The sequence below is a fragment of the Nonomuraea sp. NPDC003804 genome (assembly GCF_040610675.1).
GTDB lineage: Bacteria > Actinomycetota > Actinomycetes > Streptosporangiales > Streptosporangiaceae > Nonomuraea.
Window position 1 is genome coordinate 113101 of record NZ_JBEXMT010000022.1, and the last position, 56829, is coordinate 169929.

Here is a 56829-nt window from a genome sequence, read left to right on the forward strand (position 1 = left end):
GAGGACGACACCGAGGCCCAGCTCGCCGCGCTCGACGCCCTCGCCTACCCCTTCAACAAGGAGACCATCGGCGTCACGAACATGACGGAGATCAGTAGCCGCGCCCTGCGGCGCCGTGGCTGAGCAGGTCGAAGGCGAGATCGGCGGCCGCGGCCGCCTCGGGGAAGACCTCGTCGGCCGTACGGCCGGCCGACACGGCCGCCACGTTGTCGTGCGCGAGCACCTGGGTGACGGCGATCACCTGGGCGGCCACCAGGCGCGGCGCGGGCCCGCCCAGCGCGCCGGCCAGCAGGGCGGCGTCGGCGGTGCCGTACTCGACCAGGCGGGCGGCCACGCTCGGCGTGCCGTACACCAGGCGGTAGAAGGCCAGCACCTCGGGCAGGTCGCACAGCCCCGTGACGGGGTCGCGCGCCTCCAGGCCCTGGCGGAAGTGCCGGCGCAGGGCCCGTAGCGGCGACTCCCGCGGGTCGCGGGCGGCCACCACCCTCGCCTGCTCGCCCTGGTGGTCGGCGATGCGGTGCAGGACCAGGTCCTCCTTGACGGGGAAGTACCTGAACAGCGTCGGCTTCGACACCTCCGCCGCCGCCGCGATGTCCGCGACCGCCACCTGGTCGAAACCCTCGGCCAGGAACATCGCGATCGCGGTGTCGGACAGCAGCTGCCGCGTTCGCTCCTTCTTGCGGTCACGCAGGTTCATGGATCAAGTGTCACCGCTGCAGCGTCCAGTTCATGACACCGAGAGGAAGCGGGCCCGGCTGGACGGCGTCGGGCGGCGTGATCGGCGGCAGCGGGTCGTCGTACTCCCACTCGCGCTCGTCCCGCATCGTCGCCGCCGAGGGATCCCCGCCGCCCTTCAGGCCGAGGGCGCGCAGGGCCATCGGGAAGGAGTTCTTGAACTCCCTGTTCCAGTACGGCCAGGTGTGGGTGCCGTTGCCGTACATGTTCATGGTGTGCTTGATGCCGAGCCGGTCCAGCCGCTTGCTCAGCGCCTTCGCGGTGTAGGCGGAGATGGGCTCGCCCAGGTGGGCGGGATGCCACGGCGAGCCGGGCGGGTCCAGCGGGCCCAGGAAGCTGTTGGTGCCGCTGGACATGTAGATCGCGGTGCCCCTGAGGTTCGGCGCGAGCACCAGGGGGTCGTTGGCGGCCCAGACGTCCTTGTTCCCGGCCGGGTCGCCCCACAGCGCGTTCGGGTCGTGACCCTCGCTGAGCTGGGCGTTCTGGATGATCTGCGGGATGCCGGGCAGCTGGGTGGCCATGATGCCGCTGAAGGCGCCGACGAACCCGAACATGCCGGGGTTCTGCGCCGCGTACTTCACCGCTCCGTAGGCGCCCATCGACAGCCCCGCGATCGCCCTGCGGGTGCCGGCGCGGTAGCCGATCTCCAGCAGCCGCCGCACCTCCTGGGTGTGGAAGGTCGCCCAGGCGGGGCTGCCGCCACGGCCGCCGTTGAACCAGTCGGAGTAGTTGCCGGCGCGGCCCGCCTCGGGCATCACGATGATCGCGTCGACGTTCTCGGTGAAGGAGACGACGTCGGTCATCCTGGTCCACGCGGTGTAGTTGTCGGCGCCGCCGTGCAGGAGGTAGAGGACGGGCCAGGTGCGCTTGGCGGACTTCGACCAGCCCCTGGGGAGGAGCAGGCGGACGGGCATCATCCGGCCGATCGACGGCGAGGAGATGAGGATGTCCAGCATCCGCGGGCCGAGCCGGCGTTCCCTCACCACCCTCGCCGGACCTTTCAGCGCCTTCTGCCAGGGGGCGTAGCGGGGGTCTCCGGCGTCGCCCGGCGGAGCCTGCTGTCGCGCCGGCTCCTGCGTGCGTCGCGGCTGCGGGGCCTTGGACGGCGGCCTGCCGTTCGGGTCGCCGGGCAAGGGGTCGCCGGCGGTGCCGTCCTGCGGGGGCATCTCTCCCGGCTGCTCGGCCTGGCCGCTGCCGGGCGGCTGGCCGCCCGGCTCCTCGGGCTCGCTCCGTCCGTCGGCCGTGGCGGGCCTCGCCGGCTCGCCGCGGCGGTCGGCGGCCGGCCGCTCCTGCCCGGTCTGCCCGTCCGGGACCAGCGACCAGTCGGGATCGGCCAGCGCGGGACCGGCCGACGAGCCCACGACCAGCACCGACGCCAGCGCCACGGCCAGCAAGCCCCTGGATCGCACGATGCCCATCACCGTCCTCAGCCCTCCTCGGCCCTCCTCAGCGTGGAGGCGAGGCTAGGCGGTGCCCGCGGGCGGCAGCTATCACCGCAGGCAACGAAAAGGCGCTACGGCTTGCGCTCCGCGGACAATTATCACCCGCGTGACAAAAACGAACTGGAGGAATGTTCCGCTACGGCCTGCTCCTGGATGGTTCGTCTCGGTAAGTTGACCGATCACCCCCGGCAGCATGGGAGCGCCCGTGGACGAACTCGGTGAAGGCGACATCCGACGCTTCCTGACGGAGCGGATCTCCTCCCGGTGTGCCCTGACCGAGGTGGACCCCGACCGGCCGCTGGAGGAGTTCGGGCTGTCGTCGCGGGACGCCACGGGGATCGCGGGGGAACTGGCCGAGCTGGTCGGACGCGAGCTGGCGCCGACCCTGGTGTGGGAACACCCGACGATCAACCGGCTCGCCGCGGCGCTGGCCACGGGCGCGCTCGCCGATCCGGCCGCGGGACGCTCAACGGCCCACCCCCTCCGCCCGACCGGCGGACGCGCGCCCGCGGCGGTACCCGGCCCGGACGAGCGCCTGTCCGGCGGGCCCGAGCCGATCGCCGTGGTGGGGGTGGGGTGCCGCCTGCCGGGCGCCGACGGGCCCGAGGCGTTCTGGGACCTTCTCCTCCAGGGCCGCGACGCCGTACGGACGGTCCCCGAAGGGCGCTGGGAACGGTTCGACGACGGTACGGCCCGCACCGCCGCCGCCCTCGACCGCACCACCAGGCACGGCGGCTTCCTCGACGGCATCGAGGGGTTCGACGCCGAGTTCTTCGGCATCCCGCCGGGCGAGGCCGCCACGATGGACCCCCAGCAGCGGCTGCTGCTGGAGACGGCGTGGGAGGCGCTGGAGCACGGCGGCATCGCGCCGCGCTCGTTGCGCGGCAGCCGTACCGCGGCGTTCGTCGGCATCTCGGGCAACGAGTACGCCCACCTCACCACCGCCGACCCCGCCGCCGTGGACGCGTGGACGGCCACCGGCGCCGCCTTCAGCATCGCGGCCAACCGGCTGTCGTACCTGCTCGACCTGCGCGGGCCGTCCATGGCGGTCGACACCGCCTGCTCGTCCTCGCTCGTGGCCGTCCACCTGGCCGTGACCAGCCTGCGCGCGGGGGAGAGCGACCTGGCCCTGGCCGCGGGCGTGAACCTGCTGCTCTCCCCGGTCGTCACCATGGCCTTCGACCGGGCCGGCGGCACGGCGCCGGACGGCAGGTGCAAGGCGTTCGACGCGTCGGCCGACGGGATGGTGCGGGCCGAGGGCTGCGGTGTCGTCGTGCTCAAACGCCTGTCCGACGCTCTCCGCGACGACGACAGGGTCCTCGCGGTGGTCACCGCGTCGGCCGTGAACCAGGACGGCCGCTCCAACGGCCTGGTCGCCCCGAACCCCGACGCCCAGCAGGACCTCCTCCGCACCGTCTACGCGGGGCTCGACAGGGGGCCCGACTACATCGAGGCGCACGGCACCGGCACCTTCCTCGGCGACCCCATCGAGGCCGGCGCCATCGCCGCCGCCGTCCCCGGGCCGGTCCTGCTCGGCTCGGTGAAGACCAACCTCGGCCACCTGGAGGCGGCGGCGGGGGTGACCGGCTTCATCAAGACGGTGCTGGCGCTGCACCACGGGCTCATCCCGCCCAGCCTGCACTTCCGCACGCCGAACCCGCACGTGCCCTGGGACACGCTGTCGGTCGTCACCGAGCCGACGGCCTGGCCGCGCGCCGACGCGCGGGCGGGGGTGTCGTCGTTCGGCTTCGGCGGCACGAACGCCCACGTGGTCCTGGACGCCTTCCGCCAGGTCCACTCACCCGTGTCGGCCCCGCCGAAGGACGGGACGGCTGCGGCGCGGGTGTTCGTCCTGAGCGACGTCACCGCCGACCGGGTCCGGGCGCAGGCCGCCGACCTCGCCGCCTGGCTCACCGCCCGTCCGGAGCCGTCCGGCTCCTGGCTGCGGGACGTCGCCCACACGCTAGCCCGCCGGGCGGGGCGGGGCCGGGTGGGCGCCGCCGCCGTGGCCAGGACCGCAGGCGAGCTGGCCGGCGCGCTCGCGACCGTCGAGCCCGTGCTCACCGGGGAGCGGGGGCCGGTGTGGGTCTTCAGCGGGTACGGCGCCCAGTGGCCTGGCATGGGACGCGACCTCTACGCCGCCGAGCCCGCCTTCCGGGAAGCCGTCGACGAGCTGGCGCCGCTCCTGCGCGCCGAGGCGGGCATCGACCTGCACACCTGGGAGGCGGACGGCGTCGCCCACCTGCAGCCCATGATCTTCGCCGTGCAGATCGCGCTCAGCCGGTTGTGGACGGCGTACGGGGTGCGGCCCGCCGCCGTCATCGGACACTCGATGGGCGAGGTCGCGGCGGCCGTCGTCGCGGGCGGGCTGGGGCTCCACGACGGGGTCCGGGTGATCTGCCGGCGGGCGAGGCTGCTGGGCTCTCTGGGCGGGGGCGGCGCGATGGCCGTGCTGGAGGCCGCCGCCGAGGAGGTGCCCTCCGACCTGCACGTCGCCGTCTACTCCTCGCCGACGCAGACCGTGGTCACGGGCGACCAGCAGGCGGTGGCGCGCTTCGCGGCGCGGGTGGAGGCGGACGGGCGCTACGCGAGAGTGCTGACGGCGGAAGGGGCGGGGCATTCGCCGCAGGTCAAACCGTTGCAGCCGCGGCTGAGGGCGGAGCTGGCGGCGATCGTGCCGGGGAAGCCGGACGTGCCGTTCTACTCGACGGTGCTCGACGACCCGCGGGAGACGCCGACGTTCGAGCCCGCCTACTGGGCGGCGGGGATCAGGCGGCCGGTCCGGCTGGCGCAGGCGGTCGGCGCCGCGGCGGAGGACGGGCACACCGTGTTCACCGAGATCGGGCCGCATCCGGTGCTGGCCGCCGCGCTCCGGGACAGCCTTCCTGGCGCGCTGGTGACCCATTCGCTCGCCCGACCGCGTTCCTCCGCCGCGGGCGTGCGGGACGGGGCGGTGCGGGGGTTCGAGGAGCAGGTGGCCAGGGTGGCGGCCGCCGTACCGCCGGACGTGGACGGGCGGGTGGTGGACGTGCCGCGCCCGCGCTGGCGGCGGGAGCGGCATTGGGCGCCGGAACGCCCGCGGGCCGCCGGCGGGCATCCGGTGCTGGGCGCGCACGTGGAGACGCCCGCCGGGCACGGCTGGTCCACCGAGCTGGACGACCTGTCCGAGCCGCCCTGGCAGCTGGATCCCGCGACCTGGCACCGCGACGGGCACGCGGTGCTGCCGGTGGAGGCGGTGGCCCGGCTGGCGCTGGCGGCGACGGGCGGCACGGCCGTGGAGAACGTCGCGTTGTACGGGCTGCTGCCGTTGCCGGCGCGGATCACCGTCACGCGGGCAGGGGGACGCGTCGAGGTGCACGCCAAGGACGCGGCCGGGGTGTGGAAGCTGTACGGCTCGGCGGGCGCGGGCCCGTCGGCCGACGCGAAGGAAAGAATCGGGCGGTTCTGTGTAGACGGGACAATTGAGGGAATCGAGACCGCTGAGATCCCGGAGACCGGCGTGCCGGTACGGCTGGCCGACAAGCTCGTCGAACGGATCTGGGCCCCGGCCCCGCTGGTGGACGACCAGGCGGCGCCGGCTCGCGCATGGCTCATCCTGGCCGATGAGGGGGATCCGCGAGCCGCCCGCCTGGCCTCGTTCCTGCCCGCGGGGCCAGACGGCGACCCGCTCGTGCTGGTGGGGGCGGACGCCGACCCGCCGGGCGTGCTGCTGCGGCTGGCGCGGCTGGCCGGGGACGGCAGGCGGCTCAGGATCGTCACCGAGCGGGCGCAGGCCGTCCTGGAGGGGGAACGCGGCGACCCGGCGGCCGCCTCGCTGCGCGGCGCGGTCAGGGTGCTGGCGCTGGAGCATCCCGAGCTGAGGGCGACGCTGATCGACGTCGACGACCTCTCCGTGCTGGCGCGCGAGCTCACGCACGACGGCGACGACGACGAGGTGGCCTGGCGCGACGGCGTCCGCTACGCCGCCCGCCTGCGCCGCGCCGAGCTCGTCGCCGACCGTCCCGGACGTCCCCCGGTGGTGCGGGAGGGCGGCGGCTACCTGATCAGCGGCGGGTACGGCGCGCTCGGCCTGCTCGTGGCGCGCTGGCTGGTGGACAGGGGCGCGGCCAGGGTCGTGCTGAACGGCCGGGCGGGACCGTCCGCCGAGGCCGCCGCCCGGCTCGCCGCGCTGCCCGCGGTCGAGGTGGTCACGGGCGACCTCGCCGCGGAGGGCACGGCGGAGCGGCTGGTGGCGGCCGTGACGGAAGGGGGAGTCCCGCTGTGCGGGGTCGTCCACGCGGCGGGCGTGCTGGACGACCGGCTGGTCACCGCGCTGACCGCGGCGTCGGTCGAACGGGTGTGGGCGGCCAAGGCGACCGGCGGGTGGCGGCTGCACCAGGCGACGCGCGACCGTGCCCTCGACTGGTGGGTGGCCTTCTCCTCGGCGGCGGCCCTGCTCGGCTCGCCGGGGCAGGCCGCGTACGGCATGGCGAACGCCTACCTGGACGCGCTGTGCGACCTGCGCAGGGCGGAGGGGCTGCCGGCCGTGTCGATCAGCTGGGGGACGTGGGCCGGGGCCGACCCGCTGCCGGCCGTCACGCCGCTCACCCCCGAGGAGGGGATCGAGGCGCTGGAGGCGCTGCTGCGGCGGGAGCTGTCGGCGGGGGTGGTCAGGCTCGATCCGGCGGCGGCGATGGCGGTGTTCCCCCGGGTGGGACGCATGCCGTACTTCTCGATGGTGGTCGAGGGGGTGGCGGAGCGGCGGCGTGACCTGGGGGCGCTGGCGCCCGGCGAGGCGATGCGGGTGATCCACGCGCGGGTGCGGGAGCGGGTGGCGGGGGTGCTGGGGCTCGACGCCGGCCGGTCGGGCGACCGGGGCGGGTGGCCGGGGGAGCACGCGGTGCTGACGGACCTGGGGCTGGACTCGCTGGCGGCGACGCGGCTGCGCGGGACGTTCGAGCACGACTTCGGGGTGGCGGTGCCGGCCGGGCTGCTGCTCAGGGGCGCCACGCTGGGCGAGGTGGCGCGGGCGGTCGCGGCCGAGCTGGGCATCGAGGCGGGCCCCGAGCAGGGCGGCGCGCTGGGCCCCGAGCAGGGCGGCGCGCTCGGCCCCGAGCAGGGCGGTCGGGAAGGCCGGGCGCCCGCCGTGGAGACGGCGCCGAGGGACGCGGCCGAGCGGCTGGTCGTGAGGGTGGCCGAGCAGGTCCTGGGGCGCGCGCCGCGCCTCGACGAGGTCCTCCCCGCCGAGGTGGCGACCACCGTGGCAGGCGAGGCGGGTCTCCGGGTGGACGGGGTGACGGTCGCCGAGCTGGCCGACGCGGTGCGGGCGGCGGACGAGCGGGAGGCCGGGCAGGGCGTCGTCCGGCCGCTCACCCGGCCGGGCCGCGCCACCGGCCGGGCGGCGCCGCTGTTCCTGGCGCACCCGGCGGGCGGCACGACGGGCGTCTACCGGCGGCTCGCCTCCCTCCTCGACACCCCCGTGCTCGGCCTGGAACGGCTGGACGGCACGGCCGGCATCCCCGAGCGCGCCGCCGCCTACGCCGAGGCCATCACCCGCACCTGCCCCGGCCCCTACCGCCTCGGCGGCTGGTCGTTCGGCGGGATCGTGGCCTTCGAGATCGCCAGGCAACTCGGCGACGACGCCGTCGAGCTGGTCGCGATGATCGACTCGGGGCTTCCCGACCGGCTCGACCCCGCCACGCTCACCCAGGTGCGCGCCCGGCGGTACGCCGACTTCGCGCGGTACCTCCGGGACACCTACGGCGCCGCGGTCGCCCTCACCTACGACGACCTGAAGGACCTCGACGAGCCCGGCCAGCTCGCGCTCACCGAGGCGCGGGTCGAGGAGTCGGGGGTCCTGGCCGCCCTGAGCCCCGCCATCCTGCGCCACCAGCGCACCTCCCACGAGGACACCCTGGCCATCGAGCGCTACCGCTGCGGGCCGTACCGGGGGAGGGTCGTCCTCTACCGCTCCACCGAGCCGACCCCGTGGGCCGTCGAGGACGCCCGCTACGCGCACCGGGACGACCCCGCCAGGGGGTTCGCCCCCTACGCCGAGGATCTGGAGATCGTCCCCGTCCCCGGCTCGCACCATCTCAACCTGCTCGACCCCCCGTACGTAGAGATCGTCGCCGCACACCTGAGAGGTCTTCCATGACGCTGGTACAGGCAGTGATCGAGGGCGCGGATCCCGAAGAGCTCGAGCACGCGCGGGTCCCCTCGACCTACAAGGCCACCTACATCCGCAAGGACGAGGTCGGCATGTTCGGCAGGACGCCGCACGGGGCGAAGGGGGTGGACAAGGACGTGCGCAGGTCGCTGCACGTGGGCGAGGTGCCGATGCCGCCGCTGGCCCCCGACGAGGTGCTGGTCGCGGTCATGGCCAGCGCGATCAACTTCAACACCGTCTGGTCGGCGATGTTCGAGCCGATCCCGACCTTCGCCTTCCTCGAGCGGTTCGGCAGGACCGATCCGCGGCACGACCTGGACACGCACGTGCTCGGGTCCGACGCGGCAGGGGTGGTCGTCAGGACGGGCGCGGCCGTACGGCGCTGGCGGATCGGTGACCGGGTGGTGACCAGCCCGGCGTACGTGGACGGCGAGGACCCGATCACCCACCACGACGGGATGCTGGGCGGCGACCTGCGGGCGTGGGGGTTCGAGACGAACTTCGGCGGCCTGGCGGAGTTCGCGGTGGTGAAGGCGACCCAGTTACTGCCCAAGCCGCCCCACCTGAGCTGGGAGGAGGCCGCGTGCAACATGCTGTGCGCGTCCACCGCCTACCGCATGCTGGTGGGAGAGCACGGCTCGCGGATGAAGCAGGGCGACGTGGTGCTGCTGTGGGGCGCGACGGGCGGCCTCGGCGCGTACGGCGTGCAGCTCGTCAGGAACGGCGGCGGCATCCCGGTCGGGGTGGTCAGCTCGCCGGAGAAGGCCGAGCTGCTGCGCCGGATGGGCTGCGAGCACGTCGTGGACCGCACCCAGTTCGAGCACCTCGACGACGAGAAGGCGTGGCGCAGGCTCGGGGCGGAGGTGCGCAGGCAGGTCGGCGAGGACCCGGCGATCGTCTTCGAGCACACGGGCAGGGAGACCTTCGGCGCGTCCGTCTACGTCGCGAGGAAGGGCGGCTCGGTGGTCACCTGCGGCTCCTCCAGCGGTTTCGAGCACGCCTACGACAACAGACACCTGTGGATGAAGCTCAAGCGGATCATCGGCTCGCACGGCGCGAACTACCAGGAATGCGCCGAGATCAACCGGCTGATCTCGCTCGGGATGATCCATCCGACGCTCTCGCGGGTCTACCCGCTGGAGCGGGCGGGCGACGCGGCGCGGGCCGTCCAGACCAACGAGCACGTGGGCAAGGTGGGCGTGCTGTGCCTGGCGCAGGAGGAGGACCTGGGCGTCGAGGACCACGCGCTGCGCGAGCGGGTCGGCGAGGACAGCCTCAGGCTGTTCCGGTCCTGGCCTGCCTCGCCCTGAGGACGATCTCCAGCTCGAAGCGGACGTCGGGGTCGCCGAGCTGGTCGCCGTAGAGCTCTTCGAGCTGCCGCAGCCGGTAGCGGACGGTCTGCGGGTGGACGTGCAGCCTGGCGGCCACCTCGCCGGCGCCTCTGCCGTAGCGCAGCCAGGCCAGCAGCGTCTCGGCCAGCCGGTCCTGCTGCGACTTGCGCAGGTGCGCGAGCGGGGCCAGCCGGGTCTGCGCCAGCGCGCCGACCAGGTCCTCGTCCTTGAAGACGATGAGGGTCGACATATGGTCGGCGCAGCGCAGCGGGCCCCTGGCACGCGGCAGCACCCCGCGGCGGGCCAGGTCGAGCGCCTCGGTGGCCCACCGCAGCGAGACGGCCGCCCGTTCCAGCGGGACGGCGGGGCCGACCGCCGCCCGCCATCCGCGCAGGCTCTTCTCCAGCATCTGCGGCCGGCCGGGACCGTTGGGGTCGGGGACGAGCAGGCACGGCTGGGGACGGTCGAGGCCGACGAGGACGTCCGGAGGCAGGGACGGGGTGCCGTTCTGGTCGTCGAGCGCGACGCCCGCCACGGTCCTCGGCAGCCGCCAGCCGGCGGCCTTCGCCAGGTCGGCGATCGCCTCGGCGGCGGCGGGCGGCTGGGAGAGCAGCAGGTCGAGCAGGCGGTGGCGGCGCCGCTCCATCTCGCCTGCCGCGTGGGCCCTGGCCTCGTCGAAGCCCTCGGCGGCGGCGTCGGCGAGCTGGTCGAGATAGACGAAGATCGCCTCGCCGAGGTCGTAGAGGGACTGGGGCGTCAGGCCGAGCGGCTCGGCCAGCTCGGTCAGCCGCCGCCAGCCGACCCTGGCGCCCAGGCGCATGGCGGTCTGCAGCGGTTCGAGGTTGCGGCCCTCGGCGGCCTCGCCCCTGCCGATCATGCGGAACGGTTCGGGATCCCAGGGGGCGTCGGGGTTCTCGATGCGGTCGAGGAAGCGGCCGATGGCCTCCTCGACCGCCCTCCGCACGACCTTGATGTAGATCTCGTCCGACGGCCTCGCGTACTCGGGGATGCGGGCCTGGATCTCCTCGATCACCTCGTCGGAGAGCCTGCCGATGCCGGGTCGCAACCCATGGACGATGCCGGGGGGAGCGGACTCCCAGAGGCGGCGTCCGTCGCTCCAGTCACCCTTCATGCCCTTGACCCCTCCCGTCGCCACTTGTTACTTAACTGACAGAGGAGCTGGGAAGCAAGTGCTTGTTTTTATAACTATTGGATGAAGCGGCCGAACTCCTCCAGCGAGATGAGGCCGTCACCGTCGCGGTCCAGCCTGGCGACACCGGCCTGCGCGGCCTCGATCGTGATCGGCTGGCCGAGCACCTCCATCAGGCGGACCAGTTCCGCGGCGGAGATCAGCCCGTCATTGTTGGCGTCGACGAGGTCGAATGTGATCGCGTAGTCACTCATGGGCGAGAGGTTAGCCTCATTTGTCGCCGATCGCCCCTCACTCGACCAAGACGTGAAGGTCCGTGGTCCCCGAGCCCTGACCCCTGCTGACCCGCCCGCCGCCACCGCCGATCTCGCCGCGCTCCTGGCCCCGCTCGACGCCCACCCCGAGCTGCTGCTCACGCTCGAGACGCACCTGCGTCACGGCCGCTCCCGCCGGGCGACCGCCGACGCGCTCCACCTCCACCCCAACACCGTCGACTACCGGCTGCGCAGGGTGGCCGCGTTGACCGGCCTCGATCCCGCCGACGACGGCGACGTGCAGCGCGTCGGCGCCGCCCTGGCCGCCAGACGAGCCCAGGGCTGAAGGAGAATGAGCCCATGCCGTCGATCCGGGTGCTGCTCGTGGAGGACCACGACATGGTCGCCGAGGCGCTCGGCATGGCGCTCGACCGGGCCGACGGCATCGAGGTGGTGGGCAGGGCGGTCTCGATCGCGGAGGCGGGTGCCGAGACCGGACGCCTGCGGCCCGACGTGGTGCTCCTCGATCGGCGGCTGCCCGACGGCGACGGGATCGAGGCGATCGGCAGCCTCGCGTCGGCCGCCGAAGGGGTGCGCGTGCTGGTGGTCGCCGGCGAAGTGAGCGCCGCCATGGCCACCAGGGCCGTGGCGGCCGGTGGCGCCGGCCTGATCGCCAAGTCGTCGGGGCTGAAGGAGCTGGAGGCGGCCGTCCGCGAGGTGGCCGCCGGCGGCATGGTCTTCACGCCCGACCTGCTGGCCGACGTGCTCGACCGGCTGACGGGAAGGGCGGCGCACCCGGGCGGCGGGCTGACCGCGCGGGAGCGCCAGACGTTGGCGCTCCTGGGAGAGGGGGCCAGCACCGTCGAGATCAGCCGACGGCTCGGCGTGGCCCGCAACACCGCGCGCAACCACGTCCAGCGGGTGCTGGAGAAGCTGGGCGCGCGCTCCAAGCTGGAAGCCGTCGTCATCGCACGCAGGGACGGCCTGCTTGACTGATGCATCTGCACTACTGGCCGCTGGGGAAATTGCGTCTCGTGAGGCCACGCCCCGGTGGGGAAAGTGAGGGGCATGGCATACGAGATCGAGGAGCGGCTGGAAGCCGAGCTGTCCGGCATCACGGCCGCCCGCGAGATCGCCGGACGGTTCGTGGCCGAGACCGCCTACCGTGGTGCCCACGAGGACGTGCTGCTCGTCGTCTCGGAGCTGGTGACCAACGCGCTGCTGCACGGCGACGGGCCGCCGCTGCTGCGCCTGGCGGGAGACGAGTCGCGGATCCGCATCGAGGTGGGTGATGCCGCCGCCGAACTGCCCGCGCCCCGTGAGCCAGGACCGCGTGACGGCTGGGGCCTGCACGTGGTCGAGCGGGTGTCGGCCCGGTGGGGTGCCGCCCCGCTGGACGGCGGCAAGGTGGTCTGGTGCGAACTGGTGGCCGCGACCGACTCCGACGGCGCCAGGGCGGGCGCGGCCGTCGGCTGACATGCGTGCCGTACCGCTCGCGGGGGTGGGCGTGGCATGCTGCGGTATGGCCGACGCCGACACAGACCTCCACCTGATGGTGCAGAGCATCGTCGACTACGCGATCTTCATGCTGGATCCCCGGGGTCGCATCATCAGCTGGAACGCGGGCGCCGAGCGGGTCAAGGGCTACACGGCCAAGGAGATCATCGGCCGCCACTTCTCGGTCTTCTACCCGCCCGAGGACGTCGCCGCGAAGAAGCCGGAGCGCGAGCTGGAGACCGCGATCGCGGAGGGACGGCTGGAGGACGAGGGGTGGCGGGTCCGCAAGGACGGCACGAGGTTCTGGGCGAACGTCATCATCACCGCGCTGTTCGACGAGTCCGGACGGCTGCGCGGCTTCGGCAAGGTCACCCGCGACATGACCGAGCGCCGTACCGCAGAGCGCGCCTTCGACGAGCGCGGACGCCTGCTCGCCCACCTGGTCCAGGCGCAGGAGCGCGAGCGGCGGCGCATCGCCTGGGACGTCCACGACGACACCATCCAGTCGATGGTCGCCGTCGGGATGCGGCTGCAGCTTCTGGCCGACCGGGTGCCGCCGGAGCACGCCGACGCCGTCGAACGGCTCGGCGAGGCCGTCAACGCGGCCGTCCAGCGGCTGCGCGGCCTCACCTTCCGGCTGCGGCCGCCGGGACTGGACGACGACCTGATCGACGCCCTCCAGGGCTATCTCGACGAGACGGTGACGGGCACCGGCCTCACCGTCAGCGTCAGCCACGACCTCGTCCGCGAGCCGCCGCCCGAAACGCGCATCACGATCTTCCGGATCCTGCAGGAGGCGCTCACCAACGTCCACAAGCACGCGCGGGCGGAGAGCGTGAAGGTGTCGCTGGTCTCCGCCGACCACGGCGTGCTCGTCAGGGTGACCGACGACGGCGTCGGCCTCGCCAAGCCCGTGGAGACGCTGTCCGGGCGCGACCACTTCGGGCTGTTGGAGATGCGCGAACGCGCGGAGGCGGCCGGAGGCTGGTGGGCCATCAGGAGTGAGCCGGGCCGGGGGGCGACGGTGGAGTTCTGGGTGCCGGCGCTGCCGTACGGAGGGAGCGGGTGATCCGTCCGCCGGTAGGCCCTCGCCTGGTGGGGCCGCCGGTGCCGGGCGACGGCGCCTCCCGGCAGGGGCCCCGGCCCCGCCATCACCCTGCGTGCCGTGCGGGTGGGAGCGGGGCCGGGGCGTCAGGGAACTGTCCGGCCGTGGTCAGAGGACCGCGCCGGAGCCCTCGCGGGGCCGGGAGGTACGGCGGGCGGGCGGCGACGGCGGCGGCTGCTTGCTGTGCCGCTCGAACTCGATCGCCAACGGCCCGGCCACCAGCGACGACGACAGCGTCCCCACCACGATCCCGATCAGCAGCGCGATCGCGAAGTCCCGCAGCGAGTCACCCCCGAACACCGCCAGCGCCGCCAGGATGAACAGCGCCCCCAGCCCGGTGTTCACGGTGCGCGGCACGGTCTGCAGGATCGCCTCGTTGACCACCTGGGGGAACGGCCTGGTCCGCTGCCGCGCCCACAGCTCGCGCACCCGGTCGAAGACCACCACCTTGTCGTTCACCGAGTACCCGACGATCGTCAGCATCGCCGCCAGGAACACCCCGTCGATCGGCTTGCCGAGCCAGGCGAACGCGCCCACGACCGCCGCCGTGTCGACGAGCAGCGCCAGCACGGCCGCCGCGCCGAACGTCCACCGGAACCGCACCGCCAGGTAGGCCAGCTGGGCCGCCAGCGCCACGCCCAGCGCGATCAGCGCGTTGCGCCGCAGCTCGGCGCCGAGGGAGGGCCCGATGAGCTCGTCGCGCACCTTGGTGACCCGGTCGCCGAGCGCCCGCTGGATGCGTTCGACGTCGTCGCCGGTGATCTGCCCGGTCCGCACCGAGATCCCCTGGTCCGAGCTCTGCACGACGGCCGAGGGGTATCCGGCGCCCGCGACGGCCGCCCTGGCCGTGTCCGTGCTCATCGGCGTGGACGTGGTGAACTCGACGAGCCGCCCTCCGGTGAACTCGACCCCGAAGTTCAGCCCGCGCGAGACGAGCCCCGCCACCGCGACCAGCACCAGGACGGCCGCGCCCACCAGCCACCGGCGGGCGTGCCGCATCACGAAGGGGTTGCGGGCGGTCAGCCAGGCGCGCACCCTGCCGATCGAGGCGAGACCCGAGGCTCGCGGCGGCGTCCTGCCGATGATCCACTGGGTGAGCGCCCTGGTGATGATCATGGCCGAGACCAGCGAGGCGATCACACCGATCGACAGCGTCACGCCGAACCCCTTGACCGGGCCCGAGGCCAGCCAGAACAGCAGCCCGGCGGCCAGCAGCGTGGTCACGTTGGAGTCGGCGATGGCGCTCCAGGCCTTCGAGAACCCCTGGTCGAGCGCGGACTTGAGGCCCGCTCGGCCGTACTCCTCCCTGGCTCTCTCGAAGACCAGCACGTTGGCGTCGACGGCCATGCCGATCGCCAGCACGAATCCGGCCAGGCCCGGCAGGGTGAGCGTGGCGCCGAGGGCGACCAGGGCGGCGTAGGAGATGAGGCCGTAGCTCACCAGCGCGATCGCCGCCAGCAGCCCGACGACCCGGTAGACCAGGATGATGAACACGCCGGTCAGGATCACGCCGACCACGGCGGCCTGCGCGCTGGCGGCGATGGCGTCGGCGCCGAGGGTGGGGCCGACCGTCCGCTGCTCGACGATCTCCAGCGGCACGGGGAGCGAGCCGCCCTTGATCAGCACGGCGAGGTTCTTCGCCTCCTCGGGGGTGAAGGAGCCGGTGATCTCGGTGGAACCCCCGGGGATGCCGGTACGGCACGGCGTCCCCTCGTTCACCTGCGGCGAGGAGATGACCTTGTCGTCGAGCACGATGGCGACCCTGCGCTTGGGGTCGCCGACGGGCTCGCAGGCGGCCGCGCCGGTCAGCTTCTGCCACGGCGCGCTCTCGCGGAAGTCGACGGTGACGAACCAGGCGCCGCCGCGCTGCGGGTCGGTGCCCGCCCCCGCGTCGGTGACGCCGTCGCCGCTGATCGCGGCCGGCCCGAGACGGAGCGGCCGGCCGTCCTCGTCGCGGGTCTGGCCGTCGTCGCCGAGGACGGGGTGGAAGGACAGCTGCGCGGTCCTGCCGATCACCTCGGCGGCCTTGCGCGGGTCGAGCACGCCCGGCAGCTCGACGATGATGCGCTTCTCGCCCGAGCGGACGAGGGTCGGGTCGACCACGCCCAGCGCGTCCGTCCTGCGCTGGAGCACGTCCAGCGCCCGGTCGGTGGCCTCGGCGTCGGCCTTGGCGGTGGGCGAGTCTCTGGTCTCGAAGACGAGCTGGGTGCCGCCGCGCAGGTCGAGACCGAGGCGCGGCGGCATGGTCAGGGCTAGGAACAACGAAGTCGCGATGACGGCAAGCGCCGCCACCGCACGCCACAACGGCGCACGGGACATGGGGCCTCCACAAGGCTCTTGATGGGGTCAGGAGAGCGGTGTGGAGGTGGGCGGCGCGCGGGCCGGCGCGCTCGCGTGGTGCTCGCCGCCGAGCGCCCTCGGGCGGGCGCCGGCGACAGCGGTCAGCGCGGCGCGCCGGCCGTACGGAAGGGCGGCGGTGAGGACGGCGAGGCCGCCGCCCGTGGCGTGCACGCCCTTGCTCGCGTGGGCGTGCGGCCTGGTGGGGTCGGGCAGGACCTGCTGGTGATCGGCCGCTCCGGCGATCTGCGCGTGGACGGCGGCCACGACGGGGGCAGGCGGGGGCGTCCCGCCGGCCAGGAACAGTGTGGACAGCAGGAGCAGCAGCGCAGCAGGCAACCTGGTCCGCACGCGTTCACCATACGCCTGATCGGGTAGCGGAGGCGGATGCGCCTGACCTATACCAGCGATCTCTGGTGGAAGAACGCGGTGATCTACTGTCTCGACGTCGAGACCTACAAGGACGGCAACGGCGACGGGGTCGGCGACTTCCGCGGCCTCACCCAGCAGATCGACTATCTGCACAGCCTGGGCATCACCTGCCTGTGGCTCATGCCCTTCTTCCCGACCCCCAACAGGGACGACGGCTACGACATCACCGACTTCTACAGCGTCGACCCCCGGCTCGGCACGCTCGGCGACTTCGTGGAGTTCATGCGCACCGCGACCGACAGGGGGATCAGGGTGATCGCCGACCTGGTGGTCAATCACACCTCCGACCAGCACCCGTGGTTCAAGGACTCGCGATCGAGCAAGCAGTCGCGGTTGCGCGACTGGTACGTCTGGAGCGACACGCCCGAACCCGACGACCCCAGCCAGATCGTCTTCCCCGACAAGGAGGACTCGATCTGGCAGTTCGACGAGCGGACCGGGCAGTACTACCTGCACAGCTTCTACCGCCACCAGCCCGATCTCAACGTCGCCAACCCGGAGGTGCGCGACGAGATCGCCCGCATCCTCGGCTTCTGGATGGAGCTGGGCCTGTCGGGGTTCAGGGTGGACGCGGTGCCGTTCCTCATCGAGAACGTGGGCGACAAGCTGCCCGACCCGCACGCCTTCCTGGCCGACCTGCGCGCCTTCATGTGCCGGCGCGAGGGCGGATCGATCCTGCTGGGCGAGGTCAACATGCCCTACAAGGACCTCGTCGGCTACTTCGGCGACGGCAACGGCGACCAGCTCACGATGTGCTTCGACTTCATCCTCATGCAGCGGATCTGGCTGGCGCTGGCCAGAGACGAGGCCGAGCCGATCTACCAGGCGCTGCGCGAGCGCATCATGCCGCCCAAGGACTGCCAGTGGGCGACCTTCCTCCGCAACCACGACGAGCTGACCCTGGACAAGCTCAGCGAGGAGGAACGGCAGGAGGTGTTCGAGGCTTTCGGCCCCGACAAGAGCATGCAGATCTACGGCAGGGGCCTGCGCCGCCGGCTTCCCTCGATGCTCGGCGGTGACCTGCGCCGGGTCAAGATGGCCTACAGCCTGCTGTTCTCCATGCCTGGCACCCCGGTGATCTTCTACGGCGAGGAGATCGGCATGGGGGACAACCTCGACGAAGAGGGCAGGATGGCGGTCAGGACCCCGATGCAGTGGTCACGCGGCGGCGGTTTCAGCGAGGCCGAGCCCGTGCGGGGGATCCCCGGCGGCAGCTTCGCCCCCGAGCGGGTCAACGTCGCCGACCAGAAACGGGACCCCGACTCGCTGCTGCGCTGGTTCCAGCTGCTGATCGAGCGCTACCGGGAGTGCCCCGAGCTCGCATGGGGCGAGAACACGGTGCTGGAGACCGGAAACCCGGGCATCTTCGCGCACCGCTGCGACGCCGCGGGCGCGACCGTGGTGGCCGTCCACAACCTGGGCGACACCGCGACGGAGGTCGAGCTGCTGCTGAAGGACCGGGGCGACTGCGTGCTCACCGACCTGCTCTCCGACGAGAGCATGGACGTCGAGGACGGCAGGGTGACGCTGCCGATGGCGCCGCACGGCTGCCGCTGGCTGCGCGCCGCCCCACGCGAGGACATGCCTCCGGAGGACGCCTCGATCATCGCTCGGTGACCGGGCAGGCCAGCCTGATCCGCGGCTTCCTCCTGCGCCGAACGGTGACCCACCTGCGGGGGTCAGAGGTAGGAGGGTCCCGTGACGCGGTGGCGGAAGGTCCACCACACCCACGCCTGCGCCAGGACCAGCAGCGGCATCAGGACCAGCATCACCGGCACCAGCAGCGCCAGCGTGGCCCCGTCGGCCGCCGACGCCGCCAGGTCGAGGTCCGCCCCCGCCAGCACCACGATGCCGGTCAGCGCCGTCGCCGTCAGCGCGTAGGTGGGCCTCTCGCCGGACCCTCCGGTCAGCCGTACGGCACGCTCCCGCAGCCGGCCCGTCAGCCGCAGCCCCGCGAACGCCAGCCCGTGCATGGCGAACAGCACCGCGACCACGAGCGCCGCCGCGACCGGTACCGGCAGGATCCGCGTGAAGATCACCCCCCAGGCCAGTGCCAGCCCCCACGAGCCGGCCACGATCGCCCCGTCACAGCCGGCCTGCCACCACGCCGCCGGCACCCGGCCGCGCAGCCACAGCCCCATGTCGCGCACGATCCAGCTGACGAGCAACGCCACGAGGGCCAGGTAGTTGCCGCCCAGCAGCTCACCCTCCAGTTCGGGGAACAGCCCGGCGAGCACGCCGGCCAGCGCCACCAGCCACACCTCGTTGCCGAGGAAGAAGGGGGCGATCGCGGCGATGACGGTCCTGCGCTCGGTGGCGGTCTTCCCGAGGTACGGCAGCAGCATGCCCACCCCGATGTCCGCGCTGGCCAGCAGGAAGTAGCCGAGCGCGAAGAAGGCCAGGACGAAGATCTCCATGGTGGCGTCCTCAGAAGGTCAGGGCGGGAACGGGGGTCTCGATCGGGCGTTCGGCGCCCAGGGCGACGGCGTCGGGGCCGCGCCTGGCGGTCCTGGCCAGCAGCCAGTAGTTGACCAGGATCAGCACCCCGAACACCGCGCTGAAGGCGATCAGGGAGACGCGCACCTCCGTGGCGCTGAGCGGGGACATCGCGTCGGCCGTGGTCAGCAGGCCGTACACCGCCCATGGCTGGCGGCCCACCTCCCGGAAGACCCATCCCGCCAGCATCGTGACGAACGGGACGGGGATCATCGCGGTCAGCAGCCAGTGCCAGATCCGCAACCCGCGGACGGCGGGCCGGAACAGCATCAGCAGGAAGCCGGCCGCCGAGAAGAAGAGCATGACGGCGAACAGCAGCATCATCGTGATGCCCGCGGCCTGCACCAGGCCGACGGGCGGCAGGTAGTCGCCGGGGCCGAAGCGGGCCACCATGTCGGCCTGGACCCGGGCGAGGTCGTCGGCGCCGCCGGACCAGGCCGCCGCCTTGCCCGGCTGGAGGGTCTGGAAGCCCATGCCGCCGAAGGTCGCGGTGACCAGCGTGGCGGGCAGGGCCAGGCCGGCGCCGATCCGGAGCGACTTGCGGAAGAAGTCCTGCTCGATGGTGCGCCTGCGCAGGTGGTAGGCGCTCACCCCGGCCATGAAGAACCCGGCGACGACCATCGCGCCGCTCAGGACATGCCCGAAGGCGACGAGCGAGGCGGGGTTGGCGGTCAGCGCGCCGAAGTCGGTGAGGCGCAGCACGCCGTCCACGACCTGGTGGCCGACGGGGTCCTGGAGGAAGCCGTTGGCGATCAGGATCCAGAAGGCGCTGGCGTAGGCGGTCAGCGTCACGATCCAGATCAGCGCCAGGTGCGCCCACTTGTTGAGCCGGTTCCAGCCGAAGATCCACAGGCCGAGGAAGGTGGACTCGACGAAGAAGGCGACCAGCGTCTCGATCGCCAGGGCCGCGCCGAAGACGTTGCCCGCGAAGTGCGTCAGCCCGCTCCACGACATCCCGAACTGGAACTCCATCACCAGCCCCGTCACGATGCCCATGGCGTAGTTGATGATGTAGAGCTGGCCCCAGAACCGCACCATGCGCTGGTGCAGCGGGCTGCCGGTCAGCGTCGCCACCGTCTGCAGCACCGCGACCAGCGTCGCGAGTCCGAGCGTCAACGCGACGAAGAGGAAGTGCGCCCCCGCGGTCAGCGCGAACTGCAAGCGGGCCAGGTCCACCGTTTCCATGCCCCGACCCTCCCGGTACGGCATGCGCCGCCGCATCGGCCCACGGTTGCGTGGCGGGTACTCCTCAGGGCGTAAGCCATCCGGGCGTGACGAGACCGGCTTCGTAGGACAGGACGACCAGCTGGGCCCTGTCGCGCACGTTCAGCTTGGTCATGATGCGGCTGACGTGGGTCTTCGCGGTCGCGGGGCTGAGCACGAGCCGCGTGGCGATCTCGTCGTTCGACAGGCCGTGCGCGACCAGTTCGAGCACCTCGCGCTCGCGGTCGGTCAGCGAGTTGAGCTCCGGGCCGGGGGCGGGGCGCTTGACCCGGCCGGCGAACTCGGCGATGAGCCTGCGGGTGATCGAGGGGGCGATGAGCGCGTCTCCGCGGGCCACCACCCTGACGGCGTGGATGAGCTCGGCGGGCTCGGTGTCCTTGACCAGGAAGCCGCTGGCGCCTGCCTTGAGCGCGCCGTACACGTAGTCGTCGAGGTCGAAGGTGGTGAGGATGATCACCTTCGTGCCGGCCATGCGGGGGTCGGTGACGATCTGGCGCCCGGCCTCCAGGCCGTCGAGCTCGGGCATCCTGATGTCCATGAGCACCACGTCGGGGCGCAGCTCGCGGGATCTGGCCACGGCCTCGACGCCGTTGGCGGCCTCGGCGACCACCTCGATGTCGTCCTCGTCGGACAGGATGGACCGGAACCCGGCCCGCACCAGCGTCTGGTCGTCGGCCAGCAGGACGCGGATCACAGCGGCAGCTCGGCGACGACGCGGTAGCCGCCCTCGGGGCGCGGCCCCGCCTCCAGCGTGCCGCCCAGCGCGGCCGCCCGCTCCTTCATGCCCTGCACGCCGTACCCGCTTCCTCCCGTGAAGACGGCGGAGGGCCCGTCGTCTTCCACTGTTATCGCTATCTTTCCGGATTCTTCGGTGATGGTGAGCCGGGCGCTTCCGGCCGCCGAATGGCGGGAGACGTTCGCCAGCGCCTCGGAGACGATCCGCGCGGCGGCGAGGTCCACCTCGACGGGAAGGTCGCCGTGCGAGACCCGCCTGGTGACGTCGAGGCCGGTGCGCCGGACCAGCTCGTCGAGCTGCCGCAGCCCAGCCGTGGGAGAGGTCGGCGCCCCCTCGTCCACCTGCCGCAGGACGCCCAGGGTGGCGCGCAGCTCCCGCAGCGTCTCCCTGCTGGTCTCCTTGATCGCCCGAAGCGCCGCCTCGGCGTCCTCCGGCCGCTTCCTGATGCCGTGGAGCGCCGCCCCGGCCTGCACGTTGATCGACGAGATGTTGTGGCCGAGCACGTCGTGCAGCTCCCGCGCGATGCGCAGCCGCTCCTCGGTCTCCCTGCGCTTGGCCTCCTCCTCCTTGCTGTGCTCGGCCTCGGCGGCCCGCCGTTCGGCCTCCTGGAGGTAGGCGCGCCGGTTGCGGGTCACGCCGCCGCTCGCCACCACGGCCACCATCCAGCCGGCGATCATGAGGAACAGGCTGTCGTCGACGTGCCGGACGCTGCCGGTCTCGCCCAGCCCCATGCCCAGCAGCGCCATGGCCGCGACCGTGGCCGCGGCCACCAGGTGCCCGAGGTCGGCGGCGGTGTAGAGGGCGAGCATGGGCGCCGCCAGGACGGGGCCGTCCTGGGCGGAGAGGGGGTAGTAGACCGCGGTGGCGATCATCACGACGAGCAGGACGGCGACGGGATGGCGGTGCCTGAAGAACAGCGCGCCGGCCGCCACCAGCGGCAGGACGACGTCGAGCACGGTGAGGGTGACGCCCGACTTCACCAGCGCGGTGATCGCGGACCCGAGCAGGATGACCGTCACCGCCGCGATCGTCACTCTCATGCGTCCATTCTGTCGCGCCGACCGGCGCCGGACGGCCTCCCGATCCACCGCCTGGGCCATACCCGCCTTCATCGCAGAACGTAGCGAAATGCTACACAGTGTGTATGCATGGAGGTCAGACCCGTAACCTGGTGCTCGCCACGATCGCGTTCACCGTCACGTTCTGGGCGTGGAACCTGATCGCGCCGCTGTCCGGCACCTACAGCGAGCTGCTCCGGCTGTCGCCGACCCAGACCTCGATGCTGGTGGCCATCCCCGTGCTGGTGGGCTCGCTCGGCCGCATCCCGGTCGGCGTGCTGACCGACCGGCTCGGCGGCCGGCTGATGTTCGCCGTGATCTGCTTCGTCACGATCGTGCCCGTCCTGTTCGTCGGCTGGTCCGACACCTATGGCGCGTTGCTGTTCTGGGGGTTCCTGCTGGGCGTCGGCGGCACCTCCTTCGCGGTCGGCATCCCGTTCGTCAACGCCTGGTACGAGCCCGCGCGCCGCGGTTTCGCCACCGGGGTCTTCGGGGCCGGGATGGGCGGCACCGCGCTGTCGGCGTTCTTCACCCCGCGGCTGGTCGAGACGCTCGGCCGGGGGCCCACCCACCTGCTGATGGCCGCTCTGCTCGCGGTCATGGGCGTCGTCATGCTGCTGGCCGGACGCAACTCGCCGACCTGGACCCCGTCGGCCGAGCCCGCCCTGCCGCGCATGCGCGACGCGATGAGGGTCACGGCCACCTGGCAGTGCGCGTTCCTCTACGCGGTGGCCTTCGGCGGCTTCGTCGCCTTCTCCACCTACCTTCCGACGCTGCTGCGGAACGTCTACCACCTGTCCCAGACCGAGGCGGGCCTGCGCGCGGCCGGCTTCTCCCTGGCCGCGGTGATCGCCAGGCCGCTCGGCGGCACCCTGTCCGACAGGGTCGGCCCGGTGCGCGTCCTGGTGGCCTCCCTCGCGGGCACGCTGGTGCTGGCCGTCGTGCTCGCGCTGAAGCCGCCGCTCGAGGTGCCCGCCGGCGCCGCCTTCGTGGCCATGGCCTTCTTCCTCGGCCTCGGCGCCGGCGGCGTGTTCGCCCTGGTCGCCAGGCTGGTCGAAGCCTCCAGGGTCGGTACGGTGACCGGGCTGGTCGGGGCGGCCGGCGGCCTCGGCGGCTACTTCCCGCCCCTGGTCATGGGGGCCGTCTACACCGTCACCGGCGCCTACACGATCGGCTTCCTGCTGCTCGCGCTCACGGCCCTTGCCGCTCTCCTCTACACATTGAAGGCATTTCGGCCGGGTAAGGGATCGGAATGAGCACACAGGATGAGCGCCGCCGGCCCGAAGACGAGCTTCGCCGGCTCGACGAGGACATCGCGAAGCTGAAAGGGTCGACCGCCGAGATTCGCGCCCAGGTCAGGGACATGGGCGCGACGGATGCGATCGAGCGGGCGGCGATGCTGAGCATGGCCGACGAGCAGGACGTCCTGATCTCCGAGCTCGAGGTGAGACGGGAGCGGCTACGCGCCCGCCTCGGCTCCTCTTAGCGTGCGGCCGACCTCGTGAAGGTGGCGGAGCGCCTGGCCGTAGGAGCTGAACACGCCCGACTCGACGTACTCCACCCCGAGGTCCGCGCAGTACGCCCGCACGATCGGCCGGGCCCTGCGCAGGTTGGGCGTGGGCATGTTCGGGAACAGGTGGTGCTCGATCTGGTGGTTGAGCCCGCCGAACACCACGTCGGCCAGCCAGCCGCCGCGGACGTTGCGCGAGGTCAGCACCTGCTTGCGCAGGAAGTCCAGCTGGTCGGCGGCGGTGAGCACCGGCATGCCCTTGTGGTTGGGCGCGAACGTGCAGCCGAGATAGACACCGAAGACCGCCTGGTGCACCAGCGTGAACACCACGGCCATGCCGAACGGCAGCACGCTGAAGATCAGTCCGAAGTACCACACGAAGTGCAGCACCAGCAGCGTCCCCTCGAGGCCGCGCCGCCGCATCGCCTTGGTGCGCAGCGCCTTGAAACTGGCCACGTGCAGGTGCCAGCTCTCCAGCGTGAGCAGCGGGAAGAACAGGAACGCCTGCCAGCGCGCCACGAACCTGGGCAGGCCGCGGGCGCGCTCCACCTGGTCGGTCGACCAGACGATCACCGCGGGTGAGACGTCGGGGTCGTGGTCCTCGTGGTTGGGATTGGCGTGGTGGCGGGTGTGCTTGTCGGTCCACCAGCCGTAGCCCATGCCGATCAGCAGGTTGCCCACGAGGCGGCCGGCGAACTCGCTCGGCCCGCGGGTCCGGAACACCTGCCGGTGCGCCAGGTCGTGTGCGGCCAGCGCGACCTGCGCGAACGCCAAGGCCAGCGCGAAGGCCACGAGCAGTTGCCACCAGGAGTCGCCCACCAGGACGAACGCCACCCAGCCGCCGGCGAAGAAAAGGCCCACCAGGCTGAGGCGAAGCGTGTAGTAGAGAGGCCGCCTGTCCAGCAGGCCGGCTTCGTTGATCTTGCGTGCCAGTCGTGCGAAGTCGCTGCCGCGGGCTTCGACGGTGACGGGGACGTCGGTCACGGGGCTCCTCATGAGCGTCGGACAATGGACCCACCCTTGCGTGCACTCCCGTACCAGGGCAATCGATCGTCAGTTCGGTGGTCTCGTGTCGGGGCCGCGTCGGCCAGACTGGAGAGATGATCTACGCTGGCACCCCGCTCACCGATGCCGTCCGCCGCGCCGTCACCTCCGTCTGGGGCATCCCCGCCGGCGACGGTGAGCGTCTGCACGGGGGCGAGGAGTCGGCCGCCTACCTGCTCGGCGGGCACGTGGTCCGGGTGGGCCCCGCGTCGCGCGCCACCGCCGACGCCGAATGGTGCCACGCCGTCGCCCGCCACGCCGCCGACCGGATGCCCGAGGCCGTGGCCCCGCTGCCCACCCCCACCGGGGACACCGTCATCAGGGTCGACGGCCGCCTCGTCTCGCTCTGGCCGTACGTCGAGGGGAGCTGGCCCGACTCCGACGAGCCCGAGCAGCGCGCCCAGGGCGCGCGGCTGCTGGCCCGCCTGCACGCCGCCCTGGCCGACTGCCGTCCCGGCCCGCGCCCGTCACCCGCCTTCCAGGAGTCAGGCCTGTACGGCGAGCCGCCCCGCGACGCCGCCGGCCTCGACGACCCCGCGCTGGACCGGTGGCTGGCCGAGTTCCACCGCACGCACCCGGTCAGGCACCCGCTCCACGGCGACTACTACACCGGCAACACCCTCGCCAGGAACGGCGCCGTCGTCGCCGTCCTCGACTGGGACGAGACGTTCGTCGGCGCCCCCGAGGTCGAGCTGGCCGCCGCCGCGCTGGAGTGGGGCGACGACGAGCTGGACGCCGGCAAGGAGTTCGTCGACGCCTACCTCGCCGCCGGCGGCACCGCGGCCCCGCTGACGGAGGAGGAGCTGGCCCAGCTGATCAGGCACAAGCTGCGCCGCGAGTACGCCTACTTCCACAAGGCCGTCGCCGCCGGGGTGGTCCACGACGAGGAGGACCTCGACTACCACCGCGAGCGCGTCGCCCTCTTCCACAGCCTGGCCCCCTGACGAGCCGTTCCCCGAGCGCTCCCCGCCCGCCCGGCGCGCTACCCGGTCTGGTCGGTCGGCCGGCGGCTCGTGCCCGCCGCGCGCGCGAGGCGGCGCCAGGACAGCGCGATCGTGACGATCTGAGCGGGTTGCGGCTGATGTGGCGGGGAGCGCTGCTAGTCGCCCCCGGCCGCCGCCGCGCCGCTTTCCGGCTGGCCGTCCTACCTTCTCGAGGGAGCCGGGTTCGCGCGGCGGGCGGGGAAGCCATGGGTGCGCGCGGCGATCACGACGGCCAGCACCGGCGTCAGGAGCACCAGGACGGTCCACGGGAAGGAGGCGGCGCCCAGGAGGTTCAGCAGCACGCCGCCGGCCACGCCGCCGCCCGCCATGGCCGCGTTCCACAAGGTGACGAGCATCGCCTGGGCCGTGTCGGCCGCCTCGCCACCCGCCTGGCCGACGGCGGTCTGCAACAGGGTGGGGACGCCGCCCCAGCCGAGCCCCCACAGCGTCACCGCGACGTAGACCAGGGCGGGGCTGCCGGCCGGCACCGCCAGGGCGGCGGCCGCGACGGCGACCAGGACGGTGCCCGCGACGGTGAGCGCGCGCAGCCGCCGGTCGATGTGCGCGCCGACGATCCAGATGCTCGCCAGGGAGGCGGCGCCGAACAGCAGCAGGACGAGGTCGACCGAGTCGCCCATGCCGAACCGGTCGAGGAAGGTGGCGATGTAGGTGTAGAGGATGGTGTGCGCCAGAACGAACACCAGCGTGACGACCAGGATGGGAGCCACGCCGGGGACGGTGAGGGTCCGCAGGATCGGCGGCCGGCCCGCACGCCGCTGTCCGGGCTGGTCGGGGACCGCCAGCAGGATCCACGCGACCAGGACGACGGCCAGCCCGGTCATGACCGAGAACGTCACCTGCCAGCCGAGCACCCCGCCGAGGAAGGTCCCCGCGGGCACGCCCAGCGACAGCGCGAGCGGGATGCCCGCCATGACGACCGCGATCGCCTTGCCCTGCAGGTGGTCGGGGGCCAGCCGGCGGGCGTACCCGGCCAGCAGGGCCCACACCAGCCCCGCGGCCACCCCGGCGACGAACCTGGCCGCCATGGTCAACGGGAAGGACGCCGAGACCGCCGTCACCGTGTTGGCGACGGCGAACCCCGCCACCCCGGCCAGCAGCAACCGCTTGCGCGACCACCCTGCTGTGGCGGCGGAGAGCGGGATCGCCGCGACCGCCGTGCCGATCGCGTAGATCGTCACGGACTGCCCCATCGCTGACACGCTGACGCCGAGGTCGGCGCTCATCTCGGGGAGCACGCCGGCGGGCAGCGCCTCGGTCAGAACGGTGATGAAGGCGGCCGTGGTCAACGCCAGAAGCGCGGCGAGCGGGAGTTTCCGGTCATCGGTGGCGGCGCGGGGACCGACAATGGTGTCGTGATCTCTCATGGCTCGTATGCTCAAACCATCACATAGATGTGAAGGTCAATGTGACGAGGTGTGAGGTGGAGCACATGCGCATCGGAGAGCTGTCCGAGCGGACCGGCACGCACCGCCGGCTGTTGCGCTACTACGAGGAGCAGGGGCTGATCGCCCCCGACCGCTGCGCGAACGGCTACCGCACCTACGACGAGCGTCTCGTCGACCGGGTCCTGCAGATCAGAGGGCTGCTCGACGCGGGCCTGCCGACCAGGATCATCAAGCAGATCCTGCCCTGCCTCGACAAGCCCAGAATCATCCACTTCACCGACGCGACACCGGAGATGCTCTCCACGCTGGAACAGGAGCGCGATCGCATGACCCGGCGCATCTCCTGCCTGACCCGCAACAGGGACGCGATCGCCGACTACCTCGACGCCGTCCGCGCCGACGCCGCACCCGGCCCGGCGCCCGAGCCCCCCGCGATCCCCTGACACGCCTTGGCGGCCCTCGCACGGCCCACGCCCTCAGAAGGTGATCTCGTCGACCCGCGCGATCCTGGCGCCCGAGGCGGCCAGCTCCCTCTCCACCTCGGCGGCGATCTCGCCGGCCGGCCGGTCGGCGTCGTAGGTGGCGTGGGCATCGCTGACGAGCGTCACCTCGTGGCCGAGGGCCAACGCCGTGAGCGACGTCTCGCGGACGCAGTACTCGCTCTGCATGCCCGCCACCACCACGTGGCCGGCCGGCGGCAGCAGGTCGATCAGGTCGGTGTTGGCGAAGGAGTCGGGGACCTCCTTGTCGATGACGGGCTCACCGTCGAGCGGCCGGTGGACCAGCTCCCACCCCGGCGAACCCGGCACGTCGGGATCGCGGGGCCCGCCGTTGTTGCGGACCCAGACCACCGGCTCGCCGGCGGCGCGCGCCCGGTCGAGCAGGGCGCCGATCGCCGTTGACACGCTCTCCCAGGCCGGGACGGGGGTGGGGGGCTCCAGCATGTTCCGCTGGACGTCGATGAGCAGAAGCACCCGAACACCGTATCGAATCACTGCGCGCGGCGCCATGACAGCCGCCGCCCGTCCATGACAGCGATATGACAGCGGCGCCGTGCAGGGTGAGCGGCATGACACACGTTCTCATCGTCGGCTCCGGGCCGACCGGACTGACCCTCGCCATCGAGCTGGCCCGCCGCGGCGTCGACCTGCGCATCGTGGAGAAGTCTCCCGTGCACCCCGCGGGTGTGCGGGGCAAGGGGCTGCAGCCGCGCACGCTCGAGATCTTCCACGACATGGGGGTCATCGACGAGATCCTGGCGACGGGCGCGGTCTATCCTCCGCTGCGCGCCTACAAGGACGGGCAGACGGTGTGGGAGGGTCGCATGCACGAGCCGAAGGAGCCCAGCGCGAGCGTGCCGTACCCGATGGTGATCATGCAGCCGCAGTGGCGCACCGAGCGGATCCTCAGGGAGCGGCTGGCGCGGCTCGGCCACGAGGTGGAACTGGGCGTGGAGGTCACGGCGTTCGAGCAGGACGCCGAGGGGGTGACGGCCACGCTCGCCGACGGCGAGCGGATCAGGTGCGCCTACCTGGTGGGCGCGGACGGCGGGCGCAGCACCGTGCGCAAGGCGCTGGACGTCGGGTTCGTGGGGGAGACGTTCGAGAGCGAGCGGATGCTGCTGGCCGACGTGAAGGTTCCCGACGTCGACAGGGAGCACTGGCACCTGTGGGGCGACATGGCCGGCCGCAAGCTGGACGTGAGCCTGTGCCCGCTGCCGGGAACGGACCTGTTCCAGCTCACCGCCCCCTACGCCGGGGAGGACGACGTGACGCGGATCCTGGACGAGCACGCGGGCGTGAAGCCGACGGAGGTGGTCTGGCGGTCGGAGTACCGGGTCAACATCAGGATGGCCGAGCGGTTCAGGGTGGGCAGGGTCTTCCTGGCCGGCGACGCGGCGCACGTCCACTCGCCCGCCGGCGGTCAGGGGCTGAACACCGGCGTGCAGGACGCCTACAACCTCGGCTGGAAGCTGGCCGTCGGCTCCGAGCCGCTGCTCGACAGCTACGAGCAGGAGCGGATGCCGGTCGCCGAGCACGTGCTCGGGCTGAGCACCCGCCTGCTCAGGGAGGGCGACCACACGCGGGACGAGGAGACGCAGCAGCTGACCCTCGGCTACTGGTACGGCCCGCTGTCGGAGGGGCCGCGCGGCGGTGAGCGGGTGCCGGGCGTGTACGGCGGCGGCCGGTTCACGCTGCTCGCCGACACCACCGAGCGGTACGGCGACGCGGTGCGGGTGCTGCCCCCGCTGCCGGGCCAGGAGGGCGTGCTGCTCGTCCGGCCCGACGGCTACGTCGGCTACGACGGCGACGAGGCGGGCGTGCGCGCCTACCTGTCACGGCTCGGTGTGGAGACCGCGTAGCGAGCGTGCGCCCACCGGTACGGCGTTGGGGCGCCCACCGGCTCACGGCTCGGTGTCGAGACCGCGTAGCCGACGGGCCTCGGCCACCATGGCGGCCGCCTCGGGGGCGGGCCGCCACGCCGCCGCGCCCTCCAGCACGGTCGCCCGCACGGTCTTGTCGTCGCACCCCGCCGTCAGCTCCAGCGCCATGTCCGCGTGGTCGCGCGAGCCCGACGCCGTGGCCAGCTCCAGATGGATGAGCGCCACCAGCTGCGCGGGTGCTCCCTCCACGAGCGTCAGCGCCTCGCGCAACAGCTTCGCGGCCGTCACGGGATCGCCGCCGCGCCGCGCCAGCTCGCCCCGACCGTGCAGGACGCGGGCGCGGGCCACCGGGTCCGACTCGGCCGCCTCCCACGCCTGGTCGAGCGCCGTCCCGGCGGCGGCGAAGTCGCCGAGCCTGGCATGCAGCTGGGCCAGGCGCACCCTGAGCATCACGGGGCCGGGGATCGCCTCCAGGCCGCCGATGGCCGTGGCGTGCCGTACGGACGCCGTGGCGAAGGACAACGCTCGGGCCGTCTCGCCGCGGTTCTCCGCGGCGAGGGACAGCCAGGTGAGGGTCATGGCCTTGCCCCAGCGGTCGCCGGTCGCGCTGTAGCCGTCGAGGGCGGTCGCCAGCAGGGCGTCGGCCGCGCCGGGCGTGCCGTACTCGAACTCGACGATGCCCGCGATCAGCCGCACCGTCGACCTGATCCACGGGTCGGGGTGGTCGCCGAGCCTGGCCAGCGACCCCCGCACCCGCGCCATGACGTCGCCGGGCGCGGCGGCCGCGCCGGTCAGCCCCCACCAGGCCAGCGCCGCGGGATGGTCGGAGGCCAGCAGCGCCGGACCCGGCTCGCCGCCGATGATCGCCGCGCACAGCTCGGCCGCGAACCCGTCCCCCGCGGGCATCCTGGACGCCCACGCCCGGGCCTCCCGCCGCCGGCCCCGCATGATCCACAGCCAGGTCCTGGCCAGGAAGAGCCTGAGCGGATCGCCGGTACGGCCGAGGGCGGCGTCGAGGTTGGCCTGCTCGGCCTCGAACACCGCCAGCCCTTCGAGCTGCCGTTCCGTCCTGAGGGTGGCGTCGGCCCGCTCGGCCAGCGCGGTGTAGTAGCGGTCGTGGGCGGCCACGACCGACGGGTCGTCGAGCTTCTCCGCGGCGTAACGGCGCACGGTCTCCAGCACGGTGTAGCGCTCGCCCGTGAACGTCACCAGCGACTTGTCCACCAGCGACTCGATGCCGGGCCCGCACACCTCGCGCACCGCCTCGTAGGTGGCCCCGCCGGAGAACACCGACATTCTGGCCAGCAGCCGCCGCTCGCCGGGCGACAGCAGCTCCCAGCTCCAGTCGATCACCGCGCGCAGCGTGCGGTGCCGGGGCTCGGCCGTACGGCTGCCGCGCAACGACAACCGGTCACCGAGCTGGGCGGCCAGCTGCGCGGGCGACAGGGTGCGCAGCCGCGCGGCGGCCAGCTCGATCGCCAGCGGGATGCCGTCGAGCTCGCGGCAGATGTCCGCCACACCGGACAGGTCGAGCCCCGACCTGGCGGCGGCCGCGCGGTCGCGGAACAGCTCGACGGCCGCCACCTCGTCCAGCGGCGGCACGGCGTGCAGGTGCTCGCCGGTGATGTCCAGCGGCTCCCTGCTGGTGGCGATGACGCGCAGCCCCGGGATCTCGGCCAGCAGCCGCGCCGCCACGTCGGCCGCCTGGTCGATCACGTGCTCGCAGTTGTCCAGCACGATCACCGGGGAGGTGCCGCGCAGCGCGGCCACGGGATCGGCGGCCTTCACCGCGCTGGACAGCGCGGTCGGCACGTCCGACGCGGGCGCGAGCGGGATCAGCCACACACCGTCGGGAACCCTGAGAGTGGCGGCGGTCTCGATCGCCAGCCGCGTCTTGCCCGCGCCGCCCGGACCGGTCAGCGTGACCAGCCTGGCGACGCCGAGCAGCTCGCGCACCCTGGCCACGTCGGCGGCACGCCCGACGAAGCTGGTCAGCTGGGCGGGCAGCGTCGAGCCCGGATCCTCCCGTAGCGCCGCCTCGTAGGCGTCGAGCAGCTCGCGACCGGGGTCGGTGCCGAGCTCGTCGGCCAGCCGCCGCCTGATCCGCTCGAACACCTCCAGCGCCTCCGCCCGCCGCCCTGCCGACAGCAGCGCCCGCACCAGCAGCGCGTGGTACGGCTCCCGCAGCGGATGCGCGGCGACCAGCCCCTCGAGCTCGGCCGTCACGTCGACGCCCCGCGCCAGGTCGGCTCCGATCCGCGTCGCGAGCGTCGCCAGGCGCAGCTCCTCGAGGTGGGCGGCGGGGGCGACGGCGAAGAGCAGGCCGGAGGCGTCCGCGAGAGCCGTACCGCGCCACAGAGACAGCGCCTCCTCGGCCGCGCCCTCGCGCGCCAGCCGCTCGAACCGCCACGCGTCGACGTCGTCGGCCCGCACGTCGAGCAGGTAGCCGGACGGATGCGTGACGATCAGGCCAGGAACCTCCCTGCGGGCGCGCGAGACGAGCGACTGGAGCGCGGCGGCCGGGTGCGCGGGCGGGTCGTCCTGCCACAGGTCGTCGACGAGGCGTTCGGCCGCCACCACCCTGCCGGGGTCGAGCGCCAGCCTGACCAGCAGCGCGCGCGGCAGGGCGCCGCGAACCGTCGCGCCTGGCACGTGGAGGGGGCCGAGTATCCCGATGCGCATGCCCACATCCAAGCGTGCCCCTTCCGGACACCGTCACCGACCCCGTCACACGGTGCCCACCCGCACACCCTGCCGCCGGCCTCGTCACCTGACCCGCTGTCCACCCGCACACCCTGCCGCCGGCCTCGTCACCTGACCCGCTGTCCACCCGCGAACCACGTCACCTGACCTGGTGTCCGCCTCTGAACACCGCCACCGGACGGAGCGCGCCGATCGGCTAGGCGTGCGGCCCCACGGTGATCGTGCCGATCGTCAGCCGAGGGGTGGCCTCCAGGATCTCGCCGACCCTGCCGACCTGCTCGTCCAGCTCCTTCAGCTGCGTGGCGCTCAGCTCGTCGAGCGGTTCCACGGTGACGTCCAGGCGCCTGCCGGACCGGCGCTGGTGCCACACCCCCGCCACGATCCCGTCGACCAGCAGCACCGGATAGTTGCCCGCCTGTCCGCCGCCCAGCGCGCGGTCCCACGCCCTGCCGGGGAACAGCTGCTCGCGCGGATGTGAGCCGACCACGAAGGCGTCGAAGTACGGCAGCAGCCGCACGCCTCTCGCCGGCTCGCCGGGCGCCTCGGTGTCGCCCACGTTCACCCAGCCGCCCTCGACCTCGTCGAGCGCCGCCCGCTCGAACACCCTGGCCGCCCAGGTGACGGGCGCCGCCAGCCATCGGGCGAAGTGCTGGGGCGTGGCCGGGCCGTAGGAGTGGAGGTAGGCCCTGAGCAGCTCGGCCTGCGCGGTCTCGGGGTCGGCGGGCCGTACGTCCGGGCTGGTGTAGGTCACCTTGCGGCCCCGGTTGGGCCCGAACGCGAGCACGCCCCGGTGCGCCGCCAGGTGGGTCGCCTGGCGCCAGCGCGACCACTTCGTCTGGAAGGCGTCCATGACGCGGTCGCCCGCCCAGGGGCCCGCGATGTCGACGACCGCCTCGTCCAGCTCGTCGATCGTGAGTGCCCGGTCCTTGAGCGCGCTGCCGATCGCCTCGACGACCTTCTCGATCTGGTCGGGGGTGAGCAGGTCGACGCGCCCCGCGGGGAGGGACGAGAGGGCGCCCGTCCACATGGCCAGGTTTGCGGTGGGGAGCAGGTGCACGGTGCCGCGCGGGCCGTACGTCTTGGTCAGGCTGCGCTCGGTCCACAGCGCCTCGCGGACGTCCACCCTGGTGGTGCCGGGCAGCCGGAGGCTGACCGACAGCTCGGCGGCGGACAGGATCTGCGCGTGCGCCCCGCACATCGCGGCGACGACGTCGGCGGGGCCGCCCTGCTGGGGGAAGTGGCGCGCGAGACGACGGGCGTTCCAGTTCATGCTCTCAGCGTAGGAACCATTGCGGCACGATTCGTTCCGCTATTCATGCGGAGCGAATCGCTCCGATAGAGTGGGTGCATGAGAGCGATCGTGATGGACGAGTTCGGCGGGCCCGAGGTGTTGCGGCCACGCACGGTTGACGACCCTGTCCCCGGCGAGGGGCAGGTGCTGGTGGAGGTGGCGTTCGCGAGCATCACCTTCGTCGAGACCCAGGTGAGGGCGGGAACCGGACCCTTCGCGCCGCCCGCGCTGCCCCGCACGCCCGGCAACGGCGTCGGCGGCAGGATCGTCGCCGTCGGTCCAGGCGTCGACCAGGGGCTGGTCGGAACGACAGTGGTGACGACCACCGGCGGCGCGGGCGGCTACGCCTCGCTGGCCGTGGCCGCCGCAGCCGACGCCGTACCCGTGCCGGACGGCGTGCCGCTGCGCGACGCGGTGGCGTTGCTCGCCGACGGGCGCACCGCGGTGATGCTCCACGAGCAGGCGGAGATCAAGCCCGGCGAGCGCGTCCTGGTACTGGCCGCCGGCGGCGGCGTCGGCGGCCTGCTCCTGCAACTGGCCAAGGCCGCCGGGGCCGTCGTGACCGGGGCCGCGCGCGGCAAGCGCGAACTCGTGGAGCGCTTCGGCTCCTACGTCGACTACTCGGCCGAAGGATGGGCCCGCTCTCTCGAGGCCGACGTGGTCTTCGACGGGGTCGGCGGCAACGTGGGCACCGAGGCGCTGACCGCCCTCCGCCCCGGCGGCCGAGCCAGCCTGTACGGCATGGCGAGCGGATCGTGGTCGCGGACGGACGGCCTGCCGATCACCGTCATCGAGCGCGGCGGACCGCCCAGCCAGGACGAACTGCGCCGGCTGGTCGCCAGAGCGCTGGAACTGGCCGCCGAGGGGCAGCTGGTGCCGACGGTCGGGCAGACCTACCCACTGGAGGAGGCGGCCGCGGCACACCGCGCGATCGAGACCCGCCAGACCACGGGCAAGACCCTGCTGGTCATCTGACCCCGGCACACCCGACCCGCCGGGATTCCTCTCGCCGGCCGCGCCGGGCGGCACGGTTTCCCTACGTGATCCCGCCCGGCGGCCGGGGTTTCCCTCCCCGGTCGCGCCGAACCGGTCACGCCAAGCGGTCGCCGGTCCCGTCCTCGGTCACGCCGGGCGGTCGCGGGTCCCCTCCTCCGGTCACGCCGGGCGGTCGCGGGTCCCCTCCTCGGCCATGCGGGGCGGTCGCGGTTCCCCCTATCTGATCGCGCCGAACGCGACCGCGGTGGTCGAGGCGATCACCGTGGTCAGCACGACCAGGAACAGCACCGAACGCATCGGATTGCGCCGCTGCGGCTTCGGTTCCTCCGGCTTGGCGTGGACGTGTTGCGGCACGGGGTTCGAGGGTGTCGGCGTGGCCTCCGGCGTCTTGACCGGTGGACGCGCGCGCACGGGCAGGACCGGTTCAGGACGGGGCGTGGGCCTGGGCGGCTTGCTTCTCGGCCGGGTGGGGGCGGGGGTCGGCTCGGGCGGCGGCTGCGGCTTCGGCTCGGGCTTCGGCTCGGGCTTCGGTTCGGGCTTCGGTTCGGGCTCGGGCTCCGAGGGCTGGGGGGCGGGGGAGGGCGGCGTGGGCGGCGCGGGGGGCGGCGGAGGGGGCTGGCAGGCGTCCGGCCCGACCTGGACCACCACGTTCGCCACGCTGATGCACACCGCGACGCCGACGCTCACCTCGACCGCGTTGTCACCGGGGCCCGGTGCCGTCACGCTCACCCACCCCTGCTCGTCCGCCTCGTCCTCGGGCGTGACGTCCTTCTGGTGCACCGCCACCGGGCGGGCGCCCGCCCGGCGCGCGAGGCGCGGACCGTAGCCGCTTCCTGCGGAGCCTTCGCGGGCCCCGATCGCCGGGTAGGCGGTGACCTTCTTCCGCGCCGCCACCGCTGGGGTGGAGGCGGCGGTGCCGCGGGTGCCGACCGCGGCGGGGGAGGTAGCGGTCCTGCGGGAAGCGGTCACGGGGTGGGAGGTGGCGATCTCTCGGGCTGCGGTCACGGGGTGGGACGCTGCGGTGCTCTTCCGCAGGTTGAGGAGGGCGGAGCCGGGGGCGGCGGACGTGCGAGGGGAGACGGCGGTGGAGATGGGAATGGTGGAGCCGGTGGTGGCGGACGTGCGAGGGGAGACGGCGGTGGAGGTGGGAATGGCGGAGCCGGTGGTGGCGGACGTGCGAAGGGAGAGGGCGGCGGAGGTCGGGAGGGCGGGGTCGGGGGTGGCGGACGGCTGGGGCATGGTGGGCAGGGCGGGGCCCAGGCAGAGCGCGCCCGCCACCAGTGCCGCCGCCCTCACGCGCTCCCCGCGATCCGCTGGAACTCCTGCAGCGCGGCCTGCAACGCCTCAGGCCCCACCGCCAGCGCCCCCGCGAACGCGTGCGAGATGTCCCAGGTCAGGTAGATGCCGACGCCCAGCATGCCGGCCATCGCCATCAGCGGCACCAGGGTGAGTCCGCGCGGCCGCGCCCCCGCGAGGAACGGGAAGATGATCACCACGATCCCGGTCAGCACGGTCAGCCACAGCAGTCCCGCGGGCGGCGTGGTGCCCGCGTCGGCGGCCCTGCGGCTGCGCGACGCCGACAGCTCCTCGACCTTGTCGAGCACCTGCGCCTTGGCGTTCGCGTCGAGGTCGGCCGCGTCGATCCTGTTGCGCAGCGCGTCGAGGCGCGCTCCGCCCTCGGGCGACATCCGGCCCTCCGCCATCAGCGGCCATTCGTCGCGCACGACGAACCTGACGTAGTCGTTCAGGCTCTGCCGTATCCACATCTTGTCGGCCTCGGGCAGGTCGCCGGCGGCCCAGTAGGTCTCCACCGCCGCCTGGCCTTCGGCGAAGGTGTTCTGGCGGGCGGCGTCGGCCGTGGTCCACGGCACGATGATGGCGATCGCGAACACCAGGAGGAAGAGCGCCGACAGCATCGCGCCCGCGTGGCCGGTGGACGGGCCACCCGGGTCGCGGTCCTCGGTGCCAAGCTTCCTGAACAGGAAGGCGGTGAGCGCGACCACGGCGACGGCGGCCGCCACGGCGGCAATCAGGGCAAGCATGACCCAGACTCTAGTGACTACGGTTTGTCACGTCGCGAACACGCAAAGATTTTCTCCGCGGCGTGTCGAGAACGCCCGGCGGTGTCCGACCAAGGGGCATGAACTACCTACTGACGATCTCCATGAACCCGGAAGCCGCGGACACGCTGTCCGACGAGCAGCGCGACATGCTCGTCGAGCTGACCGGTCAGGCGGGGCGGGAGGTGTGCCCGGCGTGAACACCATCCAGAAGAACATCGACGAACTGGTCGCCTCGGGCGCCGAGAGCGGGGTCCAGGTGGCCGTCTACCGGCACGGCGAGCTCGTCGTCGACGCCACGGCCGGCGGCCTCGCGCCGTCCGCTCTCGTCTACAGCGCCTCCACCGGCAAGGCCGTCACCGCCACCGTCGTCCACGTGCTCGTGGCGCGCGGGGTGCTGTCCTACGACACGCCGATCGCCGCGCTGTGGCCGGAGTTCGGCGCGCACGGCAAGGCGGCGGCCACCGTACGGCACGCGCTCACCCACACCGTCGGCGTGCCCGCCGTACCGGAGGGCACCACGGTCGAGGACCTGAGTGACTGGGACACGATGTGCCGCGGCATCGCCGGCTCGGTGCCGTGGTGGGAGCCCGGCACGAAGACCGGCTACCACGCTCACACGTTCGGCTGGATCCTCGGCGAGGTCGTTCGCAGGGCGACGGGCAGGCCCGTCTCGCAGGTGCTCCGCGAGGAGATCGCCGAGCCGCTCGGCATCGCCGACGAGCTGTTCCTCGGCGTCCCGGCCGCCGCGCTGGGCAGGGTGGCCCGCCTCGACGACGCGCCTGGCAACGCCGCGATGCTCGCCGCCATGGGCGACTTCCCCGGCACGCCCCGCGCCCTCATGCCCGGCGCGGACTACGCCAACAGGGCCGACGTGCTCACCGCCGACATCCCCGCGGGCGGCACCTTCTCCGCCCGCGCGATCGCCCGGATGTACGCCGCCCTGCTCGGCGAGGTGGACGGCGTGCGCCTGCTGTCGCCCGAGCACCTGCGCGAGGTGACCGCACCCGCCTTCACCGGCACCGACCAGCTCATGGGCAACCCGGTCACGTGGGCGCTGGGCTACGCGGCGGGCCGTCCCGACGGCTCGCGCCCCGAGACCTCGTTCGGCATGGTCGGCATCAACGGGAGCGCGGCCTTCGGCGACACCGCGGCGGGGCTGGCGTTCGCGCTGACGAAGACCCGCTTCTCCCTCGCGGACGCGAGCACGGTCAACCAGATCCTGCCCCTCCTGCCATGACCCGCCCGCCCCGGGGTGATTCCGCGCGGCCTCAGGTCAGGTGCCGCAGGGTGTACGCCGGGTCGGCGTAGGCGCCGCCCTGGAGTGCCGGACCTTCCGTGCCGCCGAGCGTGCCGGCGTACGCCTCGGCGTCGTCCTGCGGCTGGTAGCCCTCGCTCAGCTCCCAGAAGCGCCGCGTGTTGGCCGAGACCGCGTAGAGCGTGCGGAAGCCCGCGTCCTTCCGCGTGAGCGCGTCGACGAAGAATCCGGCGCCCGCGACGATGCCGGCCACCGTCTCGGGGCTGTCGAGGACGGCCTGCCGTACCTCCTCGCCTGGGGCCTCGGGGATCAGCGGCCTGCGGTCGACGAGTACCAGCCGGGTGGCCATCTCCCGTAGCGCGCCGCGGATCGCGGTCCCCACCAGCCCGGCGGCTTCTGTCACTACCACGGTGTCCAAAGCCATGCGCCGGAGTCTGTCACGCCCATTGACAAGCAGAATTTTTATGTACAACATTGTTTTTGCGATGAGAGACGTCCTGTACCTGGAACAGATCGAGCAGGCCGAGGCCCTGCTCAAGCCGCAGCGCATCGAGGTGCTGCGGCAGCTGGCTGAGCCGCGCACCTGCACCGAGGTCGGCGCCCGGCTCTCCCAGACCCCGCAACGCGTCTACTACCACGTCAAACGGCTGGTGGAGGCCGGGCTGGTCGAGCAGGTGTCCGAGCGCAAGGTGCGCGGCATCAGCGAAGGCATCTACCAGGCCACCGCCCGCTCCTACTGGCTCTCACCCCGTCTCGTCGGGCGCATCGGCGGCCTGAGGAAGGCGCAGGACGAGCTGTCGCTCGGCTACCTCCTCGACCTGATGGAGGAGGTCCAAGCCGACATCGCGGCCCTGGATCGCACGGCCTCCGAGCTGCCGTCCATCGGCGTCTCGGGGGAGATCAGGGTGCCGCCCGAGCGGCGCCAGGAGTTCATGAACGACCTGCGCGACGCCCTGCAGGACCTCTTCACCCGATACGGCGGCGCCGAGGGCGACGCCTTCAAGCTGGCCGTGGCCTGCTACCCCAAGGGAGAGACACATGACTGAGCCGATGACCCTCCGCGTCCGCGTCGCCGCCCCGGCCAAGCAGGTGTGGCACGCGCTGACCGACCCCGCGTCGCTGCGCACGTGGCTGGCCGAGCACGCCGAGGCCGACCTGCCCCACCGCTTCGAGTTCTGGGGCCGCCACACCCCCGAGGGCGACGCGCCGCACCAGCGGGTGCTGCACGCCGACGACCGCTCCCTGACCCTGGAGTGGACGCTCGACGGCGAGGCCACCACCACCGAGATCTCCGTCGAGGAGGAGGGCGACGACGCGACGATCGTCACTCTCAGGCAGAGCCACTTCGACTTCCAGGACGTGATCACGGGAGCCAGCATCAGGGGCGCCCTGCAGACGTACTGGGCGCTGTCGCTGGCCAACCTCGTCGACCACGTGGAGGGCCGCGAGCTCACCCCCAAGGTCGACTACACCTCGGCCGTCATGCGGGAGGAGGTCGTCATCGACGCGCCCATGTCCGACGTCTACCGCTCGCTGACCGACGGCGCGGAGGCGACCCGCTGGTTCGGCTACCCCATCGAGATCGAGCCGTTCGTCGGCGGCCGCTGGGCCATGGGCGGCTTCGACAACCCCGACCCCGCCAAGGTCGTCGACCTGGTCGAGGGGCGCGCGATGTCGGTCGACTGGGGATCGGCCGGCATCTCCAGCTGGGAGCTGGCGGAGTCGGACGGCAGGACCAGGCTCACGTTCGTCCAGTCGGGCTTCGACGCGGCCCGTCCGCCGCACGCGGCGTGGGGCGGCTGGTTGTCGGGTCTGGCGGAGCTGCGCCGTTATCACGAGCTGCCCGACTGGCGTCCGATCTGGCTCGAGGCCGCGTGACCCGAGCGTGCAGGCGGCGCAACGGCCGGGGCGCCCACCAGTTGGCCGCCCCGGCCAGCCGCATGAACGCGGGCACCATGACGGCCCTGATGACGGTGGCGTCCACGAGGATCGCCACCGCCATGCCGACCCCCAGCATCTGCACGAACACCACCCTGGCCGTCGCGTAGGCGGCGAACGACAGCGCGAGGATGGCCCCGGCGGCGGTGATGAGAGGCGCGCCGCGCTGCAGGCCATGGGCGACCGCGGTGACGGTGTCGCCGGTCCTGGCGTACTCCTCCCTGATCCGCTCGATCAGGAAGACCTCGTAGTCCATGGACAGCCCGTAGGCGATGCAGAACATCAGGATCGGGATGCTCGGGTCGATGCTTCCCGTCGGGGTGAACCCGAGCAGCCCCGACAGGTGGCCGTCCTGGTAGACCCAGACGAGCGCGCCGAACATCACCGCCATGCTCAGCAGGTTCAGCACGGTCGCCTTCAGCGGGATCAGCACGCTGCCCGTCATGAGGAACAGGATCACGAAGGTGACCGCGAACATCAGCCCGATCAGCGGCGGCAGCCGGTCCACCACCGAGGCGCGGTAGTCGGCGAGTTCGGCCGTGTAGCCGCCGACCAGCACCTCGAACGGCGCGGGCGCCGCGCGTACCCGCGAGACCAGCTCGACCGGATCGCCCTCCATCTGGGCGGCGGTGGGCACGACCGACAGCCAGGTCCCCTCTCCGCCGCGGAACCTGGCGGGGTCGCCGTCGCCGGCCCGCGCGCCCCTGACGTAGGAGCCGGCCGCGGAGTCGACCTGCGCGACGCCGTCGAGGCGCGACAGCGCGGCGGCGTACGCCGCGTCGCCCGTGGCCGGGCCGGTGGACACCACCTGGAGCGCGTCGGTCTCCTCGGCGGGGAACTCGGCCCTGATGATCTCCTGCGTCTGCCGGGCGGGCGCGCTCGGCGGCAGGATCCGGTCGTCGGCCACGCCGAAGTCCAGCCCCAGGAACGGCGTGCCGAGCACGAGCAGCGCCAGCGTGGCGGCGCCGCCGTACCGGAGGGGCCTGCGCATCACCCGCGTCGCGACCGCGTGCCAGAAGCCCACGGCCCGCTCGCCCCGGTCGCGCCGCGGGATCACCCGCGGTCCCACGGTCGCCAGGACGGCCGGCAGCACCACCACGGCGCCCACGACGCCGCCGATCACCACGGCGATCCCCGCGTAGGCGAAGGAGCGGAGGAAGCCGAACGGCAGCGCCAGCAGCACCGCCAGCGAGGCGGCGACCGTCGTCCCGCTGAAGACCACCGTACGGCCCGCACGGGCGACGGCGGCCACGACGGCGTCGTGCGGGGCGCGGCCCTGCCGTACCTCCTCGCGGAAGCGGGCCATGACGAACAGCGAGTAGTCGATGCCCAGCGCCAGGCCCATGGCCAGCGTGATGTTCAGCGCGAACGTCGAGACGTCGGCGAAGAGCAGCACGACGCGCAGCAGCGCCAGCGTCGTCACCATCGCGAAGACGCCGACCATGATCGGCAGCACCGCGCCGAGCACCCTGCGGGAGTAGAGCCAGAGCAGCGCGAAGACCAGCGGAAAGATGATCATCTCGGCGCGCAGGAAGTCCTGCCTGGCCTGCGGGACCGTCTGCCTGAACACCTCCTCGCCGCCGCCCGCGCGCACCGAGACGACCGCGTCGCCCTTGGTGACCTCGGGTACCAGCGCGGGCAGGATCCGCGAGCGGACCACGTTCGCGTCGCCGGGGATGCGCGCCACGACCAGCGCCCGCGTGCCGTCCTCGCTGCGCAGTGTGGCGGGGTTGCCTCTGGTCCAGTACGAGGCCGCCTCCGCCACCCCGTCGAAGGCGGCCACCCGTCTGGTCAGCTCCCGGCCCGCCGCCGCCACGGCCGGGTCGTCCACGGTGCCGGTCACGGCCGTGACGAGCAGGATCAGGTCGACGCTGCCGGTGCCGAACCGCTCGGCCAGTTCGGCCCCCGCGCGGTCGGACTCCGATCCCGGCGCCTCGAACCTGGCGAGCGACAGCGCGTTCACCGTCCCCGCCCCCAGCGCGCCCATGACCAGCGTGGCCAGCAGGGACAGCAGCATGACGAGGCGGCGCCGGCGGACTAGGAATGCACCCACGACTCACTCCAAACACGACGAATTACTCGTGTTTGGATTAATACAAGTCTTCGCTCGTATTTGTCAACGCGCCCCCCGGGGCCCGCCCTCCCACGCCCCCCGGGGCCCGCCCTCCCACGCGCCCCGGGGTCCGCCCTCCTACGCGTCGGCGCTGAAGCCGCTGAACAGCAGGACCGCGAGTCCCAGCGCGACCAGCACGTTCACCATGGTGGCCGCCGCGAACACGCCGACCGGACGCCAGCCCGCCTCCCGCAGCGAAGTCACGCGGAACTCCAGCCCGATGCTCACGAAGGCGAGGATGAGGAACCACACCCGCAGGTCGTTGGCCGCCCCGACGACCTCCTTGCCCGCAGCGGCGGGGACGGCGGCGAGGTACCAGGTGGCGATGACCGAGGCGGCCACGAACCCCAGCACGAACTTGGGGAAGCGGCGCCACAACTCGATGGCGCCGGGACGCTCGGCGTCGGGCCGGCGTTCGACGCGGAAGGCGAACCACGCGGTCAGGGCCACGACCACCACGCCGATGAGGGCGTTCTGCGTGACCTTCACGATGGTGGCGACCGCCAGGGCGTCCTCGCCGACGAGGGCGCCCGCGGCCGTCACCGCCGCGGTGGTGTCGATGTTGCCGCCGATCCAGGCCCCCGCCACCGCGGGGCTCAGCCCGAGCGCCGTGGCCAGGCCGGGCAGGATGAAGATCGACGGCAGCGCGAAGGCGATCACCAGGCTGGCGCTGTAGGCCAGCTGCTCCCGCCTGGCCTGGACGGCTCCCGCCGCGGCGATGGCGGCGCTGACACCGCAGATCGACACGGCGGCCGACAGCAGGGCGCGCAGCTTGTCGTCCAGGCCCAGCCTGCCGCCCAGCCACCAGGTGAACAGGAACACCGTGCCGATGAGCACGATCCCCTGGACGACGGCGGGCCCGGCGGCGGTGACGATCACCTTCAGGTTGATCGAGGCGCCGAGCAGGACGAGGCCCGTCTTGATGAAGAACTCGGTGCGGAAGCCGCCCGCCAGACGGTCCCTGAGCCCGGTGGCGGTCAGGACCGCGTTGCCGAGCAGGCCGAGGGCGATGGCGTAGACGGGGTACTCGACGGCCTTGGCCAGGTCGGAGCCCGACCACCACACGGGGACGTTCCGCTCCAGGAACCTGGTCGCGGCGGCGAGGACCAGCACGGTCAGCACGCCCGCGGCGGGCCACACCCAGGTGGCGGTGGCCCGGGAGGGGAGGCGGGTGGTGCTCATCACGGGATCAGCCCCGCCGGGATCACTCCGGTGATGACCAGCAGGAGGAGGGCGAGGCCGACGATCGTGGCGGCCCAGTCCTCGTTGAGGGCGGCGCGGCTGTCGCCGTCGGTCCGCGTCTCGTGCTCGCTCATGGGATGCGCCTTTCTGCGGGGGGTGTGCCGGCGAGGTGTGCCGGGGGAGGCGGGGTACGCCGGGGAACAGGGGGGAAGGGGGCGGGGCGCCTCCCAACGCCCCGCCCGTGGAGGGCCCTTCTCGTGAGGCGAGCGACGAGAGGCTCGCGGTGGATCACACCCTTGACACTCGGCGATATTCCCCATGAAGTCAATAGGGAATACATGAAACCTTGCTCCACCAGCCAAGAGTCCGGCAGGCTCACGACGGATCCTCCCTACGCCCGCGCCAGGGTGAGCACCCCCGCGCCCACCAGGGCGACGGCCCACACCTTGTCGACGTTGAACCAGGCCCAGCGCAGCACGGTCAGCCCGACCACCTCGAAGACGAGCAGCGCGACCGCTCCCGCGACGGCGAACATCGCCAGCGTGTGGAGCGCGGCCACGCCCAGGCCCCCGGCGAGCGCGTGAGAGCCGTGTCCCGCGTGCTCCCCCTGGAGGCCGGTGAAGACCGGGATCAGCATCAGCCCGGCGCCGTGGGCCGAGGACATCAGGAACGACCAGCCCGCCAGCTGGAGGAGCGACAGGCGCATCCCCACCCAGCGGAAGTGCCGCCGGGACAGTAGCAGCCACAGGCCGTAGCCGACGAGCACCACGCCACCCGCCACCGACAGCACCGTGCCGGTGACCAGCGAACCCGTGACCGCGACGACCAGGCCGACCAACGCCACCGCGGCCAGGTGGCCCGCCGCGATCGCGGGAAGCGCGGCCAGCAGCCGGCTCCTGCTGCGCTCCTGCAGGCCGCGGGCGACGGCGAACAGCCAGCCCATCGCGGGGTTCAGACCGTGGAAGGCGCCCAGCAGGAGCGCCGCCGTGACCGTCACGGATAGCAGTAGGAGTCGGAGGAGGCGTCGCCGCCCTGCAGCCTGACCTGGTGCGGGCGCAGGCCGCGGAAGTCGTCGCCGTGCGGGAAGAAGCGCTCGTCGAAGGTGAAGGACCCCGTGTCGATCTTCGCCAGCCAGGCGCCCACGCCCTCAGGGTAGAACTGGTCGTCCCAGGCGCCGTACAGGGAGTTGGTCACGTAGAGGCGGCTGCCGTCCCTGCTGACCTCCACCATCTGCGGGCCGCCACGCAGCGGCTCGCCGGGCGCGGCCGGGTGGGCGCGGTTGCCGACGATCCCGCCGATGCGCAGCGAGCCCAGCTCGACCGGCTTGAACGGATCGGCGACGTCGTACTGCTTGATCTCGCCCGTCCCCCAGCAGGAGACGTAGAGCCGCTGGTCGTCGACCGCCAGGTCGATGTCGGTGACCAGCGGCGGCACCGCCCCGAACGGCTTGAGCACGTCGGGCAGCAGGGCGGGGTCGGCCGGCTCGGCGGGGATGTCGATGACCTTGCGCACCTGCCAGCGGCCGTCCTCGTGGAACCACGTCCAGACCGAGGCCGACAGGTCCTCGACACTGGTGACGACACCGACGAAGCCGTAGGTCCTGGTCGGGTCGTGGGCGGGCCGCAGCTCCAGCGGCATCTGGTACTGGTCGCCGAGGTCGACCTCCTGGACGTGGCGGCGCCTGCGCAGATCCCAGAAGTGCAGCCGGTGACCGTACTTCCGGCCGAGCAGCAGCTCGCCGACGACCCCGCCCTCGATCATCGACGGCGTGCCCCACTCCGAGGTGACCAGCACGTCGTGGTTGATGTGCCACCAGAAGTCGTAGGCGAGGTACTGCGGGCCCCTGTCGACCTCCCAGCGGCCGAGTACCTCGAAGGACTGGTGGTCGAGGACGGCGATGCCGCCGGGGCCCTCCTCGCCGTTCGCCCCGCCGAGCGCGGAGACGTAGAGGCCCTCGGGCCCGCAGTGCACGGTGTGCGGGCGGGAGTAGCCCGCCCGTGCGGCCAGTTCCTCCGGCTCGATGACCTTGACGATCTCGGGGCTGACGCGGTCCTTGGTGTCCAGGATGTAGATGCGCGAGGAACGCAGCCCGGGAACGACCAGGTAGCGCCGCTCCACGTGCGGGTGCGGCGCGTAGGGGCACAGCGCGCTGCTGCAGGCGTTCCACCCGAAGTGGTGCAGTTCGTCACCCGTGTACGGCAGGTCGGTCCAGCCCACCACGCGCCCGTAGCGCGAGGAGGAGGGGTCGGTGTCGAGCACGGCGATCGCGTCGGGCCGTTCGGCGCCGCGGTCGAAGGCGGCGACGTAGGCCAGGCGTTCGGCCGGCGCGGCGGCGGCGTCTCGGGGTGAGGGGTAGAAGGTGGGGTCGGGGGTCCAGAGTGTCATGATCCCAGCATCTCCGATATCCCTACAAGGTCAATAGGTAATTATCCATGTAAAACCAGTAGGAAATATTTACTTTGCGTCCGCGAGCGCGTAGGTTCGCCGTATGAGGCAGGGTCCCTACCTGACCACGCGCCCGCACGTGGACCACGGCCACGTCGCCAGCGCGCAGTGTCGCTGATCACGGAGCCGATCACGCGTGCCGATCACGCGTGCCGATCGCGTGCCGTTCCCTCCCGCGTGGCCGAAGGCGCCCGCGCGACCCACCGACGAACACTCCCCTGGCGTGCCCGCCCCGCCGCGGGCCGCCGTGCTCTCGTGAGGACACTCCCTTGATCAAGATCAGACACGCCCTGCCGTACGCGCTGGCCCTGGCGACGCTGGCCGCCTGCGCGACGGCCGAAGGCTCGGCCACCGGCAGCGGCGCCGAGACGACCGAACTGCGCTACCAGGGCAGCGCCGGCGCCGTCACCTTCCCCGAACTCGCCCAGGAGCTCGGCTACCTCGGCGACATCAAGCTCACCTGGGTCGGCAACACCACCAGCGGCCCCCAGGACATCCAGTCGGTCGCGACCGGCCAGACCAACATCGGCGGCGCCTTCAACGGCGCGATCATCAAGCTCAAGGCGGCCAAGGCGCCGATCAAGGCGGTCATCGGCTACTACGGCTCCGACGAGCGGAGCTTCAACGGCTACTACGTGAAGGACGACAGCCCCATCAGGACCGCCCGCGACCTGATCGGCAGGAAGATCGGCGTCAACACCCTCGGGGCGCATCACGAAGCGGTCATCAAGGAGTACCTCAAGCGCGAGGGGCTGACCCCCGAGGAGATCAAGCAGGTCGAGCTTGTCGTCATCCCGCCCGTCAACACCGAGCAGGCCATCCGCCAGGGTCAACTCGACGTCGGCACCCTCGGCGGGATCCTCAAGGACAAGGCGCTGCAGCGCGGCGGGCTGCGCCCGCTGTTCACCGACGTCGGCCTGTTCGGCCCGTTCACCGCAGGCGCCGTCGTCCTGCGCGAGGACTTCATCGCCGCCAACCCCCGCACCACCAGGACCTTCGTCGAGGCGTTCGCCAAGGCCGTGCGCTGGACGCAGACCCACCCCCGTCAGGAGGTGGTCGCCACCTTCCAGAAGATCATCGCCAGGCGCGGGCGCAGCGAGGACGCCACCGCCGTGACGTTCTGGAAGAGCTCCGGCATCGCGGGCGCCGGCGGCGTGATCGCCGGCAAGGAGTTCCAGACCTGGATCGACTGGCTGGAGCGCGAGGGCGAGATCCAGCCCGGCCAGGTCAAGCTGTCCGAGCTGTTCACCAACGCCTACAACCCCTACGCCGGCGGGAGCGCCTCATGAAGATCGTCATCCGCGACGTGGGCAAGGTGTTCGACGTCAGAGGCGCCGACCGGCCGTTCACCGCGCTGGAGAGCATCGACCTCGACATCCGCGCCGGCGAATTCCTCACGCTCGTGGGACCGAGCGGCTGCGGCAAGTCCACGCTGCTCGACCTCATCGCCGGCCTGACCCCGCCGACCTCGGGACAGATCCTCATCGACGGCGTCCCCGTCACCGGCCCCGGGCTCGACAGGGGCATCGTCTTCCAGCAGTACGCGCTCTTCCCCTGGCGCACGGCCACCGGTAACGTCGAGTTCGGCCTGGAGGCCAAGGCCGTGCCGAAGAAGGAACGCGCCGAGCGGGCCAGGCACTACCTGGACCTGGTCGGGCTGGCCGGGTTCGAGGACCGCTACCCGCACGAACTGTCCGGCGGCATGCGCCAGCGCGTCGCCATCGCCCGCAGCCTGGCCTTCGACCCCGACGTCCTGCTGATGGACGAGCCGTTCGCCGCGCTCGACGCCCAGACCCGCGAGTCGCTCCAGGAGGAGCTGCTGCACATCTGGCAGAAGACCGGCAAGACGATCGTCTTCATCACGCACGGGATCGACGAGGCCGTCTACCTCGGCCAGCGCGTGGCCGTGATGACCTCCCGGCCCGGCCGCATCAAGGAGACGCTCGCCGTCGAGTTCGGCTCCCGCGAGGGCGACCTGCGCGCCGAGGCGCGCTTCGGCGACTACCGCCACCACATCTGGACCCTGCTGCGCGACGAGGTCGCCGCCGCACGCCGCGAGGAGGTGGGCTCCGTTGGCTGAGCTGACCTCGCCGGTCGCCCTTTCCGGCCAGCCCGCCCAGGCGCGGTGGCACGGCCCTTCCGACGCCGGCGTCCAGAGGAAGCCCAGGACCGGGCGGCTGTCGACGGCCGTCGAGCGCTCAGCCGCGATCGTCCTGCTGCTCGCCCTCTGGGAGGCGCTGCCGAGGGCAGGCGTCGTCGACCGGGTGTTCGTGCCACCGCTGTCGGAGAACCTGGTGGCCTGGTACGAGCTGCTGCTCTCCGGGCAGCTCGGCGAGCACCTCGGTGCCTCGCTGCTGCGCTCCTTCGCCGGATTCGCCCTCGCCATCGCCCTGGCCATCCCGCTCGGCCTGGCCATCGGCTGGTACCGGCCCGTGGCGGCCTTCCTCAGCCCCCTGCTCGAACTGTTCCGCAACACCTCGGCCGTCGCCCTGCTGCCGGTGTTCACGCTGATCCTCGGCATCGGCGAGACCACCAAGATCACATTCGTCCTCTATGCCTGCTCCTGGCCCATCCTGCTCAACACGATCAGCGGCGTGAAGACCGTCGAACCCCTGCTCGTCAAGTCCGCGCGATCCATGGGCCTCGGCCCGTTCCGGCTGTTCCAGAAGGTGATCCTGCCCGCCGCCGTCCCCACTGTCTTCACCGGCGTACGGCTGGCGGGCGCGTACTCCATCCTCGTCCTGCTCTTCGCCGAGATGGTCGGCGCCAAGGCCGGGCTCGGCTACCTCATCCAGGCCTCCCAATCCAGCTTCCGCATCCACGACATGTACGCAGGCATCATCACGATCTCCGCCATCGGCCTGCTGTTCAACCAGCTCCTGGTCAGCGTGGAGCGCCGCTTCTCGACCTGGAGGACCACATGACGAGAACCCACACGACGAGAAAACTGCATCTCAACGCCTTCCTCATGGGCGTCGGCCATCACGAGGCCGCATGGCGGCACCCGAGCGCCGAGCCGTCCAGGCTGACCGACGTCCGCCACTACCAGAACCTGGCCAGGACCGCCGAGCGCGGCACCCTCGACTCGGTCTTCCTCGCCGACGGCCTGGCCCTGTGGGGCAACGTGAAGCACAACGCGCTCGGCGGCCTCGAACCGCTGACGCTGCTGTCGGCGCTGGCCGTCGTCACCGAGCGCATCGGGCTGATCGCCACCGTGTCCACGACGTACAACGAGCCCTTCCACGTGGCCCGCAAGTTCGCCTCGCTCGACCACATCAGCGGCGGCCGGGCCGGCTGGAACATCGTCACCTCCGCCGGCGAGGCCGAAGCGCACAACTTCGGCGTCGAACGGCCGCCGCACGCCGAACGCTACGCCAGGGCCACCGAGTTCCTCGAGGTCGTCGGCAAGCTCTGGGACAGCTGGGAGGACGACGCCGTCCTCGGCGACCGCGCCGGCGGCACCTACGCCGACCTCGGGAAGATCCACCCGATCGAGCACGCCGGCCCCCACTTCAGCGTCCGCGGACCGCTCAACACCTCCCGCGCCCCCCAGGGCCGGCCGCTGCTGGTCCAGGCCGGCTCGTCCGAGGACGGCAAGGACTTCGCCGCCCGCCACGCCGAAGCCGTCTTCACCGCCCAGCAGACCCTCGGCGAGGCGCGCGCGTTCTCCATCGACCTCAGGAACCGCCTGCGCGCCCACGGCAGGCGCCAGGAGGAACTGCTGATCCTGCCCGGCATCTCCCCGATCATCGGCTCCACCGAGGAGGAGGCGCGGCGCCTGGAGAAAGAACTCGACGACCTGCTCATCCCCGCCTACGGGCTCGTCCAGCTGTCCACCCTCATCGGCGTCGACCTCGACGAGGACGCCCTCGACAAGCCGCTCCCCGACGTCGGCGTCGACACCGAAGGGGCGCAGAGTCGCCGCAAACTCGTCGTCGACCTGGCCAGGCGCGAGCAGCTCACCGTACGCGCGCTGCTGTCCCGCCTCGCCGGCGGGCGCGGCCACCGCGTGGTCGCCGGCACCCCCGAGCAGATCGCCGACGAACTGCAGGAATGGTTCGAGTACGGCGCCGCGGACGGCTTCAACATCATGCCGCCGATCCTGCCCGGAGGACTCGAGGACTTCGTCGACCACGTGGTGCCCGAGCTCAGGGACCGGGGGCTGTTCAGGACCGAGTACGAGGGGCGGACACTGCGGGAGAACTACGGGCTTGCCAGACCGCCGTCCCGGTACGCGGCAGCACCCGAACGCGAACTGGACGTGGTGGTGACCTCATGACCGGGACCCTGTCCGACCACGGCGGTGGTTTCGTGGCGCGCGCTGTGCCCGACCACGGCGGCGGTCTCACGGCCCGCGCCATGCACGACCACGAGCTCGATGGGGTGGGGGGCTCATGACCGACACGATGCCCGAACGCGCCGTCGACGCCGACCGGTTCAGGAGGGCCCTGGCCGTCCACGCCTCCGGCGTCGTCGTGATCACCGCGCAGAACGGGGGAGTGCCGGTCGGGCTGACGGCCACCTCCTTCACGTCGGTGAGCCTCGACCCGCCCCTGGTCTCCTTCTACGTCGACCGAGCCTCCGCCACCTGGCCGTGGCTGGCCACCGCCGACCACTTCGCGGTCAACGTGCTCACCAGCGACCAGGCCGAACTGGCCACCCGGTTCGCCCGCAAAGGCATCGACCGGTTCGCCGAACCCACCCGATGGCGGCCGGGCGAACTCGGCGCGCCCCTGCTCGCGGACGTGTCCGCGCACCTGATCTGCCTGCCGTACGAGAGGGTGGACGTGGGCGACCACATCCTGGTCGTCGGCCTGGTGGCGGAGGCGGACATCCACCACCGGGGCCGTCCGCTCCTGTACCACCAGGGCAGCTTCGGCCGCTTCACCGCCCACCCCTGACCACGTCGTCTGGCCGGTCCTCGTCGTTCAGATCCGGGCGGGGACCGGCAGCCCCGTCCCCGCCCACGCGAGCCTCCCCGCCCACGCGAGCCTCCCCGCCCACGCGAGCCTCCGGGGCCGGGTAGGACCTCCCACCTGGTGCGTCCGCCGGATCGTCCTTCCGGCCGCCTGGGAGGGGGTCCCACGGCGAGTTTCCCCTGTCATCCCCCTGACCCGGCCCACGGCCGTCCGGCGAGTGGGCCACGTCGGTTTCCTGGTCCGGTCGGGTGTCGTGCGGCCCGTTCGCCATGCTCTCCTGGCCTGGACGGGACTCTTGCGCCGTGCCGAAACTTTGGCCTGGCCGGGACTCGCGCATCATGTCGAGACTCTGGCCCGGGCCAAATTCTTGCGTCGTGTCCAGACCCTGGCCTGGATGGGGCTCTTCCATCGCGTCGAGGCTCCGGCCCGGCCAGGGCTCCTCCATCGCGTCGAGACTCGGCCAGGGCTCCTCCGTCACGTCGACGACCTGGTCTGGGCGCGGCTCCTGCGCGGCGTCGACGAACTGCTCGGCCGAGTCGCCCTCCGGTTGGCCGGACGCCCTCTTGAGGCGGTCGGCACCCTCACGGTCGCCCTTCCCCGCCTGGTCGGCGCCGCCCGGCCGATCCCCGTCGGGCCGATCCCGGTCGGGCCGATCCCGGTCGGGCCGGTCCGTGCCGAGCCGATCCGCGCCAGGCACGTCCACGCCGGGCCGGGTCGTGCCGGGCCGGTCCACGCCGGGCCGGGTCGTGCCGGACCGATCCGCGCCAGGCCGGTCCGCGCCGGGCCGGCGATCTTCCGCCTGCCGTTGTTCGCGCGGCTCCGGCAGGGGCCGCGCCCGCCGCACCCGGTCCCGCTCCGGCTCATACGCGTGCACCCTCGTCTCGCCGGCGAACGAGCTCGGCGGCAGCCGCCTCTGGCCACGCGAGGGGGATCCTCCCGTGCCCGCGCTTCCACCACCGCCACCCGCCATGGGCGCGATCGGCGGCACCAGGTAGCCGGGGTAGCCGGGGTAGCCGCCCGCCTCCCGCCCGCCACCTCCGCTCCCCAGGACGTGCTCGCCCCCGCGCTCCCGCTGCCTGCGCGGCGCCCTCGCACCGGCGGCGACGACGACCCCTGGCAGCAGGGTCTCGACCTGGTCGGGCAGCATGCCGTGCGCGACGGCCAACTGGACGTTCAGATCCCGCAGGTAGTCACGTGCCCGCTCGTGCGCCCCGGCTCCCAGCGACCGAGCCCAGCCGTCGCCGTCCCCCTCGCCCCCCTGCTCGTCGCCGTCCTCCTGCCCGTCGAGATCGAGGACGCTCTCGAAGTTCATCTGGTACTGCAGGAGCACCCCGGCCAGCCAGCTCATCGTCTCGCCGGTCTGCCCGCTCACATGGGCCAGAGCCCGGCAGGTCGCGTGCACCTTGCGCATCCCTTCCAGCGCGAGCTCGGAGGTGTGACCGCGCCACGCATTGGCCAGCTCGCGGGCCCGCCCCTCGAGGTCGCCCTGGAGCTCGGCGAACCACATCGCCAGATCCGAGCAGAGCGTGCCCTGCGCGGCCAGCCGTAGCGGATCGACCGAGTCGAGACACTCCTTGACGCTGGACGCGTTGTACGGCGAGACGTCCTCGTCCTCCCACGGCTGCTTGGTGTCGACCACGTCGTGCCGGAGCCCCATACCGTTGATCGAGTTGTCCAGCAGCGGGCGCTGTTCCATGGCCCGGTCGTAGTTGTCGCCGGTGGCGTACAGCAGGCCGCCGAGGTCGGCGTAGCTACGGTGAACGGCCATGGCGCCCCGCTTGAGCGCGTCGTCGACGGTGATGAGAACCGTCCGGACGGCCTGCATCGAACCCCACCAGGCCCAGTCGGTGAAGTCGTCCAGCAGGAGCCCGCTGAAGCGGGAAGGGAGCCCCTCCCCTGTGTCCGCTCCGGGGTCGGGGTTCCGTCCGGCGCCGAGGTCGGTCCACATCGCGGTGCCGATCGTCTTGAGCCGGGTGTGGTCCACCTCGACGTCCACCCGTGGAGCCGGCCAATCGGCTGACAGCTCGGGATCCTCGCTCCACGCGTACCACGGCTTCGACGGACCTGGAGGGTCTGGCGGCATGGGGGTGCCTCCACTGCGATGGGGTCGATCGCCTGAATGCATACATGTTATGTATCTACGTGAACGAGATGTGAAGATCCCGAAAAATCACCCTAAGTAATGACAGGCAGCGGCTCGGTGCTGACCCGTGGCAACGTGACGATCGCCGGGTTGCAATCGGCAGGCGTGACCCGCACCCCCTGCCCGGCCGCCACCTCCGCCAGCAGAACCGCGTAGTCGGGCAGATGCTGCAACGCCGTCGGCTCGACCGCGTACTCGTAGACCCGCTGGGTGGAGCTCGCGTCGCTCCACGAGGCGCCGTCGGCGAACGCCCGCGCGCTCGACCAGTTCCGGGTCGTCGACTGGCTGGTGCCCGTCGAGCTGCTGAAGCCGCGGCTGAGACTGACGATCCCGCCGAACGGCGTGCCGTCCCCGGTGGACGACTCGGTGTGGCCGCGCGAGGTGCTCGTCCCCCTGGTCGCGGACCGACCGAAGGTGTCGGTGGCGGTGTGCGTCTGGCTGCCGCCCAGTGTGCGCGTCATCCCGGACAGGACGAAGGTGTGCCGGCGGCCGATGAAGTCGGCCGCCTGGACGGCCTCCTGATGGTTGCCGAGCCGCATGAACGCGACCGCCCCGCCACCGACCAGCTGCAGCGAGGACTCCCGCAGGTGCCGGAACAGCACGGTGAGCGGCACCCGGCGGCGTTCGCAGGCGTCCGACAGCCGCTCCAGATGCGCGCGGGACAGCTCGTCGGCCCCGGCGACGATCACCGCGGGCGGATGCGCGCCGGCGGCCCCGACGTAGTGGGTCAGCCATTGGACGATCAGGTCGGTGAGCAGCTCGCCACCCGGATTGCGTCCGGCCTCCTCGAGCGCCACACAGGTCAGCGCCACGCCGTCCGCTCGCGCAGGACGTCCGGCGCCGAGCTCCCGCAGGGGATGCAGGTAGGACTCGATCCTGGCGAGCGCCTGGTGCGCCTGCTCGAGGTAGGTGTCGGAGAAGAGTTCGGCCGCGATGTGATCGCGCTCCTCGGCCGTAAGACGACCGGCCCCGTCGTCCTGGCCGAGCAGCACCCGCACACCCGCGACCAGCCTGGCCACCGTGACCCGCTCACCCAGCGCCCCGGCCAGCGTGCTCAGCAGGCGGTGGTCCAGGCTCCGGTCCGCGCGCGCCGCGGGCCGCTCGCCGCCGTACATCGACTCCACGAGCGCGTCGACCAGCTGATCGGCCGACAGGCCCGCACCCAGGACCGAGCCGGCCAGCTGCGCCGGCAGCACCTCGGCATGCACGGTGCGACCCGCCGCGGCGGCGAGCGTGGCGAGCTCACGGCAGACGACCTCGCGGGACAGGTCGATCACCAGGACGGGCTGGCTGGAAAGCATCGAGGCGCCGTGCACGGTGAGAAGCGCCTCCCAGCCCCACAGGCTGCCGCCGATCACGTCCAGCCGGCGGGCGGAGCTGGGCGCGTGGGCCGACCCCCACTCCAGCGCCTCGGCGACGGCGGCCCGCTGCGCCCGCTCGTGCGCGGCACGTCGCTCCAGCCACGCCGCGTGGGCGAGCCGGTGCTCCTGCTCGGTGAACTGCCGTGCCCGGGCGAGAGCGTGGTCGGCGACGGTCCTGCGGTGGCCGGCGACCGCGGCCATGACCACACCGGGCGTGGCGGCGAGCACGCTCAGGACGACGAGGGAGAGCGCGGCGCCGGCCGAATACGCGCTGCCGAGCACCCGCGTGCATCCGGCCATCGCCAGCAGCGCCAGCGACATCGTGCCGAAGACCGTCCATGCTTGGCGGCGCTGAAGGCGCTGGGCGGCGTGCGCGTGGTGGGCGTGAGCGAGGACGTGGTCGGGAAGAGGCCGCGGACGCGGCTCTGGTTCGGTGAAGGGGCGAGACAGTGAGTGCGGATCGCGAAACACCCAGCCGAGCCGCCTGCCGGGGGTGAACAGGCGCCCCTGGGACACAGGTAACCGATCAGTCATACGGATGCTCCCAGGCTGAAGGGGAGAGCTCAGGTCACCAGGCAATCATGAAACTGACTGCACTACGTGACAAACCCTTGACGCATCCGGATGCGTGGGTGACGATTCGGGGTCGTGATCGCCTTGACCGCGCTCCCCGCCTTCGCCGTCCACGAGGTGCCCCGGCCCGGTGACGTGGACGGCAGCGGAAGGGCCGGGTCACGGCAGCGACTGGCGGCGGTGAGCTCGGCGTTCCACGCGGGCGCGGGCCCGATCGCCATGGCATGGATCCGGCCGAGGGCCGGCGGCCCCGTGGACGTGCTGGTGGCGGGCCGGGCGCTGGCCGGCTCGCGCCATGCCGGTACGGCGGCGCTGCGCCTGCCCACGGGCGCCGGCGCCACCCCGCTCGGCGCCGAAGAGTTCGAAGAGCGGCTGGCGCGGCTACCCAGCTGGTGCCGCGTCACGGCGATCTGCGACGGGCTCCTGCTGGAGGACGACCCGCCGCGCGAACAGCCGTCGCGGCCGTCCCTGGAGGACGGGCTGCTGGCGGTGTGGCAGGAACCGTTCGCATGGTTGCTGCTGGCCGAGCCCGTCACCGCGGAGGAACTGGCGGCGCTGACGCAGCAGGCGGCCGAGGACCAGCGCAGGGCGCAGGCCCGCACGTCGTCACCGCGTTACGAGATGGAGGCCCGGCGCGCCAAGACCCGCTACACCGAACTGGTGCGGGGCGGCACTAGCGGCATGTGGCGCGTCCACCTCCTGGCCGCGGGCGCCGACCCGGCCGCGGCGGCCCAGGTGGCCGGGCTCGTCTGCGCCTCGGCCGACCTCGACGGCCTGCCGTACCAGCTGGTTCCCACGGGCCGGGCGGGCGCCCTCGGCAGCGCCCTGGCGGACGGCGCGCCGTTCGTGGGCTCCTCGCGGCTGGTGGCGGCGCTTGCCGTACCGCCGGCCAGGGAGATCCCCGGCGTGCGGCTGGTCGACCGGCCGTCGTTCGACGTGACCCCCGAGGCCGGCACCGCCGGGCTCGAGATCGGCGTGGTGCTGGACGGCAACCGGCGACCCGCCGGCCCGTTGCGGCTGGAAACCGCCAGCCTGAACCGGCACACCTTCGTCACCGGCGCCACCGGCGGCGGCAAGTCGCGCACCATCCGCACCCTGTTACAGGCGGCCACCGACAGCGGCATCCCGTGGCTGGTGGTGGAACCCGCGAAGGCCGAATACCGGACCATGGCCGCGCGGTTGCCCGGAGCCGAGGTGATCGCCATCCGGCCGGGCGAGACCGAGGTGGCGCCGGCCTGCCTCAACCCGCTCGAACCAGAGGCCGGATTCCCGCTGCAGACCCACGCGGATCTGGTGAAGGCGCTTTTCCTGGCGGCCTTCCAGTCCGACGAGCCGTTCCCGCAGGTGCTGGCGGCGGCGCTGACCCGCTGCTACACCGAACTCGGCTGGGACCTCACCCTCGGCGAGCCGTTCACCCCCGGGCTCACGCCGCGTCATCCGACGCTGGCCGACCTCGAACGCGCCGCCGACCAGGTCGTCGACGAGATCGGCTACGGCAAGGAGATCGCCGACAACGTCCACGGATTCATCCGCGTGCGGCTGTCCTCGCTGCGCCAGGGCACCAGCGGCAGGTTCCTCCACGACGGGCACCCGCTCGACATCGGCAAGCTCCTGGCCACGAACGTCGTCCTGGAGATCGAAGACGTCGGCGACGACCAGAGCAAGTCGTTCCTCATGGGAACGATCCTGCTGCGGCTGGTCGAACACCTCCGCGTCCACCGCCGCGGGGCCACCGGGCTGATGCACCTGACGGTCGTCGAGGAGGCGCACCGGTTGCTGCGCCGCGGCACCCAGGGACCCGCGGCGCACGCAGTGGAGATGTTCGCGTCCATGCTGGCCGAGGCCAGGGCGTACGGCGAGGGCCTGATCATCGCCGACCAGATCCCCTCCAAACTGGTCGACGACGTCATCAAGAACACCGCGGTCAAGATCGTGCACCGGCTTCCGGCTGCTGACGACCGGGAGGCGGTGGGGGCGACCATGCACCTGACCGAGGAGCAGTCCGGATACATCGTGACACTGCCACCCGGCCAGGCCGCGGTCTTCGCCGACGGCTTCGACTACCCACTGCTGACCCAGATGCATCCCGGCCCGGAGGAACGGCCGGCGGCGGAGGTCGCATCCGACTCGCGCCGTCCCGCAAATGGTGAGGAGGAGCGGCCGGGGCAGGTGGCGGCGGAGGTCGCACCCGACTCGCGCCGTCCCGCGAGCGGTGAGGGGGAGGGGCGGGGACTGGTGGCGGCCGTGGACACGCTCGTGTCGCGCCGCAGTTCCGCGTGCGGCACGGACTGCACGACCCGTGCGTGCACACTGCGGGAGATGAGCCGGGCACGCCGCCCGGATCCGTCGCTGGTGCTCTGGGCGGAACTCGGCGTTCTAGGTCACCTGACCGGCTGGGGCCTGCCCCTCCCCGAACAGGAGCTTCGCGACCAGCTCGGCGGGATGGAACGCCGGTCGCGCGACTGCGCTCTCGGCCAGGCCGTCGACGCCGCGATCGCCTCTCGAACGCCCGCCGTGGCGGACCGGATCAGCCCATCGGACCTGGCCGTCCACATCATGCGAGGAATGCTCGCCTG

General features: G+C 72.6%; 48 protein-coding genes and 1 pseudogene (2 of these 49 cut by a window edge). 24 read left to right on the forward strand and 25 right to left on the reverse strand.

Annotation, left to right across the window (positions count from 1 at the left end; translation table 11 throughout):
• Positions 1 to 123, forward strand: the final stretch of a protein-coding gene (locus ABZX22_RS28315) for a DUF6204 family protein (protein ID WP_354914390.1). Its footprint begins 171 nt before the window's first position; the window shows 123 of its 294 coding nt (coding positions 172-294); the start codon falls outside the window, past its left edge; its stop codon occupies positions 121 to 123.
• Here ABZX22_RS28315 and ABZX22_RS28320 read toward each other — a convergent pair.
• Positions 92 to 697 (reverse strand): TetR family transcriptional regulator, encoded by a 606-nt coding sequence (locus tag ABZX22_RS28320; protein WP_354914392.1) that lies wholly within the window; start codon positions 695 to 697, stop codon positions 92 to 94. The genes ABZX22_RS28315 and ABZX22_RS28320 overlap by 32 nt on opposite strands.
• 10 nt (positions 698 to 707) lie before the next feature.
• The gene (locus tag ABZX22_RS28325; RefSeq protein ID WP_354914394.1) at positions 708 to 2153 is read right to left on the reverse strand and encodes an alpha/beta hydrolase-fold protein; all 1446 of its coding nucleotides are present in this window, start codon (positions 2151 to 2153) and stop codon (positions 708 to 710) included.
• A gap of 229 nt (positions 2154 to 2382) precedes the next feature.
• Here ABZX22_RS28325 and ABZX22_RS28330 point away from each other — a divergent pair, with 229 nt between their 5' ends.
• Both ABZX22_RS28330 and ccrA read left to right on the forward strand, forming a co-directional pair.
• Positions 2383 to 8313, forward strand: coding sequence for an SDR family oxidoreductase (locus ABZX22_RS28330; protein WP_354914396.1), 5931 nt, complete (start codon positions 2383 to 2385; stop codon positions 8311 to 8313).
• On the forward strand, positions 8310 to 9635 hold the full coding sequence (gene ccrA, locus ABZX22_RS28335; RefSeq protein WP_354914398.1) for a crotonyl-CoA carboxylase/reductase: 1326 nt from the start codon (positions 8310 to 8312) through the stop codon (positions 9633 to 9635). Before ABZX22_RS28330 ends, ccrA begins: the two co-directional genes overlap by 4 nt.
• On the opposite strand, the gene ABZX22_RS28340 is transcribed toward ccrA, so the two are convergent.
• Both ABZX22_RS28340 and ABZX22_RS28345 read right to left on the reverse strand, forming a co-directional pair.
• Positions 9601 to 10788, reverse strand: a complete 1188-nt coding sequence (locus ABZX22_RS28340) for a helix-turn-helix domain-containing protein (RefSeq protein ID WP_354914400.1) — start codon at positions 10786 to 10788, stop codon at positions 9601 to 9603. The genes ccrA and ABZX22_RS28340 overlap by 35 nt on opposite strands.
• A 74-nt stretch (positions 10789 to 10862) precedes the next feature.
• Positions 10863 to 11060 carry an EF-hand domain-containing protein gene (locus tag ABZX22_RS28345; RefSeq protein ID WP_354914402.1) on the reverse strand — a complete coding sequence of 66 codons (198 nt, stop codon included), beginning with the start codon at positions 11058 to 11060 and terminating at the stop codon, positions 10863 to 10865.
• A gap of 52 nt (positions 11061 to 11112) precedes the next feature.
• On the opposite strand from ABZX22_RS28345, the gene ABZX22_RS28350 reads away from it, so the two are divergent.
• From ABZX22_RS28350 to ABZX22_RS28365, 4 genes are all read left to right on the forward strand, one after another.
• Entirely contained in the window at positions 11113 to 11406 is a 294-nt protein-coding gene (locus ABZX22_RS28350) for a helix-turn-helix domain-containing protein (RefSeq protein ID WP_354914404.1), read from the forward strand.
• A gap of 14 nt (positions 11407 to 11420) precedes the next feature.
• Positions 11421 to 12056: a response regulator transcription factor gene (locus tag ABZX22_RS28355; RefSeq protein ID WP_354914406.1), complete on the forward strand. Its 636-nt coding sequence runs from the start codon at positions 11421 to 11423 to the stop codon at positions 12054 to 12056.
• 72 nt (positions 12057 to 12128) lie between these two features.
• Positions 12129 to 12536, forward strand: a complete 408-nt coding sequence (locus tag ABZX22_RS28360) for an ATP-binding protein (protein ID WP_354914408.1) — start codon at positions 12129 to 12131, stop codon at positions 12534 to 12536.
• 46 nt (positions 12537 to 12582) lie between these two features.
• Positions 12583 to 13626 carry a PAS domain S-box protein gene (locus tag ABZX22_RS28365; protein ID WP_354914410.1) on the forward strand — a complete coding sequence of 348 codons (1044 nt, stop codon included), beginning with the start codon at positions 12583 to 12585 and terminating at the stop codon, positions 13624 to 13626.
• Positions 13627 to 13770: 144 nt separating this feature from the next.
• Here the strand turns inward: ABZX22_RS28365 and secD are convergent, their stop codons facing one another.
• Positions 13771 to 15981, reverse strand: coding sequence for a protein translocase subunit SecD (secD, locus tag ABZX22_RS28370; RefSeq protein WP_354914412.1), 2211 nt, complete (start codon positions 15979 to 15981; stop codon positions 13771 to 13773).
• 27 nt (positions 15982 to 16008) lie between these two features.
• Positions 16009 to 16350, reverse strand: coding sequence for a hypothetical protein (locus ABZX22_RS28375; protein WP_354914414.1), 342 nt, complete (start codon positions 16348 to 16350; stop codon positions 16009 to 16011).
• Between the two features lie 36 nt (positions 16351 to 16386).
• Here ABZX22_RS28375 and ABZX22_RS28380 point away from each other — a divergent pair, with 36 nt between their 5' ends.
• On the forward strand, positions 16387 to 18048 hold the full coding sequence (locus ABZX22_RS28380) for an alpha-amylase family protein (protein WP_354914416.1): 1662 nt from the start codon (positions 16387 to 16389) through the stop codon (positions 18046 to 18048).
• A 62-nt stretch (positions 18049 to 18110) separates the two neighbouring features.
• On the opposite strand, the gene ABZX22_RS28385 is transcribed toward ABZX22_RS28380, so the two are convergent.
• The 4 genes from ABZX22_RS28385 to ABZX22_RS28400 form a co-directional block, all read right to left on the reverse strand.
• The gene (locus ABZX22_RS28385; protein ID WP_354914418.1) at positions 18111 to 18848 is read right to left on the reverse strand and encodes a cytochrome d ubiquinol oxidase subunit II; all 738 of its coding nucleotides are present in this window, start codon (positions 18846 to 18848) and stop codon (positions 18111 to 18113) included.
• 10 nt (positions 18849 to 18858) lie between these two features.
• On the reverse strand, positions 18859 to 20112 hold the full coding sequence (locus tag ABZX22_RS28390) for a cytochrome ubiquinol oxidase subunit I (protein WP_354914420.1): 1254 nt from the start codon (positions 20110 to 20112) through the stop codon (positions 18859 to 18861).
• A gap of 64 nt (positions 20113 to 20176) precedes the next feature.
• Positions 20177 to 20845, reverse strand: a complete 669-nt coding sequence (locus ABZX22_RS28395; protein WP_354914422.1) for a response regulator transcription factor — start codon at positions 20843 to 20845, stop codon at positions 20177 to 20179.
• A complete protein-coding gene (locus tag ABZX22_RS28400) occupies positions 20842 to 21927 on the reverse strand; it encodes a sensor histidine kinase (RefSeq protein ID WP_354914424.1) in 1086 nt (361 codons plus the stop codon). Before ABZX22_RS28400 ends, ABZX22_RS28395 begins: the two co-directional genes overlap by 4 nt.
• A 104-nt stretch (positions 21928 to 22031) precedes the next feature.
• Here ABZX22_RS28400 and ABZX22_RS28405 point away from each other — a divergent pair, with 104 nt between their 5' ends.
• Together ABZX22_RS28405 and ABZX22_RS28410 are read left to right on the forward strand one after the other, a co-directional pair.
• Complete coding sequence (locus ABZX22_RS28405) at positions 22032 to 23201, forward strand: MFS transporter (protein ID WP_354914426.1); 1170 nt, start codon at positions 22032 to 22034, stop codon at positions 23199 to 23201.
• Positions 23198 to 23431, forward strand: coding sequence for a hypothetical protein (locus tag ABZX22_RS28410; protein WP_354914428.1), 234 nt, complete (start codon positions 23198 to 23200; stop codon positions 23429 to 23431). The genes ABZX22_RS28405 and ABZX22_RS28410 overlap by 4 nt, the downstream gene beginning before the upstream one ends.
• Here the strand turns inward: ABZX22_RS28410 and ABZX22_RS28415 are convergent.
• The gene (locus ABZX22_RS28415) at positions 23405 to 24439 is read right to left on the reverse strand and encodes an acyl-CoA desaturase (protein ID WP_354914430.1); all 1035 of its coding nucleotides are present in this window, start codon (positions 24437 to 24439) and stop codon (positions 23405 to 23407) included. The two genes, ABZX22_RS28410 and ABZX22_RS28415, sit on opposite strands and share 27 nt — an antisense overlap.
• A gap of 116 nt (positions 24440 to 24555) precedes the next feature.
• Here ABZX22_RS28415 and ABZX22_RS28420 point away from each other — a divergent pair, with 116 nt between their 5' ends.
• A complete protein-coding gene (locus ABZX22_RS28420; protein ID WP_354914432.1) occupies positions 24556 to 25443 on the forward strand; it encodes a phosphotransferase in 888 nt (295 codons plus the stop codon).
• Between the two features lie 200 nt (positions 25444 to 25643).
• On the opposite strand, the gene ABZX22_RS28425 is transcribed toward ABZX22_RS28420, so the two are convergent.
• Positions 25644 to 26867, reverse strand: a complete 1224-nt coding sequence (locus tag ABZX22_RS28425; protein ID WP_354914434.1) for an MFS transporter — start codon at positions 26865 to 26867, stop codon at positions 25644 to 25646.
• 65 nt (positions 26868 to 26932) lie between these two features.
• Between ABZX22_RS28425 and ABZX22_RS28430 the strand changes: the two genes are divergently transcribed.
• Positions 26933 to 27331: a MerR family transcriptional regulator gene (locus tag ABZX22_RS28430; protein WP_354914436.1), complete on the forward strand. Its 399-nt coding sequence runs from the start codon at positions 26933 to 26935 to the stop codon at positions 27329 to 27331.
• A 33-nt stretch (positions 27332 to 27364) separates the two neighbouring features.
• Here ABZX22_RS28430 and ABZX22_RS28435 read toward each other — a convergent pair whose 3' ends face one another.
• Positions 27365 to 27862 (reverse strand): cysteine hydrolase family protein, encoded by a 498-nt coding sequence (locus ABZX22_RS28435; protein WP_354914438.1) that lies wholly within the window; start codon positions 27860 to 27862, stop codon positions 27365 to 27367.
• 95 nt (positions 27863 to 27957) lie between these two features.
• Here ABZX22_RS28435 and ABZX22_RS28440 point away from each other — a divergent pair, with 95 nt between their 5' ends.
• Positions 27958 to 29250 carry an FAD-dependent monooxygenase gene (locus ABZX22_RS28440; RefSeq protein ID WP_354914440.1) on the forward strand — a complete coding sequence of 431 codons (1293 nt, stop codon included), beginning with the start codon at positions 27958 to 27960 and terminating at the stop codon, positions 29248 to 29250.
• A gap of 42 nt (positions 29251 to 29292) precedes the next feature.
• Here ABZX22_RS28440 and ABZX22_RS28445 read toward each other — a convergent pair whose 3' ends face one another.
• Both ABZX22_RS28445 and ABZX22_RS28450 read right to left on the reverse strand, forming a co-directional pair.
• Positions 29293 to 31953 carry a BTAD domain-containing putative transcriptional regulator gene (locus tag ABZX22_RS28445; RefSeq protein ID WP_354914442.1) on the reverse strand — a complete coding sequence of 887 codons (2661 nt, stop codon included), beginning with the start codon at positions 31951 to 31953 and terminating at the stop codon, positions 29293 to 29295.
• A gap of 217 nt (positions 31954 to 32170) precedes the next feature.
• Complete coding sequence (locus ABZX22_RS28450) at positions 32171 to 33244, reverse strand: winged helix DNA-binding domain-containing protein (RefSeq protein WP_354914444.1); 1074 nt, start codon at positions 33242 to 33244, stop codon at positions 32171 to 32173.
• Between the two features lie 78 nt (positions 33245 to 33322).
• On the opposite strand from ABZX22_RS28450, the gene ABZX22_RS28455 reads away from it, so the two are divergent.
• On the forward strand, positions 33323 to 34240 hold the full coding sequence (locus ABZX22_RS28455) for a zinc-binding dehydrogenase (protein ID WP_354914446.1): 918 nt from the start codon (positions 33323 to 33325) through the stop codon (positions 34238 to 34240).
• A gap of 237 nt (positions 34241 to 34477) precedes the next feature.
• Here ABZX22_RS28455 and ABZX22_RS28460 read toward each other — a convergent pair whose 3' ends face one another.
• Both ABZX22_RS28460 and ABZX22_RS28465 read right to left on the reverse strand, forming a co-directional pair.
• Positions 34478 to 35557, reverse strand: coding sequence for a hypothetical protein (locus ABZX22_RS28460; RefSeq protein ID WP_354914448.1), 1080 nt, complete (start codon positions 35555 to 35557; stop codon positions 34478 to 34480).
• Positions 35554 to 36303, reverse strand: a complete 750-nt coding sequence (locus ABZX22_RS28465; protein WP_354914450.1) for a hypothetical protein — start codon at positions 36301 to 36303, stop codon at positions 35554 to 35556. Before ABZX22_RS28465 ends, ABZX22_RS28460 begins: the two co-directional genes overlap by 4 nt.
• Before the next feature lie 214 nt (positions 36304 to 36517).
• Here ABZX22_RS28465 and ABZX22_RS28470 point away from each other — a divergent pair, with 214 nt between their 5' ends.
• On the forward strand, positions 36518 to 37561 hold the full coding sequence (locus tag ABZX22_RS28470) for a serine hydrolase domain-containing protein (RefSeq protein WP_354914452.1): 1044 nt from the start codon (positions 36518 to 36520) through the stop codon (positions 37559 to 37561).
• A gap of 31 nt (positions 37562 to 37592) precedes the next feature.
• Here the strand turns inward: ABZX22_RS28470 and ABZX22_RS28475 are convergent, their stop codons facing one another.
• Positions 37593 to 38003 (reverse strand): hypothetical protein, encoded by a 411-nt coding sequence (locus ABZX22_RS28475; RefSeq protein WP_354914454.1) that lies wholly within the window; start codon positions 38001 to 38003, stop codon positions 37593 to 37595.
• Positions 38004 to 38064: 61 nt separating this feature from the next.
• Here ABZX22_RS28475 and ABZX22_RS28480 point away from each other — a divergent pair, with 61 nt between their 5' ends.
• Positions 38065 to 38625, forward strand: coding sequence for a helix-turn-helix domain-containing protein (locus ABZX22_RS28480; RefSeq protein ID WP_354914456.1), 561 nt, complete (start codon positions 38065 to 38067; stop codon positions 38623 to 38625).
• Complete coding sequence (locus tag ABZX22_RS28485) at positions 38618 to 39457, forward strand: SRPBCC domain-containing protein (RefSeq protein WP_354914458.1); 840 nt, start codon at positions 38618 to 38620, stop codon at positions 39455 to 39457. Before ABZX22_RS28480 ends, ABZX22_RS28485 begins: the two co-directional genes overlap by 8 nt.
• A gap of 13 nt (positions 39458 to 39470) precedes the next feature.
• Here ABZX22_RS28485 and ABZX22_RS28490 read toward each other — a convergent pair.
• The 5 genes and pseudogenes from ABZX22_RS28490 to ABZX22_RS28510 form a co-directional block, all read right to left on the reverse strand.
• Positions 39471 to 41534 (reverse strand): annotated as a pseudogene (locus ABZX22_RS28490) (MMPL family transporter); the annotation flags it as partial.
• 174 nt (positions 41535 to 41708) lie between these two features.
• Positions 41709 to 42812, reverse strand: a complete 1104-nt coding sequence (locus tag ABZX22_RS28495; protein ID WP_354914460.1) for a putative sulfate exporter family transporter — start codon at positions 42810 to 42812, stop codon at positions 41709 to 41711.
• Positions 42812 to 42946 carry a hypothetical protein gene (locus tag ABZX22_RS28500; protein ID WP_354914462.1) on the reverse strand — a complete coding sequence of 45 codons (135 nt, stop codon included), beginning with the start codon at positions 42944 to 42946 and terminating at the stop codon, positions 42812 to 42814. The genes ABZX22_RS28495 and ABZX22_RS28500 overlap by 1 nt, the downstream gene beginning before the upstream one ends.
• A 257-nt stretch (positions 42947 to 43203) precedes the next feature.
• Positions 43204 to 43818, reverse strand: a complete 615-nt coding sequence (locus tag ABZX22_RS28505) for a hypothetical protein (RefSeq protein ID WP_354914508.1) — start codon at positions 43816 to 43818, stop codon at positions 43204 to 43206.
• Positions 43806 to 45197: a selenium-binding protein SBP56-related protein gene (locus ABZX22_RS28510; protein WP_354914464.1), complete on the reverse strand. Its 1392-nt coding sequence runs from the start codon at positions 45195 to 45197 to the stop codon at positions 43806 to 43808. The genes ABZX22_RS28505 and ABZX22_RS28510 overlap by 13 nt, the downstream gene beginning before the upstream one ends.
• Positions 45198 to 45526: 329 nt before the next feature.
• On the opposite strand from ABZX22_RS28510, the gene ABZX22_RS28515 reads away from it, so the two are divergent.
• From ABZX22_RS28515 to ABZX22_RS28540, 6 genes are read left to right on the forward strand one after another with little or no spacing between them, the layout of a single operon-like run.
• Positions 45527 to 46546 (forward strand): ABC transporter substrate-binding protein, encoded by a 1020-nt coding sequence (locus ABZX22_RS28515; protein ID WP_354914466.1) that lies wholly within the window; start codon positions 45527 to 45529, stop codon positions 46544 to 46546.
• Positions 46543 to 47337: an ABC transporter ATP-binding protein gene (locus ABZX22_RS28520; RefSeq protein ID WP_354914468.1), complete on the forward strand. Its 795-nt coding sequence runs from the start codon at positions 46543 to 46545 to the stop codon at positions 47335 to 47337. The genes ABZX22_RS28515 and ABZX22_RS28520 overlap by 4 nt, the downstream gene beginning before the upstream one ends.
• Positions 47330 to 48181, forward strand: a complete 852-nt coding sequence (locus ABZX22_RS28525; RefSeq protein ID WP_354914470.1) for an ABC transporter permease — start codon at positions 47330 to 47332, stop codon at positions 48179 to 48181. Before ABZX22_RS28520 ends, ABZX22_RS28525 begins: the two co-directional genes overlap by 8 nt.
• Positions 48178 to 49536: an LLM class flavin-dependent oxidoreductase gene (locus tag ABZX22_RS28530; RefSeq protein WP_354914472.1), complete on the forward strand. Its 1359-nt coding sequence runs from the start codon at positions 48178 to 48180 to the stop codon at positions 49534 to 49536. Before ABZX22_RS28525 ends, ABZX22_RS28530 begins: the two co-directional genes overlap by 4 nt.
• Entirely contained in the window at positions 49533 to 49655 is a 123-nt protein-coding gene (locus tag ABZX22_RS28535) for a hypothetical protein (RefSeq protein ID WP_354914474.1), read from the forward strand. The genes ABZX22_RS28530 and ABZX22_RS28535 overlap by 4 nt, the downstream gene beginning before the upstream one ends.
• A complete protein-coding gene (locus ABZX22_RS28540) occupies positions 49652 to 50158 on the forward strand; it encodes a flavin reductase family protein (RefSeq protein ID WP_354914476.1) in 507 nt (168 codons plus the stop codon). Before ABZX22_RS28535 ends, ABZX22_RS28540 begins: the two co-directional genes overlap by 4 nt.
• On the opposite strand, the gene ABZX22_RS28545 is transcribed toward ABZX22_RS28540, so the two are convergent.
• Complete coding sequence (locus ABZX22_RS28545; protein WP_354914478.1) at positions 50142 to 52172, reverse strand: hypothetical protein; 2031 nt, start codon at positions 52170 to 52172, stop codon at positions 50142 to 50144. The genes ABZX22_RS28540 and ABZX22_RS28545 overlap by 17 nt on opposite strands.
• A 179-nt stretch (positions 52173 to 52351) precedes the next feature.
• Positions 52352 to 54214, reverse strand: coding sequence for a hypothetical protein (locus ABZX22_RS28550; RefSeq protein ID WP_354914480.1), 1863 nt, complete (start codon positions 54212 to 54214; stop codon positions 52352 to 52354).
• 114 nt (positions 54215 to 54328) lie between these two features.
• On the opposite strand from ABZX22_RS28550, the gene ABZX22_RS28555 reads away from it, so the two are divergent.
• On the forward strand, positions 54329 to 56829 hold the 5' portion of the coding sequence (locus tag ABZX22_RS28555) for an ATP-binding protein (protein WP_354914482.1). The gene runs 400 nt beyond the window's last position; only the first 2501 of its 2901 coding nucleotides appear in the window; the start codon lies at positions 54329 to 54331; the stop codon falls past the right edge of the window.

Excerpts from the sequence above, each read along its gene's own strand:
- ABZX22_RS28320 (WP_354914392.1), bottom strand. The coding sequence starts at position 697 with ATGAACCTGCGTGACCGCAAGAAGGAGCGAACGCGGCAGCTGCTGTCC.
- ABZX22_RS28325 (WP_354914394.1), bottom strand. The coding sequence starts at position 2,153 with ATGGGCATCGTGCGATCCAGGGGCTTGCTGGCCGTGGCGCTGGCGTCG.
- ccrA (WP_354914398.1), top strand. The coding sequence starts at position 8,310 with ATGACGCTGGTACAGGCAGTGATCGAGGGCGCGGATCCCGAAGAGCTC.
- ABZX22_RS28340 (WP_354914400.1), bottom strand. The coding sequence starts at position 10,788 with ATGAAGGGTGACTGGAGCGACGGACGCCGCCTCTGGGAGTCCGCTCCC.
- ABZX22_RS28345 (WP_354914402.1), bottom strand. The coding sequence starts at position 11,060 with ATGAGTGACTACGCGATCACATTCGACCTCGTCGACGCCAACAATGAC.
- ABZX22_RS28355 (WP_354914406.1), top strand. The coding sequence starts at position 11,421 with ATGCCGTCGATCCGGGTGCTGCTCGTGGAGGACCACGACATGGTCGCC.
- ABZX22_RS28360 (WP_354914408.1), top strand. The coding sequence starts at position 12,129 with ATGGCATACGAGATCGAGGAGCGGCTGGAAGCCGAGCTGTCCGGCATC.
- ABZX22_RS28365 (WP_354914410.1), top strand. The coding sequence starts at position 12,583 with ATGGCCGACGCCGACACAGACCTCCACCTGATGGTGCAGAGCATCGTC.
- secD (WP_354914412.1), bottom strand. The coding sequence starts at position 15,981 with ATGTCCCGTGCGCCGTTGTGGCGTGCGGTGGCGGCGCTTGCCGTCATC.
- ABZX22_RS28380 (WP_354914416.1), top strand. The coding sequence starts at position 16,387 with ATGCGCCTGACCTATACCAGCGATCTCTGGTGGAAGAACGCGGTGATC.
- ABZX22_RS28385 (WP_354914418.1), bottom strand. The coding sequence starts at position 18,848 with ATGGAGATCTTCGTCCTGGCCTTCTTCGCGCTCGGCTACTTCCTGCTG.
- ABZX22_RS28390 (WP_354914420.1), bottom strand. The coding sequence starts at position 20,112 with ATGGAAACGGTGGACCTGGCCCGCTTGCAGTTCGCGCTGACCGCGGGG.
- ABZX22_RS28400 (WP_354914424.1), bottom strand. The coding sequence starts at position 21,927 with ATGAGAGTGACGATCGCGGCGGTGACGGTCATCCTGCTCGGGTCCGCG.
- ABZX22_RS28405 (WP_354914426.1), top strand. The coding sequence starts at position 22,032 with ATGCATGGAGGTCAGACCCGTAACCTGGTGCTCGCCACGATCGCGTTC.
- ABZX22_RS28410 (WP_354914428.1), top strand. The coding sequence starts at position 23,198 with ATGAGCACACAGGATGAGCGCCGCCGGCCCGAAGACGAGCTTCGCCGG.
- ABZX22_RS28420 (WP_354914432.1), top strand. The coding sequence starts at position 24,556 with ATGATCTACGCTGGCACCCCGCTCACCGATGCCGTCCGCCGCGCCGTC.
- ABZX22_RS28425 (WP_354914434.1), bottom strand. The coding sequence starts at position 26,867 with ATGAGAGATCACGACACCATTGTCGGTCCCCGCGCCGCCACCGATGAC.
- ABZX22_RS28430 (WP_354914436.1), top strand. The coding sequence starts at position 26,933 with ATGCGCATCGGAGAGCTGTCCGAGCGGACCGGCACGCACCGCCGGCTG.
- ABZX22_RS28440 (WP_354914440.1), top strand. The coding sequence starts at position 27,958 with ATGACACACGTTCTCATCGTCGGCTCCGGGCCGACCGGACTGACCCTC.
- ABZX22_RS28445 (WP_354914442.1), bottom strand. The coding sequence starts at position 31,953 with ATGCGCATCGGGATACTCGGCCCCCTCCACGTGCCAGGCGCGACGGTT.
- ABZX22_RS28450 (WP_354914444.1), bottom strand. The coding sequence starts at position 33,244 with ATGAACTGGAACGCCCGTCGTCTCGCGCGCCACTTCCCCCAGCAGGGC.
- ABZX22_RS28455 (WP_354914446.1), top strand. The coding sequence starts at position 33,323 with ATGAGAGCGATCGTGATGGACGAGTTCGGCGGGCCCGAGGTGTTGCGG.
- ABZX22_RS28465 (WP_354914450.1), bottom strand. The coding sequence starts at position 36,303 with ATGCTTGCCCTGATTGCCGCCGTGGCGGCCGCCGTCGCCGTGGTCGCG.
- ABZX22_RS28475 (WP_354914454.1), bottom strand. The coding sequence starts at position 38,003 with ATGGCTTTGGACACCGTGGTAGTGACAGAAGCCGCCGGGCTGGTGGGG.
- ABZX22_RS28480 (WP_354914456.1), top strand. The coding sequence starts at position 38,065 with ATGAGAGACGTCCTGTACCTGGAACAGATCGAGCAGGCCGAGGCCCTG.
- ABZX22_RS28485 (WP_354914458.1), top strand. The coding sequence starts at position 38,618 with ATGACTGAGCCGATGACCCTCCGCGTCCGCGTCGCCGCCCCGGCCAAG.
- ABZX22_RS28495 (WP_354914460.1), bottom strand. The coding sequence starts at position 42,812 with ATGAGCACCACCCGCCTCCCCTCCCGGGCCACCGCCACCTGGGTGTGG.
- ABZX22_RS28500 (WP_354914462.1), bottom strand. The coding sequence starts at position 42,946 with ATGAGCGAGCACGAGACGCGGACCGACGGCGACAGCCGCGCCGCCCTC.
- ABZX22_RS28510 (WP_354914464.1), bottom strand. The coding sequence starts at position 45,197 with ATGACACTCTGGACCCCCGACCCCACCTTCTACCCCTCACCCCGAGAC.
- ABZX22_RS28520 (WP_354914468.1), top strand. The coding sequence starts at position 46,543 with ATGAAGATCGTCATCCGCGACGTGGGCAAGGTGTTCGACGTCAGAGGC.
- ABZX22_RS28530 (WP_354914472.1), top strand. The coding sequence starts at position 48,178 with ATGACGAGAACCCACACGACGAGAAAACTGCATCTCAACGCCTTCCTC.
- ABZX22_RS28535 (WP_354914474.1), top strand. The coding sequence starts at position 49,533 with ATGACCGGGACCCTGTCCGACCACGGCGGTGGTTTCGTGGCGCGCGCT.
- ABZX22_RS28540 (WP_354914476.1), top strand. The coding sequence starts at position 49,652 with ATGACCGACACGATGCCCGAACGCGCCGTCGACGCCGACCGGTTCAGG.
- ABZX22_RS28550 (WP_354914480.1), bottom strand. The coding sequence starts at position 54,214 with ATGACTGATCGGTTACCTGTGTCCCAGGGGCGCCTGTTCACCCCCGGC.